The organism is Hymenobacter sp. B81 (assembly GCF_044628455.1).
GTDB lineage: Bacteria > Bacteroidota > Bacteroidia > Cytophagales > Hymenobacteraceae > Solirubrum.
In genome coordinates this window covers 893,485-951,155 of record NZ_JBIYZW010000002.1, presented here as the reverse complement: position 1 = coordinate 951,155, position 57,671 = coordinate 893,485, and the positions used below count along the sequence as shown (strand labels likewise).

General features: G+C 65.3%; 46 protein-coding genes (2 of these 46 only partly in view). 25 read left to right on the top strand and 21 right to left on the bottom strand.

The window, feature by feature from the left end:
• From ACE191_RS15150 to ACE191_RS15125, 6 genes are all read left to right on the top strand, one after another.
• A protein-coding gene (locus ACE191_RS15150) for an energy transducer TonB (RefSeq protein ID WP_400193080.1) crosses the window boundary here: on the top strand, window positions 1-36 show its 3' portion. It extends 702 nt beyond the left edge of the window; the window shows 36 of its 738 coding nt (coding positions 703-738); its start codon lies beyond the left edge, outside the window; the stop codon is at window positions 34-36.
• A 12-nt stretch (window positions 37-48) separates the two neighbouring features.
• Entirely contained in the window at window positions 49-801 is a 753-nt protein-coding gene (locus ACE191_RS15145) for an energy transducer TonB (protein WP_400193079.1), read from the top strand.
• A gap of 5 nt (window positions 802-806) precedes the next feature.
• Window positions 807-1,580 carry an energy transducer TonB gene (locus ACE191_RS15140; RefSeq protein ID WP_400193078.1) on the top strand — a complete coding sequence of 258 codons (774 nt, stop codon included), beginning with the start codon at window positions 807-809 and terminating at the stop codon, window positions 1,578-1,580.
• Between the two features lie 17 nt (window positions 1,581-1,597).
• Window positions 1,598-2,059 (top strand): energy transducer TonB, encoded by a 462-nt coding sequence (locus tag ACE191_RS15135; RefSeq protein ID WP_400193077.1) that lies wholly within the window; start codon window positions 1,598-1,600, stop codon window positions 2,057-2,059.
• A gap of 92 nt (window positions 2,060-2,151) precedes the next feature.
• Entirely contained in the window at window positions 2,152-3,711 is a 1,560-nt protein-coding gene (locus ACE191_RS15130) for a hydroxymethylglutaryl-CoA reductase (RefSeq protein ID WP_400193076.1), read from the top strand.
• A 143-nt stretch (window positions 3,712-3,854) separates the two neighbouring features.
• Window positions 3,855-4,586 carry a hypothetical protein gene (locus ACE191_RS15125; RefSeq protein ID WP_400193075.1) on the top strand — a complete coding sequence of 244 codons (732 nt, stop codon included), beginning with the start codon at window positions 3,855-3,857 and terminating at the stop codon, window positions 4,584-4,586.
• Window positions 4,587-4,715: 129 nt separating this feature from the next.
• On the opposite strand, the gene ACE191_RS15120 is transcribed toward ACE191_RS15125, so the two are convergent.
• From ACE191_RS15120 to ACE191_RS15110, 3 genes are all read right to left on the bottom strand, one after another.
• Window positions 4,716-5,240, bottom strand: coding sequence for a hypothetical protein (locus ACE191_RS15120; RefSeq protein WP_400193074.1), 525 nt, complete (start codon window positions 5,238-5,240; stop codon window positions 4,716-4,718).
• A 148-nt stretch (window positions 5,241-5,388) separates the two neighbouring features.
• Window positions 5,389-5,937 (bottom strand): hypothetical protein, encoded by a 549-nt coding sequence (locus tag ACE191_RS15115; protein WP_400193073.1) that lies wholly within the window; start codon window positions 5,935-5,937, stop codon window positions 5,389-5,391.
• Window positions 5,938-6,084: 147 nt separating this feature from the next.
• Window positions 6,085-7,290 carry a homogentisate 1,2-dioxygenase gene (locus ACE191_RS15110; RefSeq protein WP_400193072.1) on the bottom strand — a complete coding sequence of 402 codons (1,206 nt, stop codon included), beginning with the start codon at window positions 7,288-7,290 and terminating at the stop codon, window positions 6,085-6,087.
• Between the two features lie 183 nt (window positions 7,291-7,473).
• On the opposite strand from ACE191_RS15110, the gene ACE191_RS15105 reads away from it, so the two are divergent.
• Window positions 7,474-8,205, top strand: a complete 732-nt coding sequence (locus tag ACE191_RS15105; RefSeq protein WP_400193071.1) for a hypothetical protein — start codon at window positions 7,474-7,476, stop codon at window positions 8,203-8,205.
• 78 nt (window positions 8,206-8,283) lie between these two features.
• Here the strand turns inward: ACE191_RS15105 and ACE191_RS15100 are convergent, their stop codons facing one another.
• Window positions 8,284-8,703, bottom strand: a complete 420-nt coding sequence (locus ACE191_RS15100) for a hypothetical protein (protein ID WP_400193070.1) — start codon at window positions 8,701-8,703, stop codon at window positions 8,284-8,286.
• A gap of 120 nt (window positions 8,704-8,823) precedes the next feature.
• Window positions 8,824-9,411 carry a hypothetical protein gene (locus ACE191_RS15095; protein ID WP_400193069.1) on the bottom strand — a complete coding sequence of 196 codons (588 nt, stop codon included), beginning with the start codon at window positions 9,409-9,411 and terminating at the stop codon, window positions 8,824-8,826.
• A gap of 509 nt (window positions 9,412-9,920) precedes the next feature.
• Here ACE191_RS15095 and ACE191_RS15090 point away from each other — a divergent pair.
• Window positions 9,921-10,535 carry a hypothetical protein gene (locus ACE191_RS15090; RefSeq protein WP_400193068.1) on the top strand — a complete coding sequence of 205 codons (615 nt, stop codon included), beginning with the start codon at window positions 9,921-9,923 and terminating at the stop codon, window positions 10,533-10,535.
• A gap of 181 nt (window positions 10,536-10,716) precedes the next feature.
• Here the strand turns inward: ACE191_RS15090 and ACE191_RS15085 are convergent, their stop codons facing one another.
• Entirely contained in the window at window positions 10,717-12,396 is a 1,680-nt protein-coding gene (locus tag ACE191_RS15085; RefSeq protein WP_400193067.1) for a S41 family peptidase, read from the bottom strand.
• Window positions 12,397-12,804: 408 nt separating this feature from the next.
• Between ACE191_RS15085 and ruvX the strand changes: the two genes are divergently transcribed.
• From ruvX to ACE191_RS15070, 3 genes are all read left to right on the top strand, one after another.
• On the top strand, window positions 12,805-13,218 hold the full coding sequence (gene ruvX / locus ACE191_RS15080; protein WP_400193066.1) for a Holliday junction resolvase RuvX: 414 nt from the start codon (window positions 12,805-12,807) through the stop codon (window positions 13,216-13,218).
• Window positions 13,215-13,802: a peptide deformylase gene (def, locus tag ACE191_RS15075; protein ID WP_400193065.1), complete on the top strand. Its 588-nt coding sequence runs from the start codon at window positions 13,215-13,217 to the stop codon at window positions 13,800-13,802. The genes ruvX and def overlap by 4 nt, the downstream gene beginning before the upstream one ends.
• 96 nt (window positions 13,803-13,898) lie before the next feature.
• Window positions 13,899-14,882 carry a zinc dependent phospholipase C family protein gene (locus ACE191_RS15070; protein WP_400193064.1) on the top strand — a complete coding sequence of 328 codons (984 nt, stop codon included), beginning with the start codon at window positions 13,899-13,901 and terminating at the stop codon, window positions 14,880-14,882.
• 243 nt (window positions 14,883-15,125) lie between these two features.
• On the opposite strand, the gene ACE191_RS15065 is transcribed toward ACE191_RS15070, so the two are convergent.
• Window positions 15,126-15,644 (bottom strand): GNAT family N-acetyltransferase, encoded by a 519-nt coding sequence (locus ACE191_RS15065; RefSeq protein WP_400193063.1) that lies wholly within the window; start codon window positions 15,642-15,644, stop codon window positions 15,126-15,128.
• A 69-nt stretch (window positions 15,645-15,713) separates the two neighbouring features.
• Here ACE191_RS15065 and ACE191_RS15060 point away from each other — a divergent pair, with 69 nt between their 5' ends.
• From ACE191_RS15060 to ACE191_RS15040, 5 genes are all read left to right on the top strand, one after another.
• Window positions 15,714-16,085: a DMT family protein gene (locus ACE191_RS15060; protein WP_400193062.1), complete on the top strand. Its 372-nt coding sequence runs from the start codon at window positions 15,714-15,716 to the stop codon at window positions 16,083-16,085.
• 132 nt (window positions 16,086-16,217) lie between these two features.
• A complete protein-coding gene (locus ACE191_RS15055; RefSeq protein WP_400193061.1) occupies window positions 16,218-18,539 on the top strand; it encodes a patatin-like phospholipase family protein in 2,322 nt (773 codons plus the stop codon).
• 137 nt (window positions 18,540-18,676) lie between these two features.
• Window positions 18,677-19,330: a hypothetical protein gene (locus ACE191_RS15050; RefSeq protein ID WP_400193060.1), complete on the top strand. Its 654-nt coding sequence runs from the start codon at window positions 18,677-18,679 to the stop codon at window positions 19,328-19,330.
• Window positions 19,331-19,718: 388 nt separating this feature from the next.
• On the top strand, window positions 19,719-20,258 hold the full coding sequence (locus ACE191_RS15045; protein ID WP_400193059.1) for a phage tail protein: 540 nt from the start codon (window positions 19,719-19,721) through the stop codon (window positions 20,256-20,258).
• Between the two features lie 103 nt (window positions 20,259-20,361).
• Window positions 20,362-20,901 carry a phage tail protein gene (locus ACE191_RS15040; RefSeq protein WP_400193058.1) on the top strand — a complete coding sequence of 180 codons (540 nt, stop codon included), beginning with the start codon at window positions 20,362-20,364 and terminating at the stop codon, window positions 20,899-20,901.
• Window positions 20,902-21,007: 106 nt separating this feature from the next.
• Here the strand turns inward: ACE191_RS15040 and ACE191_RS15035 are convergent, their stop codons facing one another.
• Both ACE191_RS15035 and ACE191_RS15030 read right to left on the bottom strand, forming a co-directional pair.
• Window positions 21,008-22,780 carry a T9SS type A sorting domain-containing protein gene (locus ACE191_RS15035; protein WP_400193057.1) on the bottom strand — a complete coding sequence of 591 codons (1,773 nt, stop codon included), beginning with the start codon at window positions 22,778-22,780 and terminating at the stop codon, window positions 21,008-21,010.
• A 491-nt stretch (window positions 22,781-23,271) separates the two neighbouring features.
• A complete protein-coding gene (locus ACE191_RS15030) occupies window positions 23,272-25,437 on the bottom strand; it encodes a T9SS type A sorting domain-containing protein (protein ID WP_400193056.1) in 2,166 nt (721 codons plus the stop codon).
• Between the two features lie 418 nt (window positions 25,438-25,855).
• On the opposite strand from ACE191_RS15030, the gene ACE191_RS15025 reads away from it, so the two are divergent.
• Window positions 25,856-27,661: a peptidase gene (locus ACE191_RS15025; RefSeq protein ID WP_400193055.1), complete on the top strand. Its 1,806-nt coding sequence runs from the start codon at window positions 25,856-25,858 to the stop codon at window positions 27,659-27,661.
• A 610-nt stretch (window positions 27,662-28,271) separates the two neighbouring features.
• Here ACE191_RS15025 and ACE191_RS15020 read toward each other — a convergent pair.
• From ACE191_RS15020 to ACE191_RS15000, 5 genes are all read right to left on the bottom strand, one after another.
• Window positions 28,272-33,821 (bottom strand): Ig-like domain-containing protein, encoded by a 5,550-nt coding sequence (locus ACE191_RS15020; RefSeq protein WP_400193054.1) that lies wholly within the window; start codon window positions 33,819-33,821, stop codon window positions 28,272-28,274.
• 456 nt (window positions 33,822-34,277) lie between these two features.
• Window positions 34,278-34,913 carry a hypothetical protein gene (locus ACE191_RS15015; protein ID WP_400193053.1) on the bottom strand — a complete coding sequence of 212 codons (636 nt, stop codon included), beginning with the start codon at window positions 34,911-34,913 and terminating at the stop codon, window positions 34,278-34,280.
• A gap of 220 nt (window positions 34,914-35,133) precedes the next feature.
• A complete protein-coding gene (locus ACE191_RS15010) occupies window positions 35,134-35,553 on the bottom strand; it encodes a hypothetical protein (RefSeq protein WP_400193052.1) in 420 nt (139 codons plus the stop codon).
• A gap of 23 nt (window positions 35,554-35,576) precedes the next feature.
• On the bottom strand, window positions 35,577-36,014 hold the full coding sequence (locus tag ACE191_RS15005; RefSeq protein ID WP_400193051.1) for a hypothetical protein: 438 nt from the start codon (window positions 36,012-36,014) through the stop codon (window positions 35,577-35,579).
• A gap of 45 nt (window positions 36,015-36,059) precedes the next feature.
• A complete protein-coding gene (locus ACE191_RS15000; protein ID WP_400193050.1) occupies window positions 36,060-37,148 on the bottom strand; it encodes an ATP-binding protein in 1,089 nt (362 codons plus the stop codon).
• 767 nt (window positions 37,149-37,915) lie between these two features.
• Here ACE191_RS15000 and ACE191_RS14995 point away from each other — a divergent pair.
• On the top strand, window positions 37,916-40,582 hold the full coding sequence (locus ACE191_RS14995; RefSeq protein ID WP_400193049.1) for a hypothetical protein: 2,667 nt from the start codon (window positions 37,916-37,918) through the stop codon (window positions 40,580-40,582).
• Between the two features lie 3 nt (window positions 40,583-40,585).
• On the top strand, window positions 40,586-41,851 hold the full coding sequence (locus ACE191_RS14990; protein ID WP_400193048.1) for a hypothetical protein: 1,266 nt from the start codon (window positions 40,586-40,588) through the stop codon (window positions 41,849-41,851).
• 78 nt (window positions 41,852-41,929) lie between these two features.
• On the opposite strand, the gene ACE191_RS14985 is transcribed toward ACE191_RS14990, so the two are convergent.
• Window positions 41,930-44,347, bottom strand: a complete 2,418-nt coding sequence (locus ACE191_RS14985; RefSeq protein WP_400193047.1) for a choice-of-anchor J domain-containing protein — start codon at window positions 44,345-44,347, stop codon at window positions 41,930-41,932.
• 351 nt (window positions 44,348-44,698) lie between these two features.
• Between ACE191_RS14985 and ACE191_RS14980 the strand changes: the two genes are divergently transcribed.
• Entirely contained in the window at window positions 44,699-46,321 is a 1,623-nt protein-coding gene (locus ACE191_RS14980; RefSeq protein WP_400193046.1) for a Na+/H+ antiporter, read from the top strand.
• Between the two features lie 376 nt (window positions 46,322-46,697).
• Here ACE191_RS14980 and ACE191_RS14975 read toward each other — a convergent pair whose 3' ends face one another.
• The 4 genes from ACE191_RS14975 to ACE191_RS14960 all read right to left on the bottom strand — a co-directional run bounded on the left by ACE191_RS14975 (window position 46,698) and on the right by ACE191_RS14960 (window position 50,037).
• On the bottom strand, window positions 46,698-47,117 hold the full coding sequence (locus ACE191_RS14975; protein ID WP_400193045.1) for a hypothetical protein: 420 nt from the start codon (window positions 47,115-47,117) through the stop codon (window positions 46,698-46,700).
• A 141-nt stretch (window positions 47,118-47,258) separates the two neighbouring features.
• Entirely contained in the window at window positions 47,259-47,888 is a 630-nt protein-coding gene (locus tag ACE191_RS14970; protein ID WP_400193044.1) for a helix-turn-helix domain-containing protein, read from the bottom strand.
• Between the two features lie 155 nt (window positions 47,889-48,043).
• The gene (locus ACE191_RS14965; protein ID WP_400193043.1) at window positions 48,044-49,006 is read right to left on the bottom strand and encodes an HNH endonuclease; all 963 of its coding nucleotides are present in this window, start codon (window positions 49,004-49,006) and stop codon (window positions 48,044-48,046) included.
• A gap of 77 nt (window positions 49,007-49,083) precedes the next feature.
• A complete protein-coding gene (locus ACE191_RS14960; protein ID WP_400193042.1) occupies window positions 49,084-50,037 on the bottom strand; it encodes a hypothetical protein in 954 nt (317 codons plus the stop codon).
• A gap of 313 nt (window positions 50,038-50,350) precedes the next feature.
• On the opposite strand from ACE191_RS14960, the gene nrfD reads away from it, so the two are divergent.
• Window positions 50,351-51,802: an NrfD/PsrC family molybdoenzyme membrane anchor subunit gene (gene nrfD, locus ACE191_RS14955; RefSeq protein WP_400193041.1), complete on the top strand. Its 1,452-nt coding sequence runs from the start codon at window positions 50,351-50,353 to the stop codon at window positions 51,800-51,802.
• A 39-nt stretch (window positions 51,803-51,841) separates the two neighbouring features.
• Complete coding sequence (locus ACE191_RS14950; RefSeq protein WP_400193040.1) at window positions 51,842-52,168, top strand: hypothetical protein; 327 nt, start codon at window positions 51,842-51,844, stop codon at window positions 52,166-52,168.
• A 93-nt stretch (window positions 52,169-52,261) separates the two neighbouring features.
• On the opposite strand, the gene ettA is transcribed toward ACE191_RS14950, so the two are convergent.
• The gene (ettA, locus tag ACE191_RS14945; RefSeq protein WP_400193039.1) at window positions 52,262-53,929 is read right to left on the bottom strand and encodes an energy-dependent translational throttle protein EttA; all 1,668 of its coding nucleotides are present in this window, start codon (window positions 53,927-53,929) and stop codon (window positions 52,262-52,264) included.
• Between the two features lie 293 nt (window positions 53,930-54,222).
• On the opposite strand from ettA, the gene ACE191_RS14940 reads away from it, so the two are divergent.
• The 3 genes from ACE191_RS14940 (at window position 54,223) to ACE191_RS14930 (ending at window position 56,710) form a co-directional block, all read left to right on the top strand.
• Complete coding sequence (locus tag ACE191_RS14940; protein WP_400193038.1) at window positions 54,223-55,542, top strand: DUF349 domain-containing protein; 1,320 nt, start codon at window positions 54,223-54,225, stop codon at window positions 55,540-55,542.
• Window positions 55,543-55,654: 112 nt separating this feature from the next.
• Complete coding sequence (locus ACE191_RS14935; RefSeq protein WP_022821757.1) at window positions 55,655-55,876, top strand: DUF2795 domain-containing protein; 222 nt, start codon at window positions 55,655-55,657, stop codon at window positions 55,874-55,876.
• 171 nt (window positions 55,877-56,047) lie between these two features.
• On the top strand, window positions 56,048-56,710 hold the full coding sequence (locus ACE191_RS14930) for an ABC transporter ATP-binding protein (RefSeq protein ID WP_400193037.1): 663 nt from the start codon (window positions 56,048-56,050) through the stop codon (window positions 56,708-56,710).
• A 116-nt stretch (window positions 56,711-56,826) separates the two neighbouring features.
• Here the strand turns inward: ACE191_RS14930 and ACE191_RS14925 are convergent, their stop codons facing one another.
• On the bottom strand, window positions 56,827-57,671 hold the 3' portion of the coding sequence (locus ACE191_RS14925) for a lycopene cyclase family protein (RefSeq protein ID WP_400193036.1). Its footprint extends 325 nt past the window's final position; only the last 845 of its 1,170 coding nucleotides appear in the window; its start codon lies off the right edge, out of view — the gene reads right to left on this strand; its stop codon occupies window positions 56,827-56,829.

Here is a 57,671-nt window from a genome sequence, read left to right as displayed (position 1 = left end):
TGCGTAGTCCCCGTTCCTTTTCCCAATTGTGACTAAGACTAACCTGTTATGCTGCGCGCCCTGCCCATTCGCAACGTCCTGCTTGGTGCCTGCCCGGTGCCGGCCGCGGCCCTTACGCCCGTAGCGGGCGGGCACTACTGCGGCCAGTGCCGGCGCACGGTGCAGGACTTCACCCAGGCCAGCGCCGCCGAGCTGGCGCAGGCCCGCGCGGCGGCACCCGATGGGCGCGTGTGCGGGCAGTTCAGCGTGAGTCAGCTGGCGCCTGAAAGCCGGCCGCGGCGGCTGGGGGCGAAGCTGCGGTGGTTTGCGGCGGCCCTGGTTCTGATTGTGGTGCAGGGCTTGTCGGCGCGGCAGGCTTGGGCGCAGGTGCAGGCGCGGCCGGTGCCGGCGGGTGTACCGGAGCAGGCGCTGGATCTGGAGGAGCTGCGGGAACCGACCGCGCCGGCCAGGGCCAGACCGCAGCCCCGCGTATTCGGGCCTTACATCGAGCGGCTGCCGGGCTACCGGGGTGGCTGGGAGGCGCTGGGGAAGTTTGTGCGCGACTCGCTGCGTTATCCGGCGGGGCCGGGCCGGGGTCGGGTTTTCGTAGACTTTCTCATCACCGAAACTGGCCGGGTAGCCGACCCGCGGGTGCTACAGGGCGTGAGCCCCGAGCTGAACGCCGAAGCCCGGCGCCTGGTATTGAGTATGCCCGCCTGGGAACCCGCCATGAACAATGGCCAATCCATTCCGTGGCGCTACACGCTGCCGATTACGTTCGGGCCTGAACCCACTTCCCCCAAGGCCAAGAAGCGCCGCTGATTGCTATGCTGCACGAGCTGCCCATTACCAACATCCGCATCTTGGCTTGCCACGAAGACTGGCACCGCATGATGCCTACTGCGCAGGGCCGGCACTGCGCCAGCTGCCAGCGGGAGGTGGTGGATTTTACGCAATCGTCGGCGGCTAGCCTGGCGGCGGCCCAAGCGGCCGCGCCGGACGGGCGGGTGTGTGGGCGGTTCCGGCTCAGCCAGCTGGCCCCGGAAAGCTGCTCGACGGCGCTGCGGCTGCGGCCCCGGTTGCGGCAGTTTCTGCTGGCAGCGGTGCTGGTGTTCGTGCAGGGCCTGAGCGCCCGGCAAGCCTGGGCCCAGGCGCAGGGGCGGCCGGTGGTGCCGTTCCGGCCAGCGGCTGCCGCCCCGCTATACCAGCTGCCGGGCAGCCTGCCCGCACCGGCCGCCTCAGACGCCATAAAGCCGCCTGAGCCGACGGTTTACGGGGGCGTGATGGAGCTGATGCCCGTGCCGCCGGGTGGCATGGAGGGCCTGACGCAGTTTCTGGGACAGCACCTGCGCTATCCGGCTACGACTACGGTGGAGGGTAAAGTGTTCGTGAATTTCGTCGTGCAACGAGACGGACAGCTTACCGATTTTCAGGTGCTCAAGGGCCTGGACCCGGCCCTCAACGCGGAGGCCTTGCGCGTGCTGAAGCTGATGCCCCGCTGGACGCCCGGCCAGCAAAACTACCGCCCCGTGCCCGTAAGCTACACGGTGCCCATTACCTTCACCCGCGACGCAGAGACGCCCAAGAAGCGCCGGCGCTAACCTTATCCGCTGACGCTATGCTGCCCGAGCTTCCCATTCGCACTATTTACCTGCTGACGTTGGCCCTGATGCTATCAACCGGGCAGACCTGGGCACAAACTCCCGACGCCGACTTCGACTGCCCAACTATTACGGACTCTTCGGGCATTTTCCGCTTTGCGGACACTACCCCGATATACCGGCAGGACGGCACGGCGGGCCTGGTGAAATTCATTGCGGCAAACCTGGACCGCAGGCTGTACCGCACCAAAGCCGGCAAGGTGTTCGTCTCCTTTGTGGTTACGGCTAGCGGGGAAGTGCGCTGCCCCAAAGTCACCAAGAGTTTAGGCCCGCCCTACGATGCGGAGGCAGTGCGCGTCGCCAGCCTGTTTGGCCCGTTCATTCCCGGCACCAAGGATGGCAAGCCGGTAGCCGTCCAGTTCACGGTGCCGATTACGTTCGGAAACTCAGCCAAGCCGACGCCGCTGCCGCGGCGTTAAGCTACTTTGCTGCAACTGGCCACGGCGACGGGAAGTAGGACACGTGCCGGAAAGTTTTACCTTACCCCTCGCATCCCACCACACGGTTCGCCATGATTTTTACGCCCAGCCCCATGCTGCTCAAGCTGCTTTACACGCGCGGCAGCCTGCACAACCTGCCCGACAACGGCGGCGTTGCCTTTTCCCTGAAAAACCGCCTCGACACGGTGCGCCTCACCCACATCGACCACGTGCGGGTAAACGGCCAGCAGCTCGGCCCCGAGCACATTACCCTCGATTTGGGCGAAGGCAACCTGCGCCCGGCCACCGAGCTGAACCAGGGTAGCGGGGTGGAGTTTGAGGTGGGCCGCAGCATCACGGTGCGCCTGCGCACCGACGCCCTGCCCGAGGGCATGCACCCGGTAAGTCTGCAGTTTTCGGCCGAGCCCTTCGGCGAGCTGAGCGTGGAAGTGGAAGACGCCATCGTGCAGCAGGACGCGCAGCGGGTGCGCATTCCGCGCCACGACGGCGACGACTACTCCGAGGCCGCCATTGGGGCGCGGCAGCGGTTTGCCCAGGAGTTTTCGGGCCAGCAGTTCGAGCACATTCACAAGTACTCCTTCGACCCGCACGTGCTGCAGGGCAACTGCGAGCATTTCACCGGCGTGGCCCAGATTCCCATTGGGCTGGCCGGGCCGCTGCGCGTGAACGGCGAGCATGCCCAGGGCGACTTCCTGATTCCGATGGCTACCACCGAGGGCACCCTGGTGGCCAGCTACAACCGCGGCATGCAGCTGCTGAACCTGTGCGGGGGCGTGAAGTGCACCGTCATCGGCGACGCCATGCAGCGGGCCCCGGTATTCGTGTTCGACGACGCCCGCGGCGCCCGCGACTTCGGCAAGTGGGTGGAGGACACCATTGCCCCCATCCGGGCCGAGGCCGAAAGCACCTCGCGGGTAGCCAAGCTGCAGTACATCGACACCTACCTGGCCAACAAGTTCGCCTACCTGCGCTTCAACTTCTCGACCGGCGACGCGGCCGGGCAGAACATGGTGGGCCGGGCTACTTTCGCGGCCTGCTCGTGGATTCTGGAAAACTACAAGGGCGCGCCCATCCGGCACTTCTACCTGGAGTCGAATTTCGCCACCGACAAGAAGGCCTCGCAGATCAACGTGATGCGCACCCGGGGCAAACGTGTGGTGGCCGAGGCCGTCATCAAGCGCGACATTCTGCAGCAGCGCATGCGCGTGACGCCCGAGCAGCTGGCCTACCACGGGCAGGTGAGCAACGTGGGCGCGTTCATCTCGGGGGCCAACAATAACGGCGCCCACTCGGCCAACGGCATCACGGCCGTGTTCATTGCCACCGGGCAGGACGTGGCCAACGTGTCGGAGTCGTCGGCGGGCATCATCTACTCGGAGGTGACGGCGGAGAAGGACTTGTACCTGAGCATGACCATTCCCTCGCTCATCGTGGCCACCCACGGCGGCGGCACGGGGCTGGCCACCCAGAACGAGTGCCTGCGCATGATGGGCTGCACGGGCCGCGGCACGGTGCACAAGTTCGCCGAAATCGTGGCGGGCGTGGTGCTGGCCGGCGAGCTGAGTCTGGCCTCGGCCATCAGCAGCTCCGACTGGGTGAGCAGCCACGAGCAATACGGGCGCAACCGCTGATGTTAGTTGTCAGTTGAGCGTTGGTGGTTGTCAGGGCAAGAGGAGGCCCTGCTGACTGGTGTTCCGCTGCCAATGGTGCTTTCGGCCCCAAGCAGCCACCCTCCCCTGGGCTATTCCTACTCCCACGCTTAACCCTCCGACCGATGAAGCATGTAAGGCTGTTGCTGGGATTGGGCCTGCTGCTGAGCGCATCGGCCGCGTGGGCGCAGGCGGGGCTGAACACCCAGGATTTGCAGGACATCGCGCGCGAGCGTCCTTTTTCAGCCAAGAGCCTGAACGAGTCGCAGCGCCGCGAGGAGGCCGCCGGCCTGCTGTACCTGCACCCCGACTGGCAGCCCGGCCGGCTCTTCACGGCCGCGGGGCAGTGGCAACCGGCCACGGCGCTGCGCTACAACGTGTCGCTGCGCATCCTGGAAATGCGCGACTCCACCGGCGCCGCGCGGCTGCTGCCGGTGGGCAGCCTGCGCGGCTTTGCGCTGGGCCAGGGCGCGGCCGCCCGGGAGTTTCGCACCCGCCGCTGCCGCCTCAACGGGCGCGGACTGGTGCGCGAGTTCGTGGAGGTGCTGTCGGTCCCCGAGCAGGCGCTGCTGCTGGGCGTGGTGCACGAAGTAGTGGATGAGCCAGCCGTCGTAAACGCGGCCCTGAACGTGACCACGCGGCCGGCGCGCCGCTACGTGGCCCAGACGCTGGTGGCCGGCCCCGGCCGGCAGCCCGAGCAGCTGCTGTTGCCCCTGACGCTGGAGCAGCGCTCCGTGCTGCGCCTGTTCGGCGCCCGCGCCCCCGAACTGGCCGCCTACGCCCAAGCCCAGCAGCTGCGCTACGACCGCCTGCCCGACGTGCTGCGCCTGGTAGAACGGTACAACATTGATCAATGAGCCCTTTGCCATCCGTCAGTACCCAGCCAATCGGCGGCTGACGCGGGGGGCAGGGAAAACACAAACGGCAAAGCCGGCTCCGCAATGAGCCGGCTTTGCCGTTTCTGACCCTTGATCAAGGGCAAACGCCTACAGTGGGTCGGCGGTGACCTTGAAGCGCGAGTCGGTACGCACGCTGATGTCCTGGGTCACGGTTTCGCGGATTTTGGCTTCGGTGGTGAGCGTGTAGCTGTCGGCCTTGAGGTACTTATCGAGCTTGGTGCCGCTGGGCTGCAACTCAATTACCGCCTGGTTGCGGGGTACGTTGCTGAGCGAGGCCAGCGGCACGCGGTCGTTGGCGTCGGTGCTGATGTAGATGGCAATGCTTTCCAGGAAGTTGAAGTTGGCATTGTTGGGGTCGGTGATGGTGAGCGTGAGCTTGTCCAGGCTCACGTCCTTCACCAGGTCGGCCTGAGTGCCCTCGTTGCTGAACTTCTCGTTGGAGCGGGTGGTCACCGCCACCGGAATGGGCGGCAGCACGCCTATCACCGAGTTGCGCGCAATGCGGATGTTCTGAGAATCCTCGATGTAGAAGGTCAGCAGCTTGTCGATTTTTTTGCAGGCGGCGGTAGCTACCAGGGCCACAGCCAGCAGCGCCAGCAATACGTTTTTCATAGCAGGAAAGAAGTGATACCAGCCGCAAATACGGCGCCCCGCTGCGGCTGGTTTGGCGGCAGCGGGGCGCTACGGTCGATTCCTTCCAGGGTGCAGTCTGCTACCGGCGGAGTGCTGCCAGCCTGGCCAGGCAGCGGCCACAGACGGCTCAGCGTTTGCGGGCCTGCACCTGGTAGCGCAGCTGCAGCTTCAGGTTCACCACGACCTGGGTGCCGGGCTGCATTTCCACCGCGGGCTTGATCAGGTACGTCCCGGCTTTCAGCTGCTCGACCACCGATTGGCTGGTGGGCGTGAGCGTGAGCCGGGTGGCGCCGGGCGGAACGGTGGCGGACTGCGCCAGGATGCTGCGGCTCACGCCCTGCTCGTCGAGCAGGTAAACGGTCACCAGCCGCAGGAAGTCGAAGTTCTGACCCGGGGCGCCGCCCTCGATGGACAGCTCGGCGTGGCTGAGCGTGGCGGTTTGCACGCGGTCGGTGGAGGAGGTGTTGCTGGTGCTGGCCTCGCCGATTTTGGAGTCGATACGGCGCGTGGGCAGGTACTGCACGTCGGGCGGCGCCGACAGCGTAACACTGTTCATGAGAGTGGAATCGACCACCTCAAACGACACGGTGGATTCCTTTTTCTTGCAGCCGGCTGCCAGGGTCAGCAGCAGTAGCCAGGCCAGCGCGGGCAACAGGCGAAACGGGATATGCTTCATGGGGTAAGTATCAGAGGAAAAAGATAGCAGCTGCTTCCCGCCGCACGTCGGGGAAAGCAGCTGCTAAATTAAGCTATTGGCCTACCGTTGCTCATGTCCCGATTAATACTGACCTGACAACGAACAACTGACAAACGGCTACCCGCTTTAATCCATCATGTCGGCGGCTTTGGTCGCCTGGTGGGGGTAGTCGGGGTTCCAGCTCAGGGGGTAGCCTTGGTCCTCGTACTGCAGGGCCGTTTCCGTGAGGTAAAGCGGGCGGAAGGTGTCAATCATGACGGCCAGCTCGTGGGTTTCCTTTTTGCCGATGCTGGCTTCCACCGTGCCCGGGTGCGGACCGTGGGGCAGACCCGAGGGGTGCACCGTGAACGAGGCCAGGTCGACGCCGCGGCGCGACATGAAGTTGCCGGCCACGTAGTACAGCACCTCGTCGGAATCGACGTTGCTGTGGTTGTAGGGCGCCGGAATGGCCTCGGGGTGGTAGTCGAACAGGCGGGGCACGAACGAGCAGATGACGAAGTTGTGGGCCTCGAACTGCTGGTGCACGGGTGGCGGCTGGTGAATGCGGCCGGTAATGGGCTCGAAGTCGTGGATGCTGATGGCGTAGGGGAAGAAGAACCCGTCCCAGCCCACCACGTCGAAGGGCGAGTGGGCGTAGATCAGCTCGTGCAGGGCGCCTTCCTTTTTCACCAGCAGGCGGTACTCGTCGCGGCCCTCGTCCTCGGTCACCAGCTCCACCGGCGGGCGAATGTCCCGCTCGCAGTAGGGCGAGTGCTCCAGCAGCTGGCCGAAGTGGTTGCGGTAGCGGCGGCAGGTTTCGATGGGGCTGAACGACTCGATGATGAGCAGGCGCACCGGCCCCTCGTCGAAGTGAAACTGGTGGATGATGGTGCGCGGAATCACCACGTAGTCGCCGGGCTCGAAGCGCAGCTTACCCAGCTGGCTCCACAGCTCACCCGAGCCCTCGTGCACGAACACCACCTCGTCGGCCAGGGCGTTTTTGTAGTAGTAGTCCATGCGCCGCTCCTGCGGGTTGCAGATGCTCAGCATCACGTCGGCATTGCCCATCATGGTCTGGCGGGCCTGCAGGTAGTGGGTGCCGGTGGTGGTCTGGCCCAGGGTGCGCAGGTGCGAGGGCTGCAGCGGGCGGTCCTTCAGCAGCTGCGGGGCGTAGGGCTGGGGCGTGCCCACGCGCTTGATCTGGGTGGGCGGGTGCTTGTGGTAGAGCAGCGACGAGACGCCGTGGAAGCCCAAAGTGCCCACCAGCTGCTCGGCGTAGAGCGAGCCGTCGGGCTGGCGGAACTGGGTGTGGCGCTTGCGCGGAATCTGGCCGAGGCGATGGTAGTAAGGCATGGGCAACAGAATGGGTGCGGGTGGGGAAATGCGGCTAGTGAACCGGCTCTAAAGATACGGGCTGCCGGCATTCGGGGTGCCGGGCAGGCGGCCGCCTACATCATCATGCTATTTTCCGGCGCGGGCCGCGGGGCTTACTTGCGGGGCTTATCCACCCCCTATTTTTCTTTCCCTCCCTTTCCTATGAAACTGCGCCTGCACCTGCGCCACGTAGTCGCGTTCCTGCTGCTCAACCTGCTTGTTTCCGAGCTGCACGAGCTGGCCCACATTAGCCTGGGCGGGCTGGTGTGCGGCTGCTTCGGGCCGCGCACCTTCAACCTGTGGCAAACCTGCGCGGCCTGCGCCCACCCCACCCTCACGCCCCTGGTGACGGCCGCCGGCCCCCTGCTCTCCTACGCCGGCATGTGGCTGGGGCTGGCGGGCATGTACTCCAGCCGGCCCCAGCGCCGGGGGTTTGGCTTCAGCCTGCTCTTTGCCTCCCTGCCCTTCGCGCGCATCTTCACCGTGCTCATCGGCGGCGGCGACGAGCTGGTCATCGTACGCACCCTGCTGACCGGCAGCGCGTGGCTGCCCGCGGGCTTGTGGCTGATGAAGGGGCTGGTGCTGCTGCTGGCGGGCCTGCCGCTGCTGCTGGCCTACCGGCGCATCCGCAACCCGCGCCCCCTGCTGTGGGTGGCAGGCTTCGCCGTGGGGCCGCTGCTGTTTCAGTTCGGCTACCTGTTCCAGCTCATGAACGGCCTGCTGCAACAAGGCTTCCTGGCCGAGCCCTGGCTGCTGGGCACGCCCCTGCTCGTCACCCTGCACACGGCTCTGGTGGCCAGCCTGCTGCTGCTGCTGGGCCGCAACCTCTCCACGGTAAACGCCACCGTGTGCCCCCTGGAGCGCGCGGAGCCGCTGGGGTTGGCGTACCCGTGAGGTGGGGTGAGGCCCTTCAACAGAAAGCCCCCGGCCAGGAGCCGGGGGCTTTCTGTTGGTGGCTGTACCAGTGGGCGCTTAGGCGGGCAGGCTGTCGTGGCGGGCCTGCACCTGGGCGCGGCACTCCTGGTAGGCCGCCAGCTGGCGCTGAGCGGCTTCCAGCTCGCGGCTGCGGCGGAAGGCGCTGCGGCCGCCCGAGTCGCCAATCTGGCGGTCCTCCAGCTCTTCCCGGTCGCGCTTTAGGGCGCGCAGCTTCAGCTCTTCCCCGGTGCGGGCGGCCCCGGCGGGCATGGTGGCTATGCGGGCCTCGAGCGGGTCGATCTGATCGGTCAGGGAGGAAATTTGCTGCACCAGGGCGGTGGCCTCGTTGGTTTGCAGGGTATGGGAGCGGGTGAGGGCCGTTACCCGGAATTCGGCGCGGGCAATGTCCTCATCGGTATCAGTAATCACAGCCACGCACTCGGGCCGGTTAAGCAGCAAGTTGACGGGGTACGTCATAGTGGTAGAAGGGTAAAATGATGAAAGAAAAAAAATGCGCGGGGCCGGGGTACAGCCATAAGTGTGGCCCGCTTGAATATACAGGATTGACTATTGATTCAAAACCCAACGCCTTTTTTTTCAGGACCCTGCCGAGAGGTGGGCGCGCAGACAGGCGGCTTCGTGCTGCCAGGCGCTGCGGCGGGCCTCCAGCAGCGCCACGGAAGTAGGCCCGCCGGGTGCTTCGGGCAGCAGGGCATCGGCAGCGGCTTCGAACAGGCGGTGCAGCCAGCGGCGGCGCCCGGCCAGGGCCGCGGGCTCGGGCGGCCCCTGTGGATCGGGCAGCGGGGGTAAGGCCGCCAGCAGCACCGGGCCGGCGGACAGCCGACGCTCGGCGTAGCGCAGGCGCTGCCGGGCCACCCGCAGCTGCTGCCCCAGGCGCTGCTGCTGATACCGGCACTCGGCCAGCCGGGCCAGCAGCGCCGCCGGACCGGCCAAGGGCATTTCGCCGGGGTCGCCTGGGTCGTCGGGCGGGCTAGGGTCATCGGCCGAGGCGGGCAGCGCCAGCCACCAGGCGCGCAGCCAGGGCCGGGCGTGGGCGGGCAGCGCCTCACGCCCGGTTTCGATTTGCCCCAGCATAACCCGGCTCAGGCCCAGCCAGGGAATTAGCTGAGGCTGACTTAACCCATAATAGGCGCGCACCTGGCGCAACAGCACCGCATTGCTCATAAAGTCCCGTCGAATAGCTAACCATACCGCCGTAGGTCGATCCGACCTCACGGCTTTTCAAATTGGCAAAAAAGTCGTGAGGTACTCTGCGACCTAACGACTTTTTCAATCAGACCGAAAGTCGTGAGGTAAGCCGCGAGCTAACGACTTTTTCAATCAGGTAAAAAGTCGTTAGGTCGGTTCGGCTATGCTGGTCCTGCACCAAGCTTACTCTTCCGGCAGTTGAGCCGCCGCGCCAAGCCAATCTGCGGCTCGTGGCAGCCGTAATTTGCGGTATACATTGATCGTGCAGGCAGATGCGCTGCGGACAGCCCGTGCGGCACTGGCACACCCAGGCATCCACTGCCGCTGCAGACTCAAACGGCGCTGGCGTTGCACCGGCAACCGCCACCCGATACCTTGCCATCCAACAGCTGGGGGCGGTTGGTAGCCGTCAACCATACAGATAAAGCTTACGACCCCATAAATCCTTTTTCGCATACATCCATCCTGACAGACGCATCGCAGCTGTGAAACATTATGCAGGCATTGTACTCGGGTTAATCATCTCATGCCCACTCTACAGCCAGACGCCCAGCGGTGTTGACAAAGAAGCCAAGCTAAAAGCGGAGCGACAGCACATGGATAGCTTGGGAAGGGCCTTCTATCTCGAGCCGCCGTACGTTCTCGTATCCTACTACCGCAATAGCAAGCGTGTGCCTTGGTCCACCCGAATGACCTTTTTTATCAGCCAAGGAGGGCGTCGCCAGGACCTTCAACCGGTGAGTGGGAATACCTTTCTACTCCCTGACCTTAGCGCCGATTCACTTGCCTTAGGCCTGGAATATGCTGGGAGGACAATCTCCTTGCTCAAGCTCCAGGCTAACTGGCTGACGCATGGCGGCCAGGTGGCGTTTGGCACCATCGACCACTTTCGGAAGCGACAGCGGCAGGATGAGAAAGCTCAGCTTGACGACTATTACTGCCCTCTGACAGAGATAGGCATCCCCTTTTATGACCTGATCCGTGATGAAGACGTCACGAAGCTCGTCATGCAGACAGGACGCTGCGGCGTTATTTATCAAACTTATCGGCCCAGAGTATGGGGTGACCCCGTTGTGCTGACATCTTACACCCTGGAATGACATTAGGACCAGGAGTAAGTCTCAAATTCCCAACACGCTCTACATTTCAGCTTTGCGAACATCCAGCGAAACTTCATCCACTTCGCCCCGGCTCGTTCAACGAAGCGGTAGAGATGCTTCGGCTGCACTCAGCATGACTTAAGCCGGAAATGGCAACCCGCTTCTAGCCGTGCCGGCCAGGCTACTTCGCCTCGCCCAGAGCCAGCTTGCCGTTGCTTTGCAGCAGCGCCTGCAGGGCCTGCTGCAGCTCGTGGTCCTGCTCGCGCCAGGCCACGAAATACGCGTCCTTGCCGTAGGCGCTGCGGGCCACGTGGGCCTTGATCTGGCTGCGCAGCACGGCGGCGCAGCGGCGCAGGCCGGCGGCATCGGGCGCTACGCCGTCGCGGGCGGCGCGTTCGGCCAGGGCCTGCAGCTGGGCGTCGCTCACCTGAAACACCCGCTGAAACTGCTCGGCCGTCACGTCCTGCAGCTCGTCGCGGTGCTGCTGGTAGAGCTCCAGGGCAAACTCGAGCACCAGGTTCTGGCTTTGCAGGCGGGCCAGGTAGCGGTTGTGGGCCAGGGTGTCGCGGGGCACAAACACGTCGGGCATGATGCCGCCGCCGCCGTACACGGTGCGCCCGTTGTAGGTGCGGTAGCGCAGGTTTTCGGCAAAGTGGATGCTGTCGGCGTGGAAAGCCTCGCCGCGGCGGTAGCGCTCCTGCAAGTCCTGGTCGTAGGCCGCCACCCCGCCCTGGTACGACTTCTGAATGCAGCGGCCCGAGGGCGTGTGGTAGCGGGCAATGGTGAGGCGCAGCTCCGAGCCGTCGTTGAGGGTGATGGGCTGCTGCACCAAACCCTTGCCGAAGGTGCGGCGACCCACCAGCAGGGCGCGGTCGTGGTCCTGCAGGGCGCCGGCCACTACTTCCGAGGCCGAGGCGCTGCCCTCGTCGACCAGCACCACCAGCGGGCCTTCCTCGAACTCGCCCACGGCCCGCGAAAACGTCTGCGAGTCGTACTGGTCGCCCTTGCCGTCGGTGTACACAATCTTGCGGGTGCCGCCAATGAACTCGTCGGCCAGGCGGGTGGCGCGGTCGAGGTAGCCGCCGGGGTTGCCGCGCAAATCGAGCACCAGCTGCTGCATGCCGGCGCGGCGCAGGCGGCCCAGCGCGTCCTTGAACTCGTCGTAGGTGCCGGCGGCAAAGCGGCTGATCTTGATGTAGCCCGTGGTGGCATCCACCAGGTAAGCCACGTCGACCGAGGCGTTGGGAATGCGGTTGCGCGTCATGGCGAACGTGAGCGGGCGGGCCTGCCCGCGGCGCAGCACCACGAGCCGCGCCGTGCTGCCGCGGGGGCCGCGCAGCTTGCCAAACACTTGGTCGTTGGTGAGGCGCGAGCCCGACACCGGCTGCCCGTCCACGGCCACGATCCGGTCGCCGGGCTGCACGCCGGCTTGCTCGGCCGGGCCCCCGCTGAGCGGGGCCACCACCGTCACCGTGTCGCGAAACAGGTTAAACTCCACCCCTACCCCGTCGTAGTCGCTTTGCAGAAAGGCGGCGGCCTGCTGCTGCTCGCGGGCCGGGATGTAGACCGAGTGCGGGTCGAGGCGCTCGAGCAGGCGCTGAATGGCGTAGTCCGACAGCTCCTCGGCGTTGACCGAGTCCACGTACTCGCGGTCGACGTAGCTCAGGATTTCCTTGAACTTGAGGTAGCCCCGGGCCGTGGCATCGGGGTTCTGCTCCGACGGCCGGAAGGGATTGGAGCCCAGCAGCACCCCGCAGGCCAGCGCGCCAGCCAGCAGCAACGGCTGCCGCCAGCGGGCCCAGCGGCGGCGGGCGGCAGGGACCGGGCCCGACGGGTGGGAATCAGCGGCGGGAGCGTTCATGCAGAGTAGAGGAAGGCCAAATCAGCAGCGGGACGCAGTGGGGGCTGAACAAGGTATCAAAATTAGTGGAACGATTCCAAGAAGCGGGCACAATGCTCCCACATCGGGCAAGTTTCAACCCAAAAGCCAGCGAGGCCGGCGCATAATCCTATTGCGGATCGAGCTCTAGGAAGCTGCCGGCAAAGTTCGGCTTGTGCTGAACAGCTGTCAATCACACCTTTGGGTGGAGCACCCAACCGGCCCACAGCCATTCCTGCCGCTGCGTCGACCGTTGCTCCGGCCCCTTGGTTTCGGCCCGCGCGGGCCGTGGAAAGTGCTCGGGCAAGTGGATTTCAGCGGGTTTGCGGGCCGTTGGCGTATCTTTGCGCTTCCCGTTTCTGCTTCGTTCCCGGTTTCACCTCCTTACTCATGGGCCGCCTGCTTGCCATCGACTACGGCCACAAACGCGTGGGGCTGGCCGTTACCGACCCGCTGCAAATCATTGCCACGGCCCTCGATACGGTGCACAGCAAGGATTTGCTGGCCTACCTGAAGGCCTACCACCAGCGCGAGCCGCTGGAGGCCATAGCCGTGGGCATGCCCCGCACCCTGCGCAACGAAGCCACCGACGTGACCAGCGCCGTGGTGGGCCTGGTGCGCCAGCTGCGCCGCGAGTTTCCCGAGGTGCCGGTGCACGAAGTCGACGAGCGGTTTACTTCCCGCATGGCCCACCAGACCATGCGCGAGGCCGGCCTAAGCCAGAAAGCCCGCCGCGACAAAGCCACCGTGGACCGCATCAGCGCCACCATCATTCTGCAATCCTTCCTCGATTCCCGCCGATGATTTACCCCATCGTTGCCTACGGCGACCCGGTGCTCAAAGCCCGCGCCAAGGACATACCCGCCGACTTCCCCGCCGCCGAGCTGCAAAAGCTCATCGTCGACATGTACGACACCATGTACTACGCCAACGGCGTGGGCCTGGCTGCCCCCCAGGTGGGCAAGAGCGTGCGGTTGTTTGTCATCGACTCGGCTCCCATGGTCGAGGGCGACGAGGACGACGACGAGCCGGCGGAAACCGGCATCAAGCGCGTGTTCATCAACCCCGTGATGGTGAGCGAGACGGGCGAGGAGTGGGCCTTCGAAGAAGGCTGCCTGAGCATTCCCGGCGTGCGCGAGCGGGTAATGCGCTGCCCCGACATCGTGCTGCGCTACGAAGACGAAAACCGCCAGGTGCACGAGGAGGCGTTTACGGGCATGACCGCTCGCGTCATCCAGCACGAGTACGACCACCTTGAAGGCATTTTGTTCACCGACAAGATTTCGGGCTTCAAGAAGCAGCTCATCAAGGGCAAGCTCACCCGCATTGCCAAGGGTGAGGCCAAGGCCGACTACCGCCTGCGCTTTGCCGGCCAGCGGGGCCGCTAGCACCTCGGCTCGAACGCGAACTTTTCTTTGGCAAACGCCCGGCAGCGCCGGGCGTTTTTGCTTTATTTGGTGGGCGTCCCTGCCCGTATTCGTTTTATGCTTCGTCGCCCCGTATTTGCCGGCTTGCTGGCTTTATTGCTCTGGCTGCTGCCCCCGCACCCCGATAGCCGCGCCTGGGGCTTCTACGGGCACCGCAGCATCAACCGGCTGGCCGTGTACACGCTGCCGCCCGAGCTGGTGGGCTTCTTCAAGCAGCGCATCGAGTACCTCACGGTGCAGGCCACCCGCCCCGACTCGCGCCGCAGCGTGGTGCCCGACGAAGCCCCGCGCCACTTCATCGACCTGGACCGCTACGGCGACAGCGCCGTGTACCGCCTCCCGCGCAGCTACGCCGACGCCGTGGCTCACTTCGGCGAAGACTCCCTGCAGCGCCACGGCATTGTGCCCTGGCACGTGGTGCGCATGAAAGCCCAGCTCACCGAGGCTTTCCGCCGCCGCGACGGGGACCGGATTGCCAGCCTGGCCGCCGATATGGGCCACTACATTGCCGACGCCTGCGTGCCGCTGCACACCACCCAGAACTACAACGGCCAGCTCACCGGCCAGCGGGGCATTCACGGACTGTGGGAGTCGCGCCTGCCCGAGCTGCTGGCTTCCAACTACGACTTCTTCACCGGCCCGGCGCCCTACATCCGGAACCCCACCGATGTCATCTGGGCCACGGTGGCGCGCTCTAATGCCGCCGTCGATTCAGTTTTGCGCTTCGAGAAGGAGCTGAGCCAGCGCATGCCCGAAGACCAGAAGTACGGCTTCGAGGAGCGCGGCGGCCGCACCCAGCGGGTGTACTCGCAGGAGTTCAGCCGCGAGTATCACCGCCGCCTGAACGGGCAGGTCGAGCGGCAGATGCGCCTGGCCGTGCGCCTGGTGGGCGCCTTCTGGTACACCTGCTGGGTCGACGCCGGCCAGCCCGACCTGCGCAGCCTGGCCCCGCCCTCCGACGCCGAGCTGCAACGCCTGGCCGCCGAGGAAAAGCAGGCCCAGTCCGCGCCCCCCGTCAACGCCCCCGGCCATACGGATTAGGTGTTCGTTTTTGGTTGTTGGTTGTTGGTTGCTGATTGTTGTTCGTTATCCTGAGGCGTAGCCGAAGGACCTTCCCCCACCTGAACGACAACGCTGTTTAGCCTGTCGTTCAGGTGGGGAAGGTCCTTACCACGCGTGAACGACGCCGTAACAACGACTCGGCCTGACGTGGTAAGGTCCTTCGGCTACGCCTCAGGATGACGAACTAACGACAACAATCAACAATCAGCAACCAACAACTCATCACCCATCCCGCCGCCGCACCATGTAGACCACGCTGACGGGGGCGCCGTCGGGGGCGGCGAAGGCGCCGGGCAGGCGGCCGAACTCCACGAAGCCGGCCCGCTCGTAGAGGCGCCGCGCCGCCGGACTCTGCTCCGACACCATCAGCTCGACCTGCTCCAGGCCGTCGAGGGCGTCGAGGCGGTGCAGCAGCAGCTGAAACAGCGCCCGGCCCACGCCCCGGCCCCGGTACTCGGGTGCCACGAAGGCTCCCCAGATGGAGCCGCGGTGCTGGGTTTTGCGCCGCGTCTCGCGCACGAAGCCCATCATGCCAATCAGCCGCGGGCCGGCAAACGCGCCCACGATGAAGCGCCCCGGCCGGCTGAACTGCTGGGCAAACCGCTGGTCGACGAACACCGTTTCCTCCTCCAGCGTCGAGCCAAACGACTCGGGGCTGGCCGCCAGGGCCTGCAGGCGCAGCACCCGGTAGGCGCCCGCGTCGGCCGGCTGCAATTCCCGGTAGTCTATACTTTCGCTCATGGGAACGGAGCGCACCGCGCCGGATAATGGGGTGAAGCCTGCCTGCCCGCTTACTCTTACTGCTCTACGATGAAAAGCCTGCTGACGCTGCTGCTGCTGACCATATCGAACCTGTTCATGACGTTTGCCTGGTACGGGCACCTGCACTTCAAGAACCTGTCGTGGCTCAGTAAGTTAGGCTTGTTCGGGGTGATTCTGGTGAGCTGGGGGCTGGCCTTTTTCGAGTACGTGTTTCAGGTGCCGGCTAACCGCATCGGCTTCGAGGAAAACGGCGGGCCGTTCAGCCTGTTTCAGCTCAAGGTCATCCAGGAAGTGGTGTCGCTGACGGTGTTCACGCTCTGCGCCGTGTACGTGTTCAAGACCGATAAACTGGCCTGGAACCACCTGTTGGGCTTCGCCCTGCTGGTGGCCGCAGTCTACGTCATCTTCCGCAAGTGGTAGCCCCGGGTAGCCTCGGGGCCAGAAAGCATGGCGCGGACGCTATGTTTTTATAACTCAAGGGGCGGGCCGCTGCGTATGGAAGCTAGCCCGGCCGCTCAGGCCGACTGTTTCCGCCGCTTCCTTCCGTTTTCTATGCTTGCTTTTCTACGCCGCAGCCTGTCGGCGCTGTTCCTGTTGCTGCTGCTCACCTTCCCCGCCCTAGCCCAGAAAGTGGGGCTGGTGCTGTCGGGCGGCGGGGCCAAGGGTCTGGCCCACGTGGGCGTGCTCAAAGTGCTCGAGCGCCACGGCATTCCCATCGACTACATCGTGGGCACCAGCATGGGCTCGGTGGTGGGCGCGCTGTACGCGGCCGGCTACTCGCCCACCGAAATCGAGCAGCTGGTGAGCACGCCCGAGTTTCAGTACTGGGTGTCGGGCAAGCAGCCCGCCGACCGCACCTTCAACTACATCACCGCCGACCCGAATCCTTCGGCCCTGCACCTGGGGCTGGCCATTGACTCGTCGTTTAAGACCCGCGTGACCCCCAACCTGGTCAACGACGTGAACCTGAACTTCGTGCTGGCCAAGATGCTGGCCCCGGCCGGCGCCATTTCGGGCTACAACTTCGACCAGCTGTTCGTGCCCTTCCGCTGCCTGGCCGCCGAGGTGTTTACCCGCAAGCAGGTAATTCAGAAAAGCGGCTCGGTGTCCGACGCGGTGCGCAACTCCATGGCCGTGCCGCTGGCCTTCCGCCCCATCCGCAACCCCGACGGCCGCTACCTGTTCGACGGCGGCATCTACAACAACTTTCCGGTAGACGTGATGCGGGCCGAGTTCAAGCCAGACATCGTCATTGGGGTGAACGTGGGCGACGTAGCCTACAAGAAATACCCCTACGAGAAGGACGACCAACTGCTGCTGGGCTCCATCGTGTTTCTGGGCGCCGACGTGGCCGATACCCTGGCCGTGGGCCCCAACGGCGTGTTTATTCAGCCCGACCTGGAAGGCTACGGCGCCACCGACTTTGCCCGGGTGCGCGAGCTGATCGACTTGGGCCGCAAGGCTGCCGAAGCCCGCCTGCCGCTGATGGAGCGCCGCATTCCGCGCCGCGCCGACACCCTGGAGCTGGCCCGCCGCCGCCGCGGCTTCCAGGAGCGGGCGCCCAAGCCGGAGTTTGCCCGCATTGCCGTGCAGGGCCTGGGCGACAAGCAGGCCAGCTACGTGCGCCGCTTTTTCCGCCGCACCGGCAGCAGCTACACCATCGACGACATTGAAGAAGGCTACTACCGCCTGGCCTCCGACGACTTCTTCCGCAACATCTACCCCCGCATCCGCTACGACCAAACCACGCAGGGCTACGTGCTCAGCCTCGACGCCAGCCAGAACAACAACCTCTCGGCCGAGGTGGGCTTTGCCCTGGCCACCCGCCCCGTCGACAACTTCTACTTCGGGCTGGAATACCGCTTTCTGCACCGCTTCCTGTACCAGGCCAGCGCCAACGTGAGCATCGGCAGCTTCTACAACGCGGCCAAGGGCAGCTTCCGGGTGAACGTGCCGGCGCGCTACTCCTACTACGTGGAGCCCACCATCGTGTACAACCAGTGGGACTACCAGAAAACCGGGGGCCTGCTGGGCCGCGACGTGCTCAGCACCCAGGTGCGGCAGCAGGATCTGAAAGCCGGCCTGCAGCTGGGCGTGAGTCCCAACTACCGCAGCCGGGTGCTGGGCGAAGTGGCCTGGTTTACCCGCCAGGACGAGTATGCCAACGTGCGCGAGTTCAACAACACCGACCAGCTCGACGAAACCGACTTCACCGGCTACACCGCCGCCCTGCAGTTTGCCCGCAACTCCCTCGACCGGAAGCAGTACGCCACCAGCGGCCGCCGGGCCGTATTCACGGCGCGCGCCGTGTACGGACGCGAGCAGTTCATGCCCGGCACCACGGCCCTGCAGCGCGAGGAGCGCGAAGTGTACCGCCGCTGGCTGCAATTCCGGGCTTTCACCGAGCAGTTCTTTCCCCTGAAAAACAAGAAGCAAAGCTGGGGCTATTTCGGTGAGGCCGTACTCAGCACCCAGCCGCGGTTTTTCAACTACCGCTCCACCATCGCGGCCTCGCCCATCTTTGCCCCGCTGGTTGACTCGCGTAGCCTGTTTCTGGAAAACTACCGCTCGGCGCGCTATGTGGCCGCGGGCCTGCGCTTCACCCAAACGGTGCTGGGCAAGCTGGAATGGCGTACCGAAGCCTACGCGCACGTGCGCCACCAGCCCCTGCGGCTGAGCGACGACCAGACGGCCGTGCGCAGCAACCGCCTGGCCCTGGACCGCCCCCGCCTCACGGCCAGCACCGGCCTGGTGTACCCCACCCGGGTAGGGCCGCTGGCCCTGCACGTAATTCACTACGACGACCGCGCCAAACCCTGGGGCGTGTTCGGGCACATCGGCTACCTGCTCTACCACAACCGCGCGCTGGAATAGGGTCCAGCCGGCCGCGGTGCCAAACGCTGAGCGCCGGCTTGCCGCTACGCGCTGGAACAGTGAAAATCATGTGATTGCGCCGGGTGAGCGGAGACGGTAGTTTTGCCGGAAACCGAACCTCAACCCCGTTCAACGCTATGAAACGCTTCCGTCTCCTGCTGGCCGCCGTGCTGCTGGCCGCCACCTCCTTCAGCGCCTCGGCCCAGAGCCGCGAGATTTACGAAAGCCCGCAGTTCAAGACCCTGGCCCAGAACCACAAGCAGCTGGCCATTCTGCCCTTTGCCGTGACCATGACCACCAAGCGCCTGCCCAAGGGCATGACGCCCGAGTCCCTGCACGAGCAGGAGTTGCAGGAAGGCAAAAACGTGCAGAGCGCCCTGCACACCTACTTTCTGAAGCACCAAAGCTCCGACCACTTCACGGTGACTTTCCAGGACATCAACAAAACCAATACCCTGCTGGCCAAGGCCGGGGTGACGCCCGACAACATGGCCACCAAAACCAGCGAGGAGCTGGCCAAGATTCTGGGGGTGGATGGCGTCGTTTCCGGCACCTTCGTCACCGATAAGCCCATGTCGGACGGAGCAGCCGTGGCCATGACGGTGCTGGTGGGCATGTCGGGCCCCACCAACTCGGGCCGCACCAGCATCAGCATCAACGACGGGGCCACCGGCGAGCTGCTGTGGAAGTACGACAAGAGCCTTTCGCGCGGCCTGGGCTCCGATACGAGCACCATCATCAACGCCATTATGCGCAAGTGCTCCAAGATGTTCCCCTACGCCCGCTCGTAGGCCAACCCGCCCCGCCCTAGGAAGCGTCCTGCCATTTTTGGCAGGACGCTTTTTTTGTTGCGGCCCGCCCGAATCGACGCCCCGAAATGGGCGTCAGAATTTCCAGCCTGGCTTTTCAATTTAGTGCTACCAGTTCTATTTATTCATACTATATTGCCGCACTACTATTTTACGACGCGCCCCACCTCCTACCTGGTCCGCTTACCACTAGTCATTCTTACCCCGCTTTCCACGTTTCTTTTCATCTGCTGCTGACTACTCCCATCCGCTAAAAATCCTTCCGGTTTCCGGTTGCCTTGTTTCTGCCTGTCTGCCCCGGCCCAGCCGATGGGCCCGGCCGACTCTTGCCTGCTTCTTCCTTTTTTCCACTTCACCTTTTCCTCTTCTGATGGACGAATACATCGGTATTATCAAGCTGTTTGCGGGCAACTTCGCGCCCCAGAACTGGGCCTTCTGCAACGGTCAGCTCATGGCTATTTCGCAGAACACGGCGCTGTTTTCGATTCTGGGCACCACCTACGGCGGCGACGGCCGCACCACCTTCGGGCTGCCCGACCTGCGCGGCCGCGTGCCGGTGGGCATGGGTCAGGGCCCGGGCTTGAGCTATTACTCGCAGGGTCAGATGGGCGGCACGGAAACCGTGACGCTGCTGGCCAACCAGATGCCGGCCCACACTCATATGCTGAACGCCAGCAGCCAGCCCGGCGCCACCAACGCCCCGGCCGGCGGCGTGCTGGCCCTGCCCGTGGGCTCTACCGGCGGCGGCGAGGAAGTCACCGTCAACGCCTTTGGCTCGGCTATCGACACCCAGATGTCGCCCCTGGCAATTGGTGCGGGCGGTGGCAGCCAACCCCACGAAAACCGCCAACCCAACCTGGGCCTCAACTACATCATCTGCCTGCGGGGCTACTTCCCGCCCCGCAGCTAACCAACGGCTTTTCAATCGGCCTATCCGCCGTGCAGCGCTGGCCGGCCCGGCCGATTCAACTCAACTTTTTTCTCTTCTCCCTAACCCTCTCCCCTTTTTTCGCATGGAAGAATTCATCGGCATCATCAAGCTATTCGGCGGCAACTTTGCCCCCCAGGGCTGGGCCTTCTGCAACGGCCAGCTCATGTCCATTGCCCAGAACTCAGCGCTGTTTTCGATTCTGGGTACCACTTACGGCGGCGACGGCGTCACCACCTTCGGGCTGCCCGACCTGCGCAGCCGCGTGGCCGTGGGCATGGGCCAGGGCCCGGGGCTGAGCAACTACGTGCAGGGCCAGATGGCTGGCACCGAGAACGTGACGCTGCTGGCCAACCAGATGCCGGCCCACACTCATATGCTGAACGCCAGCAGCCAGCCCGGCGCCACCAACGCCCCGGCCGGTGGCGTGCTGGCTTTGCCCGTGGGCTCCACCGGTGGCGGCGAGGAAGTCACCGTCAACGCCTTCGGCACCGCTCCCGACACCACCTTGAACCCGGCTTCGGTGGGTGTTTCGGGCGGCAACATGCCCCACGAAAACCTCCAGCCCTACCTGGCGCTGAACTACATCATCTGCCTGGAGGGTATTTACCCCTCGCGCAGCTAACGCTTCGCCGCTCAACTCCGCTGCCGTTGCGCGGCGGCTAAGCCAAAAGGCCCGCCCTGCAAGCAGGACGGGCCTTTTTACGGTTTCGGCTCAACCGATGGGCAAACTACTCGGCCGCTTTTACCACCCGCACCGACTTAGTGCGTTGGGAAGTCACGAGCCGGGCGGTGTAGGTGCCGGCCGGCAGCTGCTTGGCATTAGCCCAGCGCACCTGCTGGCGGCCGGTAGCCTGGGCGTCCAGGGCAATGCGGTCGAGGCGGCGGCCCATCAGGTCCACAATTTCGATGGCCTGGGCCTGCTCCCGGGGCTCAATCCAGAACTCAAACGACAGCGCCTGGCTGGCGGGGTTCGGGAAGGCGCGCAGCTCCATGTCGGGCGCGGCTTCGAGGCCCCCGGCGCCGGGCTGGCTGCCGGCCTGGCGCAGGGCGCCGGCACCGGCCGTATTCCAGGTCAGCGTGTAGCGGATTTCGTTGCCGCCATTCTCATTGGCATAGGCGTACTGCGTCTGCCCATAGAGGTAGCGGCCGGCAATGGCCGGTACCCGCTGCGTGCCTTTGGGGTCGGTGTGCACGCGGCTGATGCCCTCGTGTACGATGTTGCCGGCTTCCATCTGCCGGGCCCACACGTCCTGGCCCTCGCCGATGTTGGGGTAGTTCTGACCGGTCCAGGCAACGGTGTAGTGGCTGTCAGCCTTGTCGCCGCTGTAGCTTACCACGGCCTCACCCGAGTACCGCTCACGGTCCACGTCGGGCGTCACCGGGCTCACGTTGGCGCGGAACGCGCCGTTGGACTTGCCTACGTTGCTGATGCCCCAGTACGAAACCGGCCCGCGGTTGACCACACACTCGCCCCCGGCCCAGTTGCCCACCACTTCCACGTCGAGCGGCCGGTTGGGGTCGGGGCTGGCGGCAATGCGCGGGGCGCCGAGGCCAATGCCCCACTCGCCGCGGTCTACTTCCACGAACTCCGCCTGCAGGTCGCCGTTGCAGGTACCCTGGAACTGAGTCTGGCGCACGGTGAGCAGCGAAACCTGCTGGTGGGTTTTGAAGTCGACGTAGGCGCGGTTGTACACGAAGGAAATGTAGTTGTCGCTGCCGCTGCCCACGGCCACGTCGGGCGAGAGGGACTGGTCAAGGAAGCGCACCGGCCCGGAGATGATGGCGCCGCGGCTGCATTGGGGCAGCTGGCTGATATTAGGCGTATCACCCATGTGCAGCACCGTGGCGTAGCCGAAGCCGTAGCGCACGTCCACGTCGTACGCCATCGAGTACGAAGCCGAGGTTACCACCACGTGGCTTTTCTCAATAATCGATTCCTCCCACACGATGGCCGTGTAGCCGCTGCTGTTAGCGTCGATGTTGGGCGAGGCGTGGTCGCGCAGCTCACCCACGCTGTTCACCGTCTGGCCCAGGTCGACGGGGGTGTGGAAGGGCACGAAGCTGCTGCCGTTCCACTTAAACACCTGGTAGCGGGTGCGCCACTTGCCCGTGGAGGGATTTTGCTGCAGAAACACCACCTTGGCAAACAGCGAGCTGCCTTCGTAGGTGAGCACCACGTCGGGGTCGGCTAGGTTGTGGGGGTTGGTGCTGCTGAGCTTGAGGGCACCCTGGTTGCCGCTGTGGTTCCAAGACAGCATCACGTTGTCGGGCGTGCCGTCGCCCGACATGTCCACGTCGTAGACCATGACCTGCACCCGGGCGGCCTTGGCCAGACGGTACACGTCGGTGCCCATGTTGAAAGTGCGGTAAGAAGAGGCGCTGCCGTGGGCCGTTTGATAGGGCGTGGCGGCATCATACAAGGTCTGAGCCTGGGAACCTGCGGGGCACAAGCCCAGCAGGGCCACGGCAGCAGTCAGACCGATAAGCGTATTTCTGTACATAAGCGGTAAGCGTAAAAAGGAATGGAAAAAGAGGAATAATCAACGGGGAGCTCCTGAAGCCCTTGGCCTCCTGTCTCGCGGGCCCTGCCCGCTGCTGCTGCTACCATGCGCATGCTGTTGACTGTGGTGAAAAACCCTAAAATCAGCCGAGCCCGAAAGCCCCGCTGTAGAGGACGAACACAGCTTCCCAACGGCGCAATTTTCATTGCACTAAATCAGGAAGTCAGCAACAGGTGTGTGGGAGTAGTGGAGCGTAATAATTCCGGGCGCTAAGGCAGCCCGGCCCCCAAATGTATTGTTTCGAACCAAGTCAACAAGGCTTTTATTAAAAATAATTTTATATAATTTTATCAATAATTATTTAGCGCCAACCGCCGCCCGAATCGAGCCCATTCTACCCGCTTGGGCCCGCACTGAAACCGCCCGAAACGCCACCGGCGCCGCCCCCGAATCGGGAGACGGCGCCGGCTTTAGCTGGTGGGCTGCAGGCGCTAGTGGCGCACCAGCGGCAGCGTGCGGGCGAGGGCCGCGCCGCGCACCTGCACGAGGTAGGTGCCGGGCTGCAGGGCCTGCACGGCCAGTTCGTGGTGTGCCCCACCGCTGAGCGTAGCCGTGTGCAGCACCCGGCCCGCGAGGTCGAGCACGCGCACCTGATAGCTGCCCGCGGGGGCGGCGCTCAGGTCGAGCCAGGCCGCGGCGGGAGCCGGGTTGGGGTACACCGTCAGCGCGGCGGCCGTCGCCCGCTCAAAGCGCACGGCCTGGATGGGCGAATAGGTGGCCGTGCCGTCGTGGTCGACCTGGCGCAGGCGGTAGTGCACGGTAGCGGCGCCCAGCGCGGCGGCGCCCGCATCGCGGAAGCGGTAGCTGCCCGGCTCGGCCGTGGTGCCGCGGCCGGCCACGGTGCCCACCCGCTCAAACGCCCCACCCGCGGAGCGCTCCACCTCAAACCGGTCGTTGTCCTGCTCCTGGGCCGTACCCCAGCTCAGCACGGCGTCCCGGCCGTCGGTTTGGGCCTCGAAGCGAGTCAGCGTGACCGGCAGCGGGGCGTTGATGCTGGTGGTAACCGAGGCGTTGTTGTTGGTGGGCGTGGGGTCGGGTACCACGGCCGAGGTGGCCGAGGCCAGCCCGGTCACCGGCCCGGTAGTGGGTGCCACGAAGCTCACCGAGTTGCTCACGGCCGGCGCGTTGCTGCCCAAGGTCGAAACCGGGTCGAAGCTCACCCAGCCGCTGATGGGGTCGTAGCTGCCGCCGCTCACGCTGCCGGCGGGCAGGCCGGCGGGCAGCTTCAGCTTGGGCTCGACATCGAGAGCAGCCACCGAGCCGCGGTTTTCGGTGGTCATGGCATAGGTAACGGTGGTGCCGGCCGTGGCCACGGCCGGGCCCGCCACGGTGGTAGCCACGTCGGCGCCCTGCACGGTGAGGCGGATGTTGGCCGGGCTGGAGGTGTAGTCGGCGCCCAGAATCGACTGCATGGTGTAGGGCACCGTTACGGTGCCGGCAAAGTCGCCCGAGGGTACAAAGGTTACCGCGCCCAGGTCGTCGACGCTGAACGTGCCCTGACCGGGCAGACTCAGGGTGGTCTGGCGGCCGGGAGCGTTGGGGTCGAGGTCCACCGAGGCCACGTCGATGCTGCTGCCGGGGGCCTGGTCGTTGTCGAGCACGTTCAGCGTGAGCGGGCTGTTGTAGGCCGTGCTGGCCACGTCGGTGTTGGCAAACGGCACCTGCACGATGTTCAGGTTGCGGATTTCGTGCACGTTGGTGCTGCCGCCGGTCGAGCCAGCAAAGCCCAGGCGCAGGTTCTGGGGCGGAGCCGGCACGGTGAAGTTGTCGATGGCCGTCTTCACGGCGCCGCCGTGCTGAATGCGCACGGTGATGCGGTAGGTGGTGAGCCCGCCGCTGGTGCTGGGCACCACGTCGATGAAGGCGCGGCGGTAGTCGGCCGCGCCGGGCTGGGCACGGGCCGTGGGCACGTCGAGGGCGAAGGTCAGGTCGCCGGGCTGGGTGCCGGTGAGGTAGGGGTAGTCGGTGGCCGCCGAGCCGTTGCCGGCGCCGCGGATGGCAATGCCGTTGGGTACCTTGCCGGTGGCATCGAGGCTGGCGGCGCCGCCCGAGCGCCCCTCCTGGCCATTGGAGTAGTTGCCGAACTCGTCGATGCCGATGCCAATGTAGCCGTTGGAAACGCCGGCTGCCGCCGGGGAAACGGTTTTCTGGGCGTAGCCCAGCGAGCCGCCCGAGGCCCCGATGCGGAAGCCGCCGGGCTGGTTGGCATCGACCAGGAACACGCTGAAGCCGTCGGCGCCGGTGGCGGTGGTTTTGCCGTAGGAAAAGAACTCAAACGAGATGGTGAAGCCTGCCCCGGCCGGGAAGCCCACGTTGTCGATGACGTAGCCGGCCTGGTTGGTCACGGCGTCGGTCAGGCGCAGGTAGCCCTGGCCCACGGGGTCCTGGCTGCCGCCCACGCCGGTGAGGCGGGCCGAGCCCCCAAAGCTGAAGTTGCTCGCGCCCGCGTCCTTGAACGACTCGTTGCGGGGAAAGGCCGGGGGCGTGGTTTGCCCGGCGGCCGGCAGCCACGACGAGCCCCAGGTGAGCATAATCAGGCCCCAGCGGCGCGCGCGCGGCGAGGCCGCCTTTAACAGAAGAGTACAAGTTGCTTTCATACGCAATCAAACGAGAAGGTGAAAGAGTAAAACAGTACCCAAGCAGGTACCTAAAGGAAGATGAAGGAAAATCAGCCCGCAACAGCGCGTCCTATCACTTTCTTATTAAAGTGCATATTGATGCAACTATTCATCGAAAATAACAGCATTTTACCTTCTTAAGCCTATATTTTCGATTACACAAGCATTAAGCTTTTATGACTCAAATCCCCTAACCAATTCTTGACAAAAATATAACTATATCAACCCACATAAACTCCAATAAACATTGCATACCATCACAACTACATTACTTATATTCAATTATACATCTAGTCTACCTGGCCAGCTGATGGAGCGGCGCGCCGGGAAATAGCGCGCGGGCACGCAACGCCTGCCTAGGTTTGCGCATCCGTTGCCCAATCGACCCGTTTTTGCCATGACTATTTTCTCCCGCCTGGGTGCGCTGGCCGGCCTGCTCGGCGCCACCCTCCCGGCCCTGGCCCAGCAAGAGCTGGCCTACACCGTCGACATCGACCCCACCGTCAGCACCAACGAGTTTCGGGTGACCCTGCAGCTGCCCAAGCTCAAGAAAGACCAGAGCGTGTACCAGTTTGCCTCCACCGCGCCGGGCACCTACCAGGTGATGGACATCGGCCGCTTCGTGCGCAAGTTCGAGGCCTTCGACGGCAAGGGCCGCAGCCTGGAGGTGAAGCAGCTGTCGGCCAACCAGTGGCAGCTGGCGCGGCCCGATAAAACCCGCGAAATCCGCTACACCGTGGCCGAAACCTGGGATACGCCGGTATCGGAGCACCGCATCTACCGCATGTGCGGCTCGTCGCTGGAAACCGACCATGCCCTGCTCAACTGGCACACGCTGGTGGGCTACCCCCAGGGCATGCAGGCGCGGCCGCTGAGCATCAAAGTGAACTACCCCCGCGAGTGGAAGGCCGGCTCGGCGCTGGTGCCCGACGCGCAGGGCCGCTACCACGCCCGCAGCTACGACCACGCCGTGGACTCGCCCCTGCTGCTGGGCCGCCTCACTGAGGCCAGCACCAAGCTGGGCGACGCCGAAGTGGCCCTGTACTGCTACTCCAAAACCGACCAGATCAAGGCCGAGCCCTTGCTGGGCCACATGCAGCAAATGCTCAAGGCCGCCCAGAGCTTCCTGGTGGAGCTGCCGGTGAAGCGCTACGCCTTTCTCTACCACTTCGAAGACCAGGACCAGGGTGCCTGGGAGCACTCCTACAGCTCGGAATACACCCTGCAGGAAAAGCCGCTGACCCCGGACGTGGCCCAGGCCATTACCGACATGGCGGCCCACGAGTTCTTTCACATCGTGACGCCGCTGAACCTGCACTCGGAGGTGATTGAGCAGTTCAACTTCGTGCAACCCACCGGCTCGCAGCACCTGTGGCTGTACGAGGGCGTGACGGAGTGGGCCGCCCACGCCATGCAGTTGCGCGCCGGGCTGGTACCGCTCGATCAGTACCTGAACACCCTGCACAACAAAGTGGCCTACGACCACCTGCGGGCCGACACCACCTACTCGCTGACCCGGCTGGGGCTGCGCTCGTTTTCCGACGAGGGCCAGCAGCAGTACGGCAACATTTACCAGCGCGGGGCTATGACGGCGGGTTTGCTCGACTTGCGCCTGCTGGAGCTTAGCGGCGGCAAGCGCGGCCTGCGCGAGGTGCTGCTGGAGCTCACGCGCCAGTACGGCCCCAGCAAACCCATCAGCGAGCAAACGTTCTTCGACGACTTCACCCGGCTGACCTACCCCGAAATCGGCGACTTTTTCCGGCGCTACGTGCAGAACGCCGAGCCCCTGCCGCTGCAGGAGTACTTCGCCAAGGTGGGCATCCGCTACGAGGCCGCGCACCGCACCGGGCGCAAGCTCGCCTCGCTGGGCACCAACGGCTACGCGGCCCAGGCCGGGGGCGGCGTGCAGTTTACCCAGGTGAGCCCGGCCCTGCAGGCCTGCGGCGTGGCCCCGGGCGACGCCTTCGTGGCCTTTGCGGGCACCGCCGTGACGCCCCAAACGCTGGCGGCCACCTTCGCCGAGCTGCAGAGCCGCCCGCCCGGCTCGGAAGTGGAGCTGACCGTGCGCCGCGATGGGGCCGAAAAGAAGGTGCGCTGCCGCACCCAGGAAAAAGAGGAAATCAAGCGCTACCACTTCGCGGCCCAGCCCGACGCCGGCCCCGCCCAGCTAACCCTGCGCCAGGCCTGGATGAAGAACCTCTAGCCTTTCCCGCCCTCCGGCAACTCCATCAGCCCGCTTCCGGCCCACCGCGGCCTGGAGCGGGCTTTTGCATGGGCACCAGCCCCCCCGGGCTCAATCAGAACCGCGCTTGGCAGTTGTTAAACCGTGCTCGGGTCAATTAGAACCGTACTCGGCAGCTGTTATACCATGCTCCAGTCGATTAGAACCGCGCTCGGCAGCTGTAAAACCAAACTCCGGTGCTGTAAAACCGTCCTCCGGGGTCGGTAAAACCATGCTCCGGTGCTGTTAAACCGCGCTCGGCTCGAATAGAACCGCGCTGACGTAGCGTAAACGCCCGCTGACGTGCTGTAAATGCGTACTGACATCGCGTAAATGCCCCATAGCGTGCTGTAAATGCGTGCTGACGTGCCGTAAGGGTCTTCTGACATGGTGTAAATGCCTGCTGACGCACCGTAAGGGTTTGCTGACCACGGGTAAATGCCGGCTGACATGGTGTATATGCGTGCTGACGTAGGATACGCGCGTGCCTGCGGATGAATAAGCCCAGAGTGGCCGGGGAGTCTCCCCAAAACGCAAAAAGTCCGGCTCCAGGGGAGCCGGACTTTTTGCCGGGAAAGTGGGTGCAACTACTCTATTCCACCACGACTTTCTTCACGGTTTGCTGGGTGCCCGAGGTCAGGCGCAGGGTGTACACGCCGGCGGGCAGGTGCTGGGTAACCAGGGTTTCGCGCACGGTGCCGCCCTGCGGACGAGCCTCCTGGCTGGCCACGCGCTGGCCCAGGCTGTTGTAGAGGGCCAGCTGCAGGGGCTGGCTGCTCAGGCCGCTGGCGCTGATGCGCAGGCCCTGGCCGTTGCGGGTCGGGTTGGGGTACACGTCGGCCGCGAGGGTGTTGGCGGCTTTCTGGGCCAGCACCCGGCTGGCATTCAGGTGCAGCACGAAGCGCGTGCCGCTGTGGCCGCCGCTGTGGGCGAAGGCGTACTGGCTGCCGGCGCTCAGGGGCTGGCGCAGGCCGCGCACGCGGTCTTCCAGCTCCACGCTCAGGTCGGTGGCGTTCAGCAGCTGGGCCACGCTGAGCTGCCAGTTGCCGGCCGCACCCTCAATTACCAGGGGTACCTGCTGGGTGGCGGCGGGCGCCAGGCCGTTGATGGCCAGGGCCTCGGTACCGGCCAGGGTGTAGAGGCGCACCGGACCGGCGGGCAGCTTCACGGCGTCGTGGGCGGCCTCCACGGCGGGGCTGGCGCCGGGCTGCAGGTACACGAAGGCCTCATCCTGCTGCTGGCTCAGGGCGTGGGTAGCGCTGAGCTGCACGACCGGGCGCTGCTCGGTGGCGGCGCCGCGGTAAAAGGCCGGGTCGGCGTAGGTGCTGAGGCGGGCGGCGTTCTGGAAGCTAAAGGCAGGCACATCCTGGGTGGTGCGCACGAAGAAGCCCTGCATGGCCCCAATCACGCCCCCCGAGAGGCTGCCGATGCCGTTCACGTAGCTGGCGTAGCTGCCGCTGTACTGGCCGTTGGAGCGGTACACGTACACGGCGTTCATCATGCCGGCCGGGCGGGCCAGCGAATCCCAGTCGATGGGCGACGGGTAGGGGTTGCCCAGCAAATGCCAGCCCGAGTTGGCGGTGGCACCGCGGGTGAGCGGGCCCACCGGCACGTCGCCGTTGTTGAGCGTGCCCACGAAGTCCACCGTCTGCGAAGCGGGGATGTTGACGGTGTAGCCGCGGCCGCGCAGCAGCGGCGAGCTGAGCGCGGTGGGCGACTCCCAGCCGAAGTCGAAGCCGGCCGTGGTGGCCGAGCTGCCCGTCAGGCGGCTTTCGTTGTAGCCGAACACCGTGGGGTAGGGCGTCACCAGTCCGGGGTTGGGCGAGCTGTTGTACTGCGGGTTCACCACCGGCGTGAAGCCCGGCGTGGCCAGGTCGGCCACGGTGGTGTTGCTCACCGGGGCCGAGTAATGGCGGTAGCCGGGGCCGGGGTTGAGCGCGGGCGTAATGTAGCGCTGCACCGTGGCCGTGCCGTTGACCGTGCCGCCGCGGTTGACCACCATGGCCGTGCCGTCGGCGTCGGAGAGCAGGGTAAACGCCTGGCCGTTGGTATTCAGGCTGCCGTCGAGGGTGAGCAGGCGCTGCACCTGCACCGGGCCGGCCAGCTGGGCCCCGGCCCCGCCCACGGCGAGGTTGAAGAAGCGGCTGGTGCTGCTGCCGCCGATGGTCTGGGCCACGGTGTCAGACAGGGCAATGGTACCGCCGGTGGCGTTCAGGGTGCCGTTGTTGACGAAGGCGCCGGCTACCTCCAGGGTGCCGCCGCTCTGGCTGAGCGTAGCGCCGGCTTCCAGCGTCAGGTTGTGGGCCTCGAAGGCGCCGCCCGCCAGCACGGGGTAGCGCGGGGCTCCGGCCGGAACGAGCACGTTGTCGTCGGCCGCGGGCACCTGGGCGGGCGACCAGTTGGCGGCGCTGTTCCAGTTGGTGGAGGCCCCGCCGGTCCAGGTCAGCACGCTGGGCAGCGGGCTGTACTGAATGCTGAAGGGCGAAGCGGCCACGTTGCCGTTGCCGGCGGCGTCCACCGCACTGTTGCCCCCGATGTTCACCGTCACCAGACCGGGGCCGGTGGGCGTGAGGGTAAACGAGTAGCTGCTGCCGCTGCCGCTGAAGTTCGCCGCGGTGGCGTTGCCCACTACCAGGTCGGCGAGGCTGAAGCCGCTTACGCTTTCGGAGAAGGTTACCGTGACGGGAATGGGGCTGGTGGCGGTGGGGTTGCTGGCCGGGCTGGCCAGTGCTACCGTGGGCGCCTGGGTGTCGATGGTCCAGCTGTAGCTGGCCGGGGTAGCGTCCACGTTGCCAGCCGCGTCGATGGCGCGCACTTCCAGCGTGTGGGCGCCGTCGGCCAGGCTGCTGAAGGTTACCGGGTCGGTGGCAGAGGTGAAGGGGGCACCGTCGAGGCTGGCCTGGTAGCTCACGCCCGACTCGTTGCTGCTGAAGTCGAACGTGGCCGAGGAGCTGTTGGTCAAGGCCGGCGGCCCCGAGACGATGAGCGTATTGGGCGCCTGGGCATCTACTACGAAGCTGTTGGTGTTGCTGCTGACGCTGACGTTGCCGACAACATCAGTGGCGGTGGCGCGCACCGTGTGCGAGCCTTCGGCCAGGGCTGTGGGCTGCGTGAAGCTCCAGCTGCCGCCCCCGCTAACGGTAGTTGTACCAACGGCGCTACCATCGACCACGACGGTAATGGTGCTGCCCGGCTCACCCGTGCCGCTGTAGGTAGGCGTGTTGTCACCGGTCGTGCTGCCGTTGGCCGGGCCGGCTACTACCGGCGCGGCGGGCGCCTGCGTGTCCACCGTGAAAGTGTTGGTGTTGCTGCTGGGGCTGGTGTTGCCGGCCGCGTCGGCGGCCGTGGCGCGCACGGTGTGGCTGCCTTCGGCCAGGGGAGTCACCGGGGTAAACACCCAGTTGCCCGCGCCATTGGCAGTGGTGGTGCCCACCGAGATGCCATCCACTATCACCGTTACCGTGCTGCCCGGCTCACCCGTGCCACTGTAGGCCGGGGTGTTGTCGCCCGTGATGCTGCCGTTGGCGGGCGCAATGGCCACCGGGGCGGCGGGGGCTACGGCGTCAATGGTCCAGCTGTAGGTAGCCGGGGTGGCGTCCACGTTGCCAGCTCCGTCAATGGCGCGCACGGCCAGCGTGTGCAGCCCGTCGGCCAGGCCGCTGAAGGTTACCGGGTCGGTGGCAGAGGTGAAGGCACTGCCGTCGAGGCTGGCCTGGTAGCTGACACCGGATTCGTTGCTGCTGAAGTCAAAGGTGGCCGAGGGGCTGTTGGTCAAGGCCGGCGGGCCGCTCACAATGAGCGTGTTCGGGGCCTGGGTATCTACTACGAAGGTATTGGTGCTGCTGAGGGGACTCAGGTTGCCCGCCGCATCGGTGGCCGTGGCCCGCACGGTATGGCTGCCCTCTGCCAGGGCTACGGCCTGGGTAAAGCTCCAGCTGCCGGCCCCGCTGGTCGTAGTGGTACCAACGGCGCTGCCGTCGACCACGACGGTAATGGTGCTGCCCGACTCGGCCGTACCGCTATAGGTAGGCGTGTTGTCGGCGGTCTGCAGGCCGTTGGCCGGGCTGCTCACTACCGGGGCCGCCGGGGCCGTGGCATCCACCATGAAAGTGTTGGTATTGCTGCTGGGGCTGGTGTTGCCGGCCGCGTCGGTGGCCGTGGCCCGAACGGTGTGGGAGCCATCGGCCAGGGCGCTGGGCTGGTTCAGCGCCCAGTTGCCGCTGCCGGTGGTCGTGGTCGTGCCCACCGAGCTGCCGTCGACAATGACGGTGACGGTGCTGCCCGGCTCGGCCGTGCCAACGAAGGTGGGCGTGTTGTCGCCCGTGACGCTGCCGTTGGCGGGCGCAATGGCCACCGGGGCGGCGGGGGCTACGGCGTCAATGGTCCAGCTGTAGGTAGCCGGGGTGGCGTCCACGTTGCCCGCCGCGTCAATGGCGCGCACGGCCAGGCTGTGCGGGCCGCTGCTCAAACCCACGAAGGTCATCGGGTCGGTAACGGCGCCGAAGGCACTGCCATCGAGGCTGGCCTGGTAGCTCACGCCCGACTCGTCGCTGCTGAAGTCGAAGGTGGCTGAGGGGCTGTTGGTCAGCGCCGGCGGGCCGCTCACAATGAACGTGTTCGGAGCCGTGGTGTCGATGCTGAAGCCCACCGTGGTAACGTTGCCGGCCGCGTCGGTTACCACCAGGGTGTAGCTGCCCGTGCCGCTCACGCTGCCGCCCGAGGCGAAGGCGGAGCCGTTGAGCGTGGCCGTGCCCTCGTTAAAGGAAATCGTGCGGCTGCTGTTGTAGGTAGCGCCGCCCGTCACGCCCGTTACCACCGGGGCGGTTTTGTCGATGGTGTACGTCTGACCGCTGGTGTAGGGCAGCCCCGTTACGGGGGCCGACAGGCCGCTGGCGTTCTGCAGGTTCAGGCGCACGGTCCCGTCGCCCGAGCCGGTGTTCACCGTCACGGTGTAGGTGCTGCCCGAGCCCGACACGCTGCTCACGCTGGCACCCGACAGGCCCGAGGTGGTCAGGGAGAAGTTGCCGGTGCTCAGCCCCGAAATGCTCTGGGCAAAGGTCACGGTGAAGCTCACGCTGGCGGCGTTGGTGGTGGCCGCGCCTACCCGGTTGATCGACGACACCGAGGTAGCCACCTGCTCGTCGAGCACCAGCTCGTTGTACTGCCAGCCGCTGTTGTGGGCGGCAATGGCGGTGCGGCCGCTGCCGTCGAGGTTGTAGCGCGTGATGCCGGTGCCGCCGGTGGCGTTGGCGTCGGCCACGTAGATTACCCCACTCGCCGTATTGATGGCCAAGTTCAGGGGGTTGGCGAAGTTGGCGGCGCCGGAGGCCAGTACGGTGGAGTTCGAGCCGTCGAGGTTGGCCACTACCAGCGCGTCGCTGCTAGCCGTGGCGCTGCTCTGCACCCAGTACAGCTTGTTGTTGAGCGCCTGCAGGTCGTTGTACTGCACCCCAGTTGCGGGCGCGGCAATGGCGGTGCGGCCGCTGCCGTCGAGGTTGTAGCGCGTGATGCCGGTGTTGCCAGTCACGTTGGCGTCGGCCACGTAGATGTAGCCGGCCACGGCATCCACGGCCAGGTTCGTGGGGTTGGCGAAGTTGGCGGCGCCGGAGGCCAGCACGGTGGGGTTCGAGCCGTCGAGGTTGGCCACCACCAGCGCGTCGCTGCTGGCCGTCCCGCTGCTCTGCACCCAGTACAGCTTGCCGCCGGCTACCTGCAAATCGTTGTACTGCCAGCCGCTGTTGTGGGCGGCAATGGCGGTGCGGCCGCTGCCGTCGAGGTTGTAGCGCGTGATGCCGGTGCCGCCGGTGGCGTTGGCGTCGGCCACGTAGATGTGGCCCGCGGCCACGTTCACGGCAATGTTGAGGGGGTTGGCGAAGTTGGCGGCGCCGGAGGCCAGCACGGTGGGGTTCGAGCCGTCGAGGTTGGCCACCACCAGTGCGTCGCTGCTAGCCGTGGCGCTGCTCTGCACCCAGTACAGCTTGCTGGCACCCTGCCCGTGGGCGGCCAGGGCCCCGGCCCACAGGCCTACGCCCAGCAGCAGTCGGCGCCATTGTCCGCCCCGGCTGGCTGACTCGCCCGGGGCAGAATTACTTGATAAGCGGGCCCCTCGCGTGTCGGGCCGGGTAGCGTAAGGTTTTTGCATGGACGATGAGTGGTAAGGAATTGAAGGAAAAAGCAAAGGCGTAGCTGCGCGGCCACCAAGCGGCGGCGGGAATGGCAGCTAGTAACTTCTGGAGCCGGCGAAAGCCGACGCGGCTGACCACCGCCCGGGGCAGCGGTGGGCAGGGAATGCCCGGGAAAAGGCCGGGGGCAGGCAAAACCGGTTCAGGCCCGGGGCAGCCGACGGTAAATAGCTTTCTGAAACGAAAAATGAGCCTGACATGAAAAGTATATAAGTTTCTTAATAGGTGGCCAAATATATACAATCCCAAGATTCACCCGCAACATAAGCCCGGCTTTTTTCCAGCACCCGACGGTTATATCCTATTCAGGCCAGGAGGGGATGCGCCCGGAAACGCCCGGCCCCGGCTGCGGAGGCAGTCGGGGCCGGGTTAGTAATCCTCAAAAAGAGCTGGACCGTAGGGCGTCGAGCCCGGGTTTACCGGTCGTTGCCGCGGGCCAGGTCGAAGCTGCCCTTGCTGATGGTGACGGGCGTCTGCTTCATGTTATTTTTCAGGTCCAGGTAAGTACCCGTGCCCTCGAAGGTGCCCACGATGCGGTCGGCGTAGGTGGTGATGGTAACCGTGCCCTTGTCGATGGTGATGTCGCCGGCCGCGCCCTCGCCGTTGCTCACGATGGCGCTGGTAGCCAGCGGGTAGGTACCGGGCTGGTTGCGGGCGGCGTTGGGCAGGCGCAGAATGATGCCGGTGGGCTTTTCGTGGCTGGCGTCGAGCTCGGTGCCGCGGCCCGAGAGCTGGGTCCAGTACCCGATGGCCGAGCCGGGGCGGGTGGCCGCGTCGGCGGGGTGGGCAATGGTTACGCGCTGACCGGCGTAGGCGCCGCCGTCGAGGGTGAAGGCAAAGGCCTCGGGGTTGACCGCCGGGGCCGGCGTGGCGGGCGCGGTGTAGTGGTCGGCCGCGTCGGTGCTGGGCGTGGGCGCGGCCGAGGTAGCGCCGGGGCTGCTGGCCGGGTCGGCGGCGGGGGTATCGGTGGCGGCTGGGTTGTTGCCCGAGCAGGCCGACAGGGCCAGCATTGCGGCCCCGGCGGCCAGGCCGGCGAAGGAAAAGCGCGACATAAGAAGCAGGAAGAGTGGAGGAACAGACCCCGCCGGCGAGGCCCGGCCCGGGGCCTGCAAGATAGAGGCCGCCCCCGGCCCGCCCAATCACATCAATATGCGAGACTTCGCCATTTCACCGCCCAGGGCAGCCCGGCTCCGGCGGCTTGCCCGGTACCAGACGAGACCGGCAGACCCGGCCGCTAATCCGGTGCGGTGACCGGCCGCAACGCGGGGTGTGCTAGCGAACCTTCCCCTCAGCCCCCGCCGGCTGGGCCTGCAGCCAGAAGTAGGCCGAGGCCACGTCGTCGAAGGTCGCTACCACGGGGCGCTGGATGAAGCGCACCACGGCCTCGGTGGCCTGGCGGGCGGCAAAGTCGCGGGGATATACCCAGGCAATGTGGCGCAGGCCGGCCGCCAGCATCTCGTCGAGCCACCAGCTGCCCCAGAGCGTGAGCTGCACGCTGGTGCGGGTGATGTTGGAGTTGTCGTTGAGAATGCGCGAGCAGGGGTGGGCGCGCAGCGCCTCGAGCAGCAGCAGGCAGCAGCGCTGCGACGAGTCCTGGTCGTGCTCCCCCAGCCAGTCGGCGTAGAGCCAGCGGTTATCGGCGTCGTAGCTGATGGTAATGCCGGGGGCGGCGAGCAGCGGAGTAAGCAGCATGCAACAAGTCGGGGCGCGCGGGACTACAACGGCTGGGGCACCGGGGCCGGCCGCAGGCGCCGGCGGCAGTCGGCCAGCCAGGCCATGGCAGCCTGCTCCTCGGTGAAGCGCTGCACCTTGTAGGGCAGGTGACCGAAAAACGACAGCGGCGGCACCTGCGGGTCCTGCTCAATTTCGCGCAGGTGGTGGGGCATAAACAGGTAGGCCAGGCTTACCTCGCTGTTGAGCTGGGCCAGCCGGGGAAAGAAATGCTGCACCATCCAGGCCGAGTGGCCCTTGTTGGAGTCGCTGCGGCGGCGCGCGTCGATGAGCCAGAGCCGGCAGCCCTGGGCCAGGGCCGCGGCCAGCAGCTGCTCGTAGCCCGCGTGCAGCTCCTGCTCGGTGGGCTGCCGCATCCAGCGCCCCACCAGCACCAACAAATCGGCGCGGTATTCAATCTGCAACACTTCAGTCGACACCATAGCACACCAATTGGGGCGGGAAGATACGGGGTTTCGGGCCGGCCGCTACTCTACCTCCCGGGGCAGCTCGATAAAAAACGTGGCTCCCTGCCCGGCTTCGCTTTCCAGCCAGATGCGCCCCTGGTGCAGCTCCACAATGGTTTTGATGATGGACATGCCCAGCCCGGTGGTTTTCTCGCCGCGCAGGCCGGGGCGGCGGGCCCGGGTAAACTTCTCGAACAGGCCGGACTGCAGCTCGCCGGGAATGCCAATGCCGGTGTCGGCCACCGTGATGAGCACGTGCCCGGGGTGCTCGTGCAGGGTTACGGCAATGTGGCCGCCCGCGGGCGTGAACTTGATGGCGTTGCCGATCAGGTTGTTGAACACCTGCATCAGCTTGTTTTCGTCGATGCTCAGGTAGATGGCTTCCGGGTGGGCTTGCAGCGTGAAGCGCAGGTTCAGCTGCTGCTGCTGGCGGCGGTAGTTGTCGATGGTGATGCCCACACGCTCGACCAGGTTTACCCGCTCGCGCCGCAGCTCCACGTTCACCGACTCCAGAAACTCGTGGTCGACGAAGTCGTGGATCAGGTCGGTGCTTTCGCGGCAGGTTTGCTCGATGATGCGCAGCAGCTCGTGCAGGCTGGGGTCGGACAGGTGCTGGGTGCGGGCGCGCACCTCGGCGGCGGCGCTGTGAATCACGCCCAGTGGCCCGGCCAGGTCGTGGGAGAGGATTTCGAGCGTGGAGTTCTTCTTGTTGTTGAAGCGCTCAGCGTTGCGCGCGTACTCCTTGGCGGCGGTAACGTCTTCCACCAGCCCGCTCAGCAGCTGCCCGCCGTCGGGCTGGGGGTGCAGGGCCGCGTTCAGGCACAGCCACTGCAGCTGCCCGTCGGGGTGGAGCAGGCGCACTTCCACCGCTTCGTGCAGGCGGCCCTGGCTGAGCTTAGCAAAGCACTCGGCGGCGTAGTCGCGGTCGTCGGGGTGCAGGCGGGCGAGCAGGGCCGGCAGCTCCTGGGCGGCCTGGGCGCGGCGGCCACCCAGCACGGCTTCGTAGGCGGCATTCACGTAGTGCAGCCGCCGGGCCACGAGGTCGTACACAAAGAACACCTGGCGGAGGTTTTCCACCACATGCTCAGCAAGAAAAGCAGTTTCGGGCATTGCGGCAGCGGGCAGGAAGGAGGAATAGAAGCAGGGCGGCTGAAGCCGGCCCCGACGTTCCGGAACGGAAGTACCCGCTGGTACGTCAACCCCGGCATAACGACGAAGGCAAGCCCCGGGTTAAAGGGCAACTTCGGCGCGTACGGTAGGCGGGGCACCAACCACGGATAATATTTTTATCACTACCTGGTGCATAAACAGGATAATCCTCCCATCTTGCCTCTACCCCCTCTGGCCGGCCTTTATCCTTTATACCCCGGCTATTACCCGCTTACCACCTGTCTGTTTTCCGCGCGATGCAACGTCGCCTGGCCGCTGCTGCTATGGTTTCTCTGCCCCGGGCGGCCAACCGGTTTCCCCACCTGGGATAAAGCCTGGGCCGCCGGGCGTGAACTGCTGGCCGGGTTTGCCGCAGCGGCTGCCGGTGAGCCTACCAATTGCTAATTCTCCTAATCAGAAACCCTATGCCTAACGTTTTACCCGCCTGCCTCGCTGTTTTCGGGCCCGCTCCTGCTTGCTTATCTCGCGACCATCTGCCCGGCAGAATCTTCCCCCTACCAGGGGGGCCAACCGATTGTCGCCAAACTCTGACCTGGGTACTCGCGCTGGCCCTGTGGCTTGTTGTTGCGCCCTCGGCCCGGGCTCAGCAGCGCAGCAGTTCCTTTAGCCAGGCCGCACGGCTGGCCGCGGCTGTCAGTAGTGCCAGGCCCAACGATTCTACTTTTTTCCAGATTCTGGCAACTACCTACCCCGACCAGGAGCAGCCGGTGCTGGCCTCGCGCATCTACCAGGACTTTCGCGGCAATCCGTACCTGGGCGAGACGGTCGAACAGGCTTATGAGCGGCTGCGTCCGAAGCTTCTGGGAGTTTTCCTGCGGAACGATACCGCCCGCGCCGCCCAGGTCCTGTTCGACCAACACTATACACTGGCCCTGGAGCGCTACCAATTGGTGAAGCAGATGCGCCAGGACGTGAGCAAGCTTATTCTGGCGGCCCCAGCCAGTGAGCTACGGTACCAGGACAGCATCTTCCACGGCCACTACACAATCAGGGAGGCTGAGCTGAACGACCCCGCCAAGCAGGCCGCCTTTCGCGAGGTATTTCTGCTGAAGGCCTTGGCCCGCTTCACCGCGGTATCGGAGGGGCCGGCCACGATGACGGCCGGGCAGCTGAAATACCTCCAGGCTAAGCTGGGCGCCCCCAACATCAACCGCATCCGGGAGCTCGACAACAACTTGCTTCCGGCCTTGCTGCAGCAGCTCACCGGTTACGTGGCCCGGGCCCTGGCGGCTCAGGAGCAGCAGCTCAAAGGCGACCAAGCACAGCTTGGGCCTGCTCCCGGCCGCCCGGCATTATCCAAGGCAGCCCGCGCCAATTTGAACAAGGATGCTCAGCAGCGGGCTGCCGACATAGACCTCATTACCTCTACCCTGTTGCCCGATACGCGCTCGACGCTGCTGCTCAACCGCTCCCAGATTCTCACGCTGGCCCCCGCCATCCCGCAGCCGGCCGCAGCGCCGTCTCTTGAGGCAGCGGCCCTGGATGGGCTGGCGCGGTTTGTGGCCAAGCGCCTGAAGGAAGAGCTTAACGCGGCCTTTTTCGAGCGGTTTAATGCCCTGCTGCACGACGAAAGCTATGTGGAGCTGCGCACGATGTTTCCCAACACGACCCGCCTGGTTACGGCTGGCTCGGTAGACTACAGCGCCATTGTGCAACTGTTGCGGGCCGCCTTCGAGAAAGACCTGCGCGACCTGTTCTTCAACTTCCACGGCCTGCTCAACCATTCCCGCTACCAGCGGCTGATGCTCACTGACTCCACCAGCACCAGTCGAGAGAAAGAAAGGGCCCAGCTGCTGCGCTACACCCACGTGCTGCTGTTTACGCTGGGCGAAATGCAGCGCGGCACGCACCCGGTTAGCATTATCAGCCGCATCAACCAACAGCTACACACCATATCAGCGCCCGCCGAGGCCCGACAGGTGGCCGGGGTGGTGCACGTGCTAGCCGAATCCTTTTTGCAGGAAGGACAGCTCGAACAAGCCTGGGCCGATGCCAAGCAGGTGCAGGCGCTCATCAACCAACCGGCCAACCAAAACCTGCAGCTGCGCTGCTTCCTGGGGCTGGTGCACCAGCGTCTACTCTACCAGCCCGTGGCGCTGCCCGTGCTGGCCGACGGCAAGCGCCTCTACCAGCTCGTGTTTGGCTTTGCCCGCCTAGCTACCGATATGCAGGAGCAGGTAGATACCCTGCGCCGGAAAGTGAAGGCCACCAAGCAGGCAGACCGCCTGCAGCCCGAAGACTTTATCCGCCTCTACCAGCTGGGCCTCGAGGTCACCAGCTTTGCCTCGGAACAGGTGCTGCTACGGCCCCTGCCGCAGGTCAAGGAAGTGGAGCGCGTCAGCCAGGCCGTGATTGATGGCTACCAGGCGGCGCTGCACGGCCGCTACGGCGTGACGGTGTCCAACGTGATGCTGCTGGTGCAAACCACTGTGCCCGACCAGCTGCGCAACCGCTCCCAGCTGCTTAAATATGCCCCCTTCATGGCCGCCATGGCCGAAGCCCGCAACCCCGAGCAGATGGAAAAGGCCATTGAGGCAGTAGCCCTGCCGGCGGGCAGCTCATCCATCAAGCGCAAGAGCTTCACCAATATTTCTCTGAATGCTTTTCCGGGTATCACCAGCGGACGGGAGTTTGCCTACGTGCCCAAAGCCGGCACCGAGGACGTCACGGGCAGTTGGAAGCCCAACCTGGGCTTTACCTCCGCCATCGGCCTGAGCTTTGCGCGCGCCCTGCGCGGCAACGTGTATAGCACCCGCAACTACCGCAGCAAGCGGGCGGCCCTGCGCACCGCGCAGAACTACCACTACTACAACAACCGCGGGCAGGAGCACTACCTGAAAGGCCGCTCGTTAGGCGTGTTCGTTCCCCTCATCGACATTGGAGCCCTGGTGCTCTACCGCCTCAACGACTCGCTCAACAATGCCCCGCTGCCCGAGAAGGTGCGCTTCCGGCAGGTGATTGCGCCCGGCCTGTTCTTCATGTACCACACGGGCCGCTCGCCGGTGTCGCTGTTTGCCGGCGCCCAGCTCAGCCCCCGCCTGCGGCAGTTCCGTACCGACGCGCAGTCGGCCGTGCAGGAGGCCAACGCCCTGCGCCTCAACGCGGGCATCACCATCGACCTGCCCCTGCTCAACTTCTACTCGCGCACCGAGCGGCAGCAGGGCAACGACGACTCCGGAAGCATCTACACCAAGCGGGTGGAGGATCTGGAGAAAGTGGTCGAGGCCCTCAAAGTCGATTCGGCAAAGGCCGCCGCCCGCGTCCAGCAGCCCAATGCCAAGCAGCGTCACCTTGAGGCCGACGCCCAGGCAACAGCCCTTTACAATCGCGCTCAGGAAGAATTAAGACAAGCCAAGCGGTTTCTAAAACAGTAGCCCATGCCGCATCTACTCAAGCTCCTGCTCGCCGCGGCCAGCCTGGCCGTGTTCCTGGGCAGCTGCAAGGCGCACCGCAACCCCAGGCGCCACGTTACCTTCGCCCAGCTTAAAAGCGCGGCGCAGCCAGCCGCCCGCACAATTCGCCTGTACCTCGATGCCCGCGGCGACCTGTATCCCGACGAGCAGCTGCCCACCGACGCCGCGCTGCGCCGAAACAGCAGCAGCTTTTTCCTGAGCGACTATTACCTGCAAGAGGCTAACCGCCCCCAGTTGCTTGCGCTTTGCCGGCGCTATGGTGTACCCACCCCGGCCGCGCCGAGCGACGATGATTCTGCCTGGCAGCAGGTGCAGACTCGCCTGGTAGAGCAGCACACCCAGGCCCTGAACACTCTCCTCGCTTCGTCGGCCGGCCGGCCCCTGGTCATCCTGATTCACGGCTTCAACGTGAGGGCCACCTCCCACACCGCGCAGGGTACCACCCCGGGCTTGTACGACGCCGTGCGGGGAGCTATGACAGCGGCCGCCCCAGCCGCGTTTGCCAACGCGGTATTCCTGGAAGTATTCTGGGACGGCCTGCAGAAGGACTTACCCGTTGGCATCTGGGCCGCGGCGCAGCTCAATGCCCGCTATGCCGGAGTGCGGCTGCGGCAGGTGGTGGCTGGCACGGCGCCCACCACTCCCATCCGGGTGTTTACGCACAGCTCGGGGGCCATCGTAGCCACGCATACATTCTGGAACGTGACCTCGCCTTACACGGGCTCCGGGGTGGCCTCCATCGCCGAATTCCAGCGCCTGTACCGCGCACACCCCACCCCTACCCATCCCGACGTGCGCCTGGGTTTGCTGGTACCCGCGACTACCGGCAATGCCTTTTTCGGCACCAACCCCGAAATCATAGACTACCTCGAACGTACGCCACCCACCGCCGCCCCGCCCACCCGGCACGTGACCATTGGCATGAACGAGCGCGACTATGCCCTCAACAAAGCCGGTCTTAGCCCCCCTTCGAAGTTCGGCACCACTACCCTGGGCTGCCGACCTTGGGACTACAAGCGAGTCGAGGATGCCATTGGCAGTGCCAACCTGGACTCCGTGCACTTCTGGTACCCTAAAAACGGCAAGCCTTTGCAGCGGGAAAGCAGCGGATTCCGGTCGGCGCGGTACGAGGCCCACGGCTGGGAAACCTACCTAAGCCCGCAGCGGCGCCACAACTTCACCCGGTTTGTGCGCCGCATTATGCAGCAGTCCCGGGCGGGTGGTCAATAATCTACCCATTGCTTGATCTGCTGGCTCTGGTAGCTCGTGCGGGGGCAGCTAAGCCCGCCGCTCCGCACGAGCCAGCCCCTATTCCTTTACCAGCTTGGTGCGCAGCTCCTGGCCGCCTACGCGGCAGCGCAGCAGGTACACGCCGGGCTTCAGGCCCTGGCCGATGTGTTCCACGGTTACGGCCCCACTCACCGGGCCCAAGTTACGCTGCCAGCAGGTGCGGCCCAGGGCGTCGGTGAGCAGCAGCTCGGCGGGCTGGGCGGGCGCGGGCAACAGCAGGCGGGCCGTGGTGCTGCCGCCGAAGGGGTTGGGCGCCGCCACCAGTGCGCTGGCCCCGTGGTCGAACGCGACCAGGCGAATGCCCAGGCTGTGCAGGGTGCCGTCGAGGTCGCGCTGCTGCAGGTGGTAGTAGCGCAGCCGGTCGCCCGCGGGGTTGGCGTCAAGGTAGCGGTAGTGCCGGGCGCTGCCGCTAAAGCCGTCGTGGCCGGGGCGCAGGCTGGCCAGGGGGCGGTAGCGCTGCCCGTCGGTCGACACACTCAGCTCGAAGCCGGCATTGAGCTGCTCCTCGGCGGTGGTCCAGGTGAGCAGGGCCTGCGTGCCGTCGAGCCGGGCGGCAAAGGCCGTCAGCGTTACCGGCAGCGGGCCGGTCGCCCGGGCCAGGGCCAGCCACTCGTGCCGGCGCGCGTGCCGGGGGCCGCTGGGCGTGGTGGGCTCCAGGCCGCCGGCCTGGGCCAGGTACAGCGAGTCGGGGGTGAGCAGGGGCACCAGCTGCCCGGTCTGCACGGTCTGGGGCTTGGCGGGGCCCAGCACCCACTCCTGCGCGTCGAGGTCGTAGGCCCAGGTTTCGGGCAGCAGGCTGGTGCCCACCAGCCGCTCCCGGGTTTCGCCCCCGGTGAAGTACACCCGGCGGCGCCCGCCCGCTTCGGCGCCCGCGGCGCCCATGTAGCGCACGGGGCCGGCGGGGTAGTCGGCCACCCGGGTCCAGGCAATCTGCAGGGGGTTGACCGGGTTAATCTCTCCCCGCCAGGTTTCGGCCGAGCGGTAGTTGAGCTGGCCGGTTTCGCCGCCGAGCAGCAGCAGGGTGCGGCCCACCACGCCCAGGCCGTGCGAGTACACCCCGGGCCCCGGCAGCGGCGTGGCGGCCGCCCAGGTATTGCGGCGCACGTTGTACACCTGCACCTGGCTTAGGTCGCGGGTGCCGTCGCTGCCGCCCACCACGTACAGCAGCGAGTCGCCCACCACGGCCGAGCCGTAGGCAATGCTGGCCGTGGGCAGGGGCGCGCCGCTGCTCCAGGTGTTGCGCTGCGGGTCGTAGATGTCGAGCCGGGTCGAGCCCGTGCCCATGAACACGCCATCGACGCCGCCGGCTACGTACACCCGGCCCCGGATGGTGTGGGCCCCGAAGTAGCAGCGCGCCTGCGGCATGGGGGCGCGGGGCGCCCAGGCGCCGGTGCGGTGGCTGTAGCGCCACACCTTGCCATCGGGCACGGCCCCACTGTCGACGCCGCCCAGGCTGAGCAGGTAGGTGGTGTCGCCGGCGGCACTGCGGTAGGCGGCCAGGCCGTGGCCCGAGCGCGTTTCGGGCAGGTCGGGGCGACGGCGCCAGCCCGGCAGGGCGGCCACGTTGTACACCTGCCGGCGGTAGCTGCGGGCGTTGTCGGCCGGGTACGCGTCGCCGGGCAAGGCGGCGGTGGCCGTGAGGGTGTAGGCCCCGGCGGGCGGGGCCCAGGCCGGGAAGCTCAGCTCCCGCTCCTGCCGGCGCGGGCCCAGGGTTATGGTTTGGGTATGGCTGTAGCCGCCGGGCGCAGCCGTGAGCGTCACGCTCAGGGTTTGCGCGGCGCTGCCCATGTTCTGCACCGTCACGCGGGGCACCACGGGCTGCCCGGCCAGGGGCGTGCGCGGCAAAGTGAGGTGGTGCACGCGCACGTCGGCGGCGGGCAGGCGGCCCAGCTCCACGTCGTCGATATACATGCCGGCCCCGTCGTGGTTGGTGTAGCGGAAGGCCAGGTACACCCGCTGCCCGGCGTAGGCCGACAGGTCGAGGCGCACCTGCTCGAACCAGCCCACGGGGTAGCTGGTGGCGTCGAAGCGGGCCAGGGTGCGGGTAAAGCTGCCGCGGGCGCTGTCGGTGGTCGAGAGTTTGATGGTCAGCGAGTCGGGGGTGCCGGGGGTGAACAGGGGCAGCAGCCAGAACTTGAGCGAGTCGCCGGCCGCCACGCGGAAGCGCGGCAGCACCAGCCAGTCGTCGCCGTCGCCGCCGAACTGCGGAAAGATCAGGGCGCTGGCGGTGTCTTCCACGGCGGTCAGGTCGGCTTCGCGCCCCCACTGCAGGTTGCCCAGCACGCTTTCGCTGCGCCAGCCGGTGGGGGGAAAGGCGCGGCCCTCGAAGCTTTCGTGCAGGTAGCCCTGGCGGGTTTGGGCGCCGGCCCCCAGGGCCGACAGCAGCAGCCAGCAGCCCAGCAGCAGCCGAACGGGCACGGGTAGGAGTGGTTTCATAGCGGGGGCAAGGGAGCCGAATGGAACGCCAAACCTATGGCCTCCCCCGGGATTCGGCGGCATGGCGCGGCCCACATAATGATGTGAGCGGCAGGCTGGAAGAAGGGTGAGCGGCGGACCCAGGGCCCCTGACGCCCACCCGGTGCTGCCCGCGCCCGGCCGACTTGGCTTTCCGTCGGGACCGGGCGCCGCTTTCCGGCTGGCGCGCTGCTGCGGGAAAAAACGCGGCGGAGCCGTCCCCGAAGCGCCCTGATGCGCCCCAGCAAACGGCTTTTTGCTTCGGGCCGCTACCTTTCGGCCTCCGGCCGAGCTTGCCGCTCCGGCCAGCCTTATTCCCTAGTCGTTTTTCCGATGCCCGACAACGCCCTGCACGAAACCATCCTGCTGGTTCTGGGCCTGCTGTTTACCATGCTGCTGCTGGTGATGCTGAGCCAGAAGCTGCGCATCTCCTATCCCATCTTCCTGGTGCTGGCCGGGCTGGCCCTGAGCTTCGTGCCGGGCCTGCCGCTCATCGTCATCGACCCCAAGCTGATCTTCCTGATCTTCCTGCCCCCTTTGCTCTACCAGGCCGCTTGGGAAACTTCCTGGCAGGACTTCTGGCGCTGGCGGCGGCCCATCGGGCTGCTGGCTTTCGGGCTGGTATTTTTCACTTCCACCATCGTGGCCTACGTCTCGCGGGCCATGATTCCGGGCTTCACCCTGTCGCTGGGCTTTCTGCTGGGGGGCATCATCTCGCCGCCCGACGCGGTGGCCGCCACCTCGGTGCTCAAGGGCATCAAGGTGCCGCGGCGCGTGACCAGCATCCTGGAGGGCGAAAGCCTGATCAACGACGCGAGCAGCCTCATCGTGTTCCGGTTTGCGCTGGCCGCGGTGGTGTCGGGCACCTTCTCCTGGCAGGAGGCAGCTACCAGCTTTCTGCTGGCCAGCGTGCTGGGACTGGGCATCGGCCTGGCGGTGGCCCAGGTCTTCTACCTCATTCACCGCTACCTGCCCACCACGCCCAGCATCAACACGGTGCTCACCTTCCTGGCGCCCTACGTGATGTATTTGCTGGCCGAGGAATTTCACTACTCGGGCGTGCTGGCCGTGGTGGGCGGCGGCCTGCTGCTCTCGGCCCGCTCGCACCGGGTGTTCGACGCCGACACCCGCCTGCAGGCCAACAGCGTGTGGGCCAGCGTGGGCTTCGTGCTCAACGGGCTGGTCTTCATTCTCATCGGCCTGGAGCTGCCCGTAGCGGTGGCGGGGCTGGGGGGCTACTCGCTCAGCCAGGCCATTTTCTACGGCCTCACCATCAGCGTTATCGTCATCCTGATTCGCCTGCTGTGGATGTACCCGGCCGCGTTTGTGCCGCGCTGGCTGAGCCGCCGCATCCGCACGAGCGAAACCAGCCCGGGCTGGCAGGGCCCGCTCATCATTGGCTGGGCCGGCATGCGGGGGGTGGTGTCGCTGGCCTCGGCTTTGTCGGTGCCCCTGCTGCTTTCCGACGGGCAGGCGTTTCCGCAGCGCAACCTGATTCTGTTCATCACCTTCGTGGTCATCCTCGTTACGCTGGTGTTCCAGGGCCTCACGCTGCCGGCCCTGATTCGCTTTACCGGCGTGGCCGCCATCGAGGAAAGCATGCCGGCCGAAGAGCAGGAAGCCGGCATTCGGCTGCGCCTGCGGCGGGCGGCCCTGGCCCACCTCGACCGGCACTACGAGGCCGACATGCGCGACAACGAGCTGATCGGGGCGCTGCAGCACCGCATGCAGGCCGAGGCCCAGCGCACCGGCAACCTGCTCGAAGCCCTCGACTACGACGAATCGAAGCGCCGGGCCCTGCAACGCTACCACCAGGTGCTGCTCGACGTGCTGCGGGTGCAGCGCGAAGAGCTGTTTGTGCTGCGCCGCGAAGACGTGTTCGAGGAAGAGATGCTGCGCCACCAGGAAGCCCAGCTCGACCTCGACGAAGCCAAGATCAGCCACATGCCGCACTAGCGGGGCGGCCCGCAAACTACCAAGGCTTTTCCGCGCTGTTGTTGGCCGTCCTGCTGAGCCCAGTCGAAGCATCTCTACCGAACAGAGAAGCGGTAGAGATGCTTGCCTAACGGCAACCTTCGGCTGCGCGGGGCCGGTCAGGCACTCCTAAGCAGGGGCGCCCAAGCCAGGGCGGACAACCGTTCCCAGGGGGGCTAGGGGGTGCTCCACCGCTCTTTTGACGAGTTGGAGGCGCGCCGCCGCACTCCAGGAGCAGGTCTGCTTTCGGCAGGCCCAACGACCCGGGCAGTCGGCGCGGCTTTGTGCCCGCCCCGTAAACAACGCCGCCCGCCCCGGCATACCGGGGCGGGCGGGGCTCCTGCCAGGGACGGGGCTATCAGGCCGGCAGGCTGGCGCGGTGCGCGGCGAGGGCCGCTTTGGCCAGGTTCAGCTCGGCCACCTGCACGGCTACCTGGCGCGCATCCACGGCGAGGCGGAATACGGCCACCGGGCCGTTGCTGTCCAGGGCAGCGGCCAGGTCGCCGCGGCGCTTGACGGCGGCGCGCAGCTCGGCCTCGCGGCGCGGGCGGTAGCGGCTGTCGGCGGCCATGTTGGCCAGTTGGTTGGTGAGGTCGGTAATGTCCTGGTCGAGGATGGTTATTTCCGCGGCCATGTCGGCAGCGCGGATGGTGGCCTTGCCGTCGCGGTGGTCGTAGTTGGCCTGGCGCAACGTCAGGTCATCGATTTCGAGTTGGAGTTCGGTCTGGGCGTCTTCGCACAGGGCCGGCGTGGTGAGTAATTCAAGCGGAAGAGACATACGGGTAAGGGGAAAAAGATGAAAGAATACGCTGGTGCCCCTAGCAGTGGAGCCGGAGTAAGAATAGCAAAAAAACCGGATAAACAATAACATAATCAATATTTTTCCCGGCATAGTACCCCCGACTGGTCGTAGCCCAGCTCAGCCGCCCGCGGCGGCTACCAGCGGGGCCAGGGCAGCGGCTTCGGCGTCGAGGGTCAGCAGGCGCAGCACGGCCAGGGCCTGGGCGGCGCGGGCGGCGGGCGTCGGCGCGGCCGCCTGCACGTCGGCGGCCAGCACCGCAAGCCAACGACCAACGTGCGCCTGCTCGGCGGGGTCGGGCAGCGCGGCCGGCCCCAGGGCCGCCTGCAGCTGAGCCAGGCCCCACTCGCGCCGCTGCTGCAAGGCGGCACCCTTGCCGGCCTGGTGCAGCTGCCAGCGCAGCCGCGAGGCCTGGGCCAACACCTGCGCCTGCCGCCAGCGCAACGGGGCCAGGGGCAGCGCCGCGCCGAAATCGGGCAGCTCGACTACCGGCGGCGGGGGCAGCGGCGCGGCGGCGAAGCGGGGTGCAACCGGCCCCTGCCCCGTGGGCGGAGGCAGCAGGTCGCCCAGGCGGGTGAGGCGCTGCTCCACCGGCCGGGAGGGCCGGCGCCGGCCGGCTTCGACCTTGGCCACGAGGCTGGCACTCACGCCCAGGTAGCGAGCCAGCTCGGCCTGCGCCAGGCCGAAATGGGCCCGAATGGCGGCTTCGAGGGTGTTGGAGGGAAGGGCAAGGGTAAGGGCGCGGGCCACGGGCAAGAGTTGTCCAGAACTACCCAAAAAATACGCGGTTCTGGACAAGATTAGTCCGGAACGGTCGATTTTTTTGGTGATTCTGGACAAGCCGTGGAGCGGCCTCAACCGCAGGCTACTCCCCGCGGCCGATGCCGCTGACCGCCGCACAAGGGTCAGGCGCCGCGCTGGGTGCGGAAGTTTTCGATGCGGGGCCACCACTCGGGTTGCTTGGGTAGGTGCAGCGCCTGGCCGGCAAACTGCCGGATGCCGTGCGCCTCGCCGGCCAGCTCGCCAAAGCCCTCGGCCAGGCGCACGCGGTAGTCGTCGTCGACCCACAGCAGCCGGCGGTCGAAGGCGCGGTGCAGGGTGGGCGTCAGGGCCAAGCCGTTGGGCAGGGTGTCGTCGTGGCTCACGGCCCAGGGCACGATGTGGCAGGCGTCGAGCAGGGGGTTGGGCGCCGAGCCGCGGGTGCTCACCAGCTTCAGCCCCGAAATGGCGCAGGTGTGGTCATAGGCCGCGAGCACCACGCGCTTGAACAGGCCGCTGCGCACGGCCACGTCCAGCTCGTCGGCGGCGGCGACGTGGGTGCGGTAGAGCGCGGCGGGCTCCTGCAGCATCTGCTGCTGAATGGCTTGCACGGCCGCGGCCCCGGCGGTGGGCTGGTAACGGGCGCGGGTGTGGGGAAAGTAGCGCCCTAGCAGGGCCTGACGCAGCTCCTCGCGGGCGGCGGGCTGCTGCAGCTGGGCCCACAGCTCGGCGTCGAGAAAGGCGTAGTCGACGGTTTCGCGCAGGCTGCGGAAGCTCTTGACCGAGCGAGAGGCCGTGAGCAGCACTTCCAGCCCCGGCCGGGTGCGTAGGTGCCAGAACTTGTCGCCCGAGAGGTGGTAGAAGGGCAGCGAGAAGTCGTTGGCCTTGAAGAGAGCCGAGGCACTCAGGGCGCCGCAGAGGCTGCGGAAGGCGGCCAGCAGCTCGGGGGTGATGTAGATGCGGTTGCCGAGGATGCTGCCGTCCTCGATGCCGTCGAGCACGGCCAGCAGCAGGGCCGGCTTGTAGGGGGCCTCGCCGTGCTGGCGGCTGGAAGCTACGCGCAGGTGGGTGAAGCGGTGGAGGTAAAGGCTTACAAGTGACCCGCGCACGTTACCGAATGGCTGTGATATGTGATTATCAAAAAAGCCAACCCTTAAATAGCAAGCTATTCTATTGGTATTGCCATTTAGCGGTAAAGCACCGGATTTCGCATGCTGGTTCTCCCGCGAGAAAATTTCCCTGTTTTGTGACAGTAGCGCTCAGGGTAATCATAGTCGCCGTATTCTGCCCAAACCCGATAAGCTTGGTAACTCAATGGCCGCTCCAAGTTGAATGGTATAGGTTCGCCTGTTCTGATGCAATAACCCATTTCGGGCTTGGCATTTTTTGTTTCCACCCTTCTTTCATTGAATTTCTGGGGAGTTGGGTTAGGGCTTGCGGCTTCCACTTCAGCCCGGGTTGGTCGAGCAGTTGAAGTAATGTCTTGCTGGAAGTCTAGCTCAAACTTAAAATCTGCTAACCGCCTCTTCTCATAAGTTCGCCCCATGAGTAAGGCTTCAACATTGTCACAGAGCACTTGAGAAGTCATGTAATCTTTCCCACCCAGCAATCCACCTAAAAATTTTGACAGAGCCTTCTGCTTAAACACCGGACGTTTCGCAAAAATAACATCGTGCTCTTTTGCGACACGCATTGCCCCAAAATAAGCTTCATCATCGAGGGTCTTCTTATTTATTGCACTACTCAGCGTGTTCATTAACTCGGAGTGCTCCGTATAAACACCAAACTCAATATTATTTTTAAAAGAAAAGTCGTATAAATTTATTGAAGTAATAACTCCCTTCGTTTCGTTGCCATAGTATTTGGCATGAAGATTAGGCACATACACTATTGTCACATTTGGAAATTGGCAAAAATAACTAATATCCTCTTTACTAACACTACGCGATACATCCCTTTCATTTTTACCAAATACTATTAATATATGCAGCTGCGGATTCCCTTTGTGCTTTTCGAGCAGTTTAGGAAAGTATTGATCTAGTTTGATATAAGGAGACATCAGCACTAATTGATCTTTAGCACTGAATATGATGTCATAGATAACGTCCTCTAACTCTTTGCCGGTAACAAATCGAGCCATAGAAGTAAAGCAGTTGGTTTACTGAAGTGGTTTGGGGCGTTCCAAGTTGTGAAACTTTTGAATCTATTTACTAGCTGCTATAAAAAACAACAGCGTCCAGGTACCTACGCATAGGCACCTGAACCTTATTATCTGGGCTTTCGGCGAGCTTACTCCGCTAGCGCACCCGCCCGGGCTCTACGTCACCTAAGCGCTTTTCCTTAGCCTTCCCTACCTCGGTAAGCAATACTCCCCACCCCGAAATCTTGCGTGCAATCAAGGTTTGCGGGCGGTGGGGCGGCGTGCTTTGCGGCATACCAACTCTTCCTGGGTTATGCAGCATGTTTCGCCCGTTCGCCTGCCCCTGATTACCGGCGGCAAGACCTTGCACGATGTGACCGAAGACGTGGCCCGCCACGTGGAGGCCCGCCCCAACCGGCGCTGGCTGGCCGCGCTGGGCGGGGCGCTGCTGCTGCTGGGCATCTTCTTCTACTCGGTGTACCGCACGCTGTGGTACGGCATCGGGGAGTGGGGCCTGAATAAGACGGTGGGCTGGGCCTGGGACATCACCAACTTCGTGTGGTGGGTGGGCATCGGCCACGCCGGCACGCTTATCTCGGCCGTGCTGCTGCTGTTCCGCCAGAAGTGGCGCTCCTCCATCAACCGCGCCGCCGAGGCCATGACCATCTTCGCCGTCATCTGCGCGGCCATGTATCCCGTGCTTCACCTCGGGCGGCCCTGGCTGATGTTCTGGGTGTTTCCCTTCCAGAACCCATTTGGCTCGCTGTGGGCGAACTTCAACTCGCCCTTGCTTTGGGACGTGTTTGCCATTTCCACCTACTTCTCCGTCTCGCTCGTGTTCTGGTACACGGGCCTGGTGCCGGACTTCGCCACCATCCGCGACCGGGCCACGGGCCCCATCGCGCGCCGCGCCTACGCCCTGTTGAGCTTCGGCTGGAAGGGCGGGGCCAAGCACTGGTCGCGCTACGAGACCGTGTCCTTGATCCTGGCCGGCGTGTCGACCCCGCTGGTGCTGTCGGTGCACACGATCGTGTCGATGGACTTTGCCACCTCGGTCGTGCCGGGCTGGCACACCACCATCTTCCCGCCCTACTTCGTGGCCGGAGCCATCTTCTCGGGCTTCGCCATGGTGCTGACCCTGATGCTCATCACCCGCGTCGTGTTCAAGCTCGAGGACTACATCACCCTGGAGCACATCGCCCTGATGAACAAGATCATGATGATTACCGGCTCGATCGTGGGCGTGGCCTACATCACGGAGTTCTTCATCGCCTGGTACTCGCAGGTGGAGTTCGAGCAGTACGCCTTCATCAACCGGGCCACAGGCCCCTACTGGTGGGCCTACTGGGCCATGATGACCTGCAACGTGATTTCGCCCCAGCTGGTGTGGATCCGCCGCGTGCGCTACTCCATCCCGGCCACGTTCATCCTCTCGATCATCGTCAACATCGGCATGTGGTTCGAGCGCTTCGTGATTATCGTCACCTCGCTGCACCGCGACTACATCCCCTCCTCCTGGGCCATGTTCTCGCCCTCCTGGATCGACATCGGCATCTACGTGGGCACCTTGGGCCTGTTCTTCACCCTGTTCCTGCTCTTTGCCAAGTTCTTCCCCGTCATCAACATGGCCGAGGTCAAAACCATCCTCAAGTACGGCGTCGACAACGGCCCCACCTACGGCGGACCCAACCACGGCGCCGGGGCCGCGCCGGCCCAACGCCAGCCGGACCCGGCCGCCCCGCAGCCCCGGGTGCTGGCCCGGTAGCTGCTTTTGCTTACCCCGCTCCCTCTTCCTTTCTCTGCTATGGTGATTGACCTCCTATTTGGCCTGCTGGTGGTACTGGGGTTTCTGCCCCTGCTCACGGCCTACTGTGCCTACAGCTACGGCCGCTCGTTCTGGCTGTGGTTTGGGCTGGGCGCGGCCCTGCCGCTGCTTTCCTTCGTGCTGCTGGCCCTGCTGCTCCACCGCAAGGAAATGCAGCCCGGCGAGCAGCTGCTCAGCGAAGCCCGCGCCACCCTGGCCGGCGCCGAAGCCGAGGCCCGGGACTTTAACCGGGCAGTGGAGGCGCTCAGCCAGGCCGCCGCTATGGGTGAAGCCCGCCCGGCCGCTGCCCGGGCCCGCCCGGCGTAGCCGCGGCCGGGGCTTTGCTGACCCAGCCCCTGAAACGAAACGCGCCGCCGGAACTGCTTCCGGCGGCGCGTTTACTCAAACTCAGGTTCGCCCTTAGTTCAGGCTGCGGTAGCGCACGCGCTTGGGCTCCACGTCGCCCAGGCGCTTTTTCTTGGCTTCCTCGTAGTCGGAGAAGTTGCCCTCGAACCACACCACCTGCGAGTCGCCCTCGAAGGCCAGGATGTGGGTGGCTAGGCGGTCGAGAAACCACCGGTCGTGGCTGATGATGACGGCGCAGCCGGCGAAGTTTTCCAGCGCGTCTTCCAGCGCCCGGATGGCATTCACGTCGAGGTCGTTGGTGGGTTCGTCGAGCAGCAGCAGGTTGGCGCCCTGCTTGAGGGTAGTGGCCAGGTGCACCCGGTTCCGCTCGCCGCCCGAGAGCGAGCCGACTTTCTTTTCCTGGTCGCCGCCGCGGAAGTTGAAGTTGCTCACGTAGGCGCGGGCATTCACCGGGCGGCCGGCCAGCAGCATGGTTTCGGTGCCGCCCGAAATTGTCTCAAACACCGACTTGTTGGGCTCCAGCGTGTCGTGCTGCTGATCCACGTAGGCCGTCTGCACGGTGGGGCCGACTACGAAGGTGCCCGCGTCGGGCTCGAGCTGGCCGGTGATAAGGCGGAACAAGGTGGTTTTGCCGGCACCGTTGGGCCCGATGATGCCCACGATGCCGCCCTGGGGCAAGGAGAACGAGAGGTTCTCAAACAGCAGCTTGTCGCCGAACGATTTGGTCAGCCCCTCGGCCTCGATAACCTGGGCGCCCAGGCGCGGGCCGTCGGGGATGAACAGCTCCAGCTTCTGCTCCTTTTCCTTGGCATCGGCCGACACCATCTTGTCGTAGCCGGCCAGGCGGGCCTTGCTCTTGGCCTGGCGGGCCTTGGGGGCCATGCGCACCCACTCCAGCTCGCGCTGCAGGGTTTTCTGGCGCTTGCTCTCGGTTTTCTCTTCCTGGGCCAGGCGGTTCGACTTCTGCTCCAGCCACGAAGAGTAGTTGCCCTTCCACGGAATGCCCTCGCCGCGGTCCAGCTCCAGAATCCAGCCCGCCACGTTGTCGAGGAAGTACCGGTCGTGGGTCACGGCAATGACGGTGCCCTTGTACTGCTGCAGGTGCTGCTCCAGCCACAGCACCGACTCGGCGTCGAGGTGGTTGGTGGGTTCGTCGAGCAAGAGCACGTCGGGCTCCTGCAGCAAGAGGCGGCAGAGGGCCACGCGGCGCTTTTCCCCGCCCGAGAGGTTGCCGATGATGGCGTCGGGCGCGGGGGTGCGCAGCGCGTCCATGGCCCGCTCCAGCTTCGAGTCGAGGTTCCAGGCGTCGAGCTGGTCGAGGCGCTCCTGCACCGTGCCCTGGCGTTCCAGCAGCTTGTCGAAGTCGGGGTCTTCGCCGCCGAAGGCCTCGTTGATTTCCTCGAATTCCTTGAGCAGGGCCACCGTTTCGGCGGTGCCTTCCTGCACCACTTCCAGCACCGTCTTGGTGGGGTCGAGCTGGGGCTCCTGCTCGAGGTAGCCCACTGAGTAGCCCGGCGACCACACCACGTCGCCCTGAATCTGCTTGTCGACGCCGGCAATGACCTTCAGCAGTGAGGACTTACCCGAGCCGTTGAGGCCGAGCACGCCGATTTTGGCGCCGTAGAAAAAGGAGAGGTAGATGTTCTTGAGAACGGTTTTCTGCGGCGGGTACACCTTGGTGACCCCGGCCATGGAGAAAATAATGGTGGGCTGGTCGCTCATGCGGGCAGAAGGGAAAAGAAGTCGGAAAGGCAGCGGTGGCGGCGGGCCCGAAGCCCGGGCTGCAACCGCCCGGCGGCCGGGGCCGTCGGTAGCCACAAAGCTACTGTGCGGGCGCTACAGTACCTTGCCCTACCGGAAGCCAACCTTTGCCCCTTGCCCAACGTTCGGGCAATTCGCGCTTGTTTGGCAGTGATTTTCGGTGCTTCTTTGGAAAACACAAAAGCCGTACATTCGTCCGTTTTTCGCGCTCCTCTCTTCTCTCCGCTCACACCTATTTCCGCCGCTCTATCCCTATGGAACAGCAAGAACACCTGCTGAACCAGGCCCGCCAGTTTGGCTACATCCAAGACGACCAGGTTTGGCTCCGGCCGTTCATGGATTTGCCGGCCCGCCAGGTCGGCCAAGTCAAGGATACCCCTGAGGCTGCCCTTGTTTACTTTGCCCAACGCTTCGAGGCCTTCCGCGCCAAAGTCGACGACCTGCTGGCCCGCATCACCGAATCCGAGAACAAGGGTTCGTTTCTGATGAAAGCCCTGCACCTGAAGGAGCAGATTGCCTCCTTCGACGGGCTGGGCGACTTCGAGGAGCTGCACCGCCGCCTTACCCAGGCCGAAGACGACATTCGCTCCCTGGTGTCGCGCAACCGCGAGAAAAACCTGGCCACCAAGATCAAGATCATCGAGGACGCCGAGGCCCTGCACGACACGGTGGACTGGCAGGGCGGCGCCGACCAGCTCAAGGACCTGCGCCAGGCCTGGATCAAGACCGGGCCGGTCAACAAGGAAGTCACCGATGAAATCGAGCAGCGCTTCCAGGCCGCCGTCGACCACTTCTTCGCCCGCCGCAAAGCCTTCCAGGCCGACAAGAAGGCCATGACCAACCGCGCCTTCGACAAGTACAAGGCGCTGATTCAACGCTCGGAAGCCCTGCAGAACTCCGACGACTGGGAGGGCACCACCCAGAAGCTCAAGCAGCTGCAGCAGGAATGGAAGGACGTGGGCGGCTCGCTGCCCCGCAAGCAGGCCAACGAGCTGTGGACGCGCTTCCGCGCCGCCCACAACCGCTTCTTCGACCGCCTCAAGGACCACATCAGTTCCAAGCGGGTGGAGGCCAAGGACACGTACATGGACGACAACCTGGGCCGCAAGCGCGCCCTGGTGGCCGAGGCCGAGGCCCTGCTGGAGCGCCCCATGAACGAGGCCGTGAGCCGCGCCAAGGAGCTGCAGGCTGCCTGGAAAAAGGTAGGCCCGGTGCGCGGCGAAGAGTCGGACCGGGTGTGGGAGGCCTTCCTCTCGGCCTGCGACCGGATTTTCGAGCTCAGCGCCCTGGAACACTACGTGCGCAAGCGCATTCCGCTGGAAGGCCCCAAGCCCGGCCCGCAGGAGCAGCTGAACCTGCGCCTGACGGCCCTGCGCGACTTCATCAAGTTCGACCGGCAGGAGCAGGCCGTGCTGGAGGAAAACCTGGGCAAGCTCAGCGACGCGCCGGCCAACGAGGCATTCCGCAACATGCTGCAGAGCAAAATCCGCACGTTCGAGCGGAAAATCCGCACCAAAAACGACCTCATGGAACTGGTGCGGCGGCGCTACGCCGGCACGGCCAACATTTCCTGATAGTTTACGTTGGCCGGACATGGCTGCCACGCTGGCACTCCCAAGCCCCGGCTAGATTTTTGTAGGCGCCTGCGCGCTGCTTTTACCCACCTTTTTCGTTCATCCCCGACTTATGTACTGGACCCTGGAACTCGCCTCGTACCTGGAAGATGCTCCCTGGCCCGCCACCAAGGACGAGCTTATCGATTACTCGATCCGCTCGGGCGCCCCGATGGAAGTAGTAGAAAACCTGCAGGCCCTCGAAGACGATGGCCAGCCCTACGAGAGCATCGAGGAAGTGTGGCCGGACTACCCGACCAAAGAAGACTTCATGTTCAACGAAGACGAATACTAGGAACTGGTTATTAGTTGTCGGTTGTCAGGATCTTTGGGGCCTGAAGCCACCTGCCTGATGAGTCTGCAGACTGACAACTCACAACTGACAACGGACCACTCCTTTCCCACGCTCGCCGTGGAAAATCTGGTTGCGGGGTACGAACGACGCGTTCTGCTCCGCAACCTTTTTTTGCGCCTTACCGGGCCGGCCTTCGTGGCCATTGTGGGGCACAACGGCGCGGGCAAGACCACGCTGTTCCGGGTGCTTACCGGGCAGCTGCCCTACCAGGGCCGCATCGAGCTGGGCGGCCACGATTTGCGGCAGCTGCCGCGCCGCGCCGCCGACGGCCTGCTGGCCCACCTGCCCCAGCGCAACCTGGTGACCTTCCCGGTGGAAGTGCGCGAGTTGGTGGTGATGGGCCGCTTCCGCCACCGCCGCGGCCTGCTGGCCGGCTACGGCCCCGCCGACTACGCCCTGGCCGACGCGGCCCTCGCGCAGGTAGGGGCCGCTCACCTGGCCCACCGCGACTTTCCCCAGCTCTCGGGCGGCGAGCAGCAGCTGGTGTGGCTGGCCCAGCTGCTGCTGCAGGACGCCGCCCTCTGGCTGCTCGACGAGCCCACCCAGCAGCTCGACGTGTACTACCGCCGCCGCGTGTTCGCCCTGCTTGAGGACTGCGTGCGCCGGCGCGGTAAAACCATCCTCTGCATCACCCACGACCTCGACCAGCTGCCCAACCTGCCCGGCTACCTGCTCAACCTCTCGGCCCCCCATCCTAGCCTGGAGCCACTAAGCGAAGCCTCCGTTGCCGCCGCCCGCGCCTGGCTCGAAAACGAAGCCTCGCTGCACATTTAACATTGATCATTTACCATTTATCAGCCGTTCATGCTGCCTGATAAATGATGTGCCGCGACGCACAACCCCACTATCGTTGAACATCTGATAAATGCTAAATGGTAATTGATAAATGATCAATGTCTTTGCCCCGGGCGGCCGCGCAGCAGGTGGACGATGGAACGCAGAAAGGGCCAGGGCGTGACGGACTGCATAATGCGCAGGTTGTCGGGCCAGCTGGTGCGCTCGTCCAGGAAAGCCAGGATGCGCTCGACGGGGTTGCGCTGAAACAGCTCGGTGAAGATGCGCTGGGTTTGCTCGCCGCGCCGCTGCATGATGTCGAGCAGCAGGCTGTCGAACACGCGAAACTGCCACTGGTCGCCGGTGAGGTCTGCCGGCAGCTGGCCGGTGGCCGCCAGGGCCGCCGTGAGCCGGGCCGCGTGCTGCTGCATGCGCAGAAAAGCGTAGCCGGTACTGGCCTTCACCCGCCCGCCGCGGGTACCCAGGTGCACGATGTTGGGCCCGCTGCGGTCGGCGAAGGCGTGGTCGGTCATGGGAATGGCCCCCTGCTCGGTTTCGCGGATGCGGTAGGGCCGGCCCCGCAGCTCGCGGTGCAGGTACTCGCGCAGGGCTGCCTCGTACTCTTCCCGCGGCAGCAGCGTACCTGAAAACAAGGTATACTCGACCAGCGCCCGCCGCGCCTCAAACGGCAGCACGTACATAAACCGGCACTCGTGGTGCTGGGGGCCGCGAAAGTCCATGAACACCGGGGTGGCCGGGTCAAACGCGTCGAAGTCGGTTTCGATTTCCCAGCCCACGAAGTGCTGCCAGAGGTAGCGGCGGTCGGGGCGGCGCTCCAGGCCGGGCGGGCGGCTGTCGAAGGCGTAGCGGGCCGTGAAGGTGCCCAGGGGCGTGTGAGCCGCCGCGCCCACGGCGGTGGTTTCGAGCTGCTCGACGGGGGTGGCTAGCCGGGTAAACTGTG

Coding starts and splice junctions, on each gene's coding strand:
- ACE191_RS15130 (WP_400193076.1), top strand. CDS start 2,152: ATGATTTTTACGCCCAGCCCCATGCTGCTCAAGCTGCTTTACACGCGC.
- ACE191_RS15025 (WP_400193055.1), top strand. CDS start 25,856: ATGACTATTTTCTCCCGCCTGGGTGCGCTGGCCGGCCTGCTCGGCGCC.
- def (WP_400193065.1), top strand. CDS start 13,215: ATGATTTACCCCATCGTTGCCTACGGCGACCCGGTGCTCAAAGCCCGC.
- ettA (WP_400193039.1), bottom strand. CDS start 53,929: ATGAGCGACCAGCCCACCATTATTTTCTCCATGGCCGGGGTCACCAAG.
- ACE191_RS15005 (WP_400193051.1), bottom strand. CDS start 36,014: ATGGTGTCGACTGAAGTGTTGCAGATTGAATACCGCGCCGATTTGTTG.
- ACE191_RS15145 (WP_400193079.1), top strand. CDS start 49: ATGCTGCGCGCCCTGCCCATTCGCAACGTCCTGCTTGGTGCCTGCCCG.
- ACE191_RS15085 (WP_400193067.1), bottom strand. CDS start 12,396: ATGAACGCTCCCGCCGCTGATTCCCACCCGTCGGGCCCGGTCCCTGCC.
- ACE191_RS15115 (WP_400193073.1), bottom strand. CDS start 5,937: ATGAAGCATATCCCGTTTCGCCTGTTGCCCGCGCTGGCCTGGCTACTG.
- ACE191_RS15140 (WP_400193078.1), top strand. CDS start 807: ATGCTGCACGAGCTGCCCATTACCAACATCCGCATCTTGGCTTGCCAC.
- ACE191_RS15010 (WP_400193052.1), bottom strand. CDS start 35,553: ATGCTGCTTACTCCGCTGCTCGCCGCCCCCGGCATTACCATCAGCTAC.
- ACE191_RS15000 (WP_400193050.1), bottom strand. CDS start 37,148: ATGCCCGAAACTGCTTTTCTTGCTGAGCATGTGGTGGAAAACCTCCGC.
- ACE191_RS15110 (WP_400193072.1), bottom strand. CDS start 7,290: ATGCCTTACTACCATCGCCTCGGCCAGATTCCGCGCAAGCGCCACACC.
- ACE191_RS15065 (WP_400193063.1), bottom strand. CDS start 15,644: ATGAGCGAAAGTATAGACTACCGGGAATTGCAGCCGGCCGACGCGGGC.
- ACE191_RS15060 (WP_400193062.1), top strand. CDS start 15,714: ATGAAAAGCCTGCTGACGCTGCTGCTGCTGACCATATCGAACCTGTTC.
- ACE191_RS15120 (WP_400193074.1), bottom strand. CDS start 5,240: ATGAAAAACGTATTGCTGGCGCTGCTGGCTGTGGCCCTGGTAGCTACC.
- nrfD (WP_400193041.1), top strand. CDS start 50,351: ATGCAGCATGTTTCGCCCGTTCGCCTGCCCCTGATTACCGGCGGCAAG.
- ACE191_RS14980 (WP_400193046.1), top strand. CDS start 44,699: ATGCCCGACAACGCCCTGCACGAAACCATCCTGCTGGTTCTGGGCCTG.
- ACE191_RS14990 (WP_400193048.1), top strand. CDS start 40,586: ATGCCGCATCTACTCAAGCTCCTGCTCGCCGCGGCCAGCCTGGCCGTG.
- ACE191_RS15070 (WP_400193064.1), top strand. CDS start 13,899: ATGCTTCGTCGCCCCGTATTTGCCGGCTTGCTGGCTTTATTGCTCTGG.
- ACE191_RS15020 (WP_400193054.1), bottom strand. CDS start 33,821: ATGCAAAAACCTTACGCTACCCGGCCCGACACGCGAGGGGCCCGCTTA.
- ACE191_RS15105 (WP_400193071.1), top strand. CDS start 7,474: ATGAAACTGCGCCTGCACCTGCGCCACGTAGTCGCGTTCCTGCTGCTC.
- ACE191_RS15125 (WP_400193075.1), top strand. CDS start 3,855: ATGAAGCATGTAAGGCTGTTGCTGGGATTGGGCCTGCTGCTGAGCGCA.
- ACE191_RS15035 (WP_400193057.1), bottom strand. CDS start 22,780: ATGTACAGAAATACGCTTATCGGTCTGACTGCTGCCGTGGCCCTGCTG.
- ACE191_RS14975 (WP_400193045.1), bottom strand. CDS start 47,117: ATGTCTCTTCCGCTTGAATTACTCACCACGCCGGCCCTGTGCGAAGAC.
- ACE191_RS15135 (WP_400193077.1), top strand. CDS start 1,598: ATGCTGCCCGAGCTTCCCATTCGCACTATTTACCTGCTGACGTTGGCC.
- ACE191_RS15050 (WP_400193060.1), top strand. CDS start 18,677: ATGAAACGCTTCCGTCTCCTGCTGGCCGCCGTGCTGCTGGCCGCCACC.
- ACE191_RS14935 (WP_022821757.1), top strand. CDS start 55,655: ATGTACTGGACCCTGGAACTCGCCTCGTACCTGGAAGATGCTCCCTGG.
- ACE191_RS14950 (WP_400193040.1), top strand. CDS start 51,842: ATGGTGATTGACCTCCTATTTGGCCTGCTGGTGGTACTGGGGTTTCTG.
- ACE191_RS15040 (WP_400193058.1), top strand. CDS start 20,362: ATGGAAGAATTCATCGGCATCATCAAGCTATTCGGCGGCAACTTTGCC.
- ACE191_RS14985 (WP_400193047.1), bottom strand. CDS start 44,347: ATGAAACCACTCCTACCCGTGCCCGTTCGGCTGCTGCTGGGCTGCTGG.
- ACE191_RS15095 (WP_400193069.1), bottom strand. CDS start 9,411: ATGAGCAATGCGGTGCTGTTGCGCCAGGTGCGCGCCTATTATGGGTTA.
- ACE191_RS15045 (WP_400193059.1), top strand. CDS start 19,719: ATGGACGAATACATCGGTATTATCAAGCTGTTTGCGGGCAACTTCGCG.
- ACE191_RS15015 (WP_400193053.1), bottom strand. CDS start 34,913: ATGTCGCGCTTTTCCTTCGCCGGCCTGGCCGCCGGGGCCGCAATGCTG.
- ACE191_RS15055 (WP_400193061.1), top strand. CDS start 16,218: ATGCTTGCTTTTCTACGCCGCAGCCTGTCGGCGCTGTTCCTGTTGCTG.
- ACE191_RS15030 (WP_400193056.1), bottom strand. CDS start 25,437: ATGAAAGCAACTTGTACTCTTCTGTTAAAGGCGGCCTCGCCGCGCGCG.
- ruvX (WP_400193066.1), top strand. CDS start 12,805: ATGGGCCGCCTGCTTGCCATCGACTACGGCCACAAACGCGTGGGGCTG.
- ACE191_RS14960 (WP_400193042.1), bottom strand. CDS start 50,037: ATGGCTCGATTTGTTACCGGCAAAGAGTTAGAGGACGTTATCTATGAC.
- ACE191_RS14940 (WP_400193038.1), top strand. CDS start 54,223: ATGGAACAGCAAGAACACCTGCTGAACCAGGCCCGCCAGTTTGGCTAC.
- ACE191_RS15100 (WP_400193070.1), bottom strand. CDS start 8,703: ATGACGTACCCCGTCAACTTGCTGCTTAACCGGCCCGAGTGCGTGGCT.